The 57,671-nt window shown below is 40.1% G+C and carries 52 protein-coding genes and 1 riboswitch (1 of these 53 running past the window's edge); of the genes, 32 read left to right on the top strand and 20 right to left on the bottom strand.

Annotated features, from left to right (window positions below; translation table 11 throughout):
- Window positions 1-207: 207 nt before the first annotated feature.
- The 4 genes from M8E35_RS12405 to M8E35_RS12420 form a co-directional block, all read right to left on the bottom strand.
- Window positions 208-1,119 (bottom strand): ribonuclease Z, encoded by a 912-nt coding sequence (locus M8E35_RS12405; protein WP_252469434.1) that lies wholly within the window; start codon window positions 1,117-1,119, stop codon window positions 208-210.
- Window positions 1,120-1,193: 74 nt separating this feature from the next.
- Window positions 1,194-2,318 (bottom strand): NAD(P)/FAD-dependent oxidoreductase, encoded by a 1,125-nt coding sequence (locus M8E35_RS12410; RefSeq protein WP_252469435.1) that lies wholly within the window; start codon window positions 2,316-2,318, stop codon window positions 1,194-1,196.
- Between the two features lie 237 nt (window positions 2,319-2,555).
- Complete coding sequence (locus M8E35_RS12415) at window positions 2,556-2,729, bottom strand: CDIF630_02480 family spore surface protein (RefSeq protein WP_229246789.1); 174 nt, start codon at window positions 2,727-2,729, stop codon at window positions 2,556-2,558.
- Window positions 2,730-3,075: 346 nt separating this feature from the next.
- Window positions 3,076-3,894, bottom strand: a complete 819-nt coding sequence (locus M8E35_RS12420; protein WP_252469436.1) for a ParA family protein — start codon at window positions 3,892-3,894, stop codon at window positions 3,076-3,078.
- Between the two features lie 657 nt (window positions 3,895-4,551).
- On the opposite strand from M8E35_RS12420, the gene M8E35_RS12425 reads away from it, so the two are divergent.
- Window positions 4,552-5,046 carry a rubrerythrin family protein gene (locus M8E35_RS12425; RefSeq protein WP_252469437.1) on the top strand — a complete coding sequence of 165 codons (495 nt, stop codon included), beginning with the start codon at window positions 4,552-4,554 and terminating at the stop codon, window positions 5,044-5,046.
- Window positions 5,047-5,374: 328 nt separating this feature from the next.
- On the opposite strand, the gene M8E35_RS12430 is transcribed toward M8E35_RS12425, so the two are convergent.
- Window positions 5,375-5,578 (bottom strand): small acid-soluble spore protein Tlp, encoded by a 204-nt coding sequence (locus M8E35_RS12430; RefSeq protein WP_252469438.1) that lies wholly within the window; start codon window positions 5,576-5,578, stop codon window positions 5,375-5,377.
- A gap of 88 nt (window positions 5,579-5,666) precedes the next feature.
- Complete coding sequence (gene yyaC, locus M8E35_RS12435; protein ID WP_252469439.1) at window positions 5,667-6,278, bottom strand: spore protease YyaC; 612 nt, start codon at window positions 6,276-6,278, stop codon at window positions 5,667-5,669.
- A 219-nt stretch (window positions 6,279-6,497) separates the two neighbouring features.
- On the opposite strand from yyaC, the gene spoVB reads away from it, so the two are divergent.
- From spoVB to M8E35_RS12490, 11 genes are all read left to right on the top strand, one after another.
- Window positions 6,498-8,081 carry a stage V sporulation protein B gene (spoVB, locus tag M8E35_RS12440; protein ID WP_252469441.1) on the top strand — a complete coding sequence of 528 codons (1,584 nt, stop codon included), beginning with the start codon at window positions 6,498-6,500 and terminating at the stop codon, window positions 8,079-8,081.
- 136 nt (window positions 8,082-8,217) lie between these two features.
- The gene (locus M8E35_RS12445; RefSeq protein ID WP_252469442.1) at window positions 8,218-8,865 is read left to right on the top strand and encodes an HD domain-containing protein; all 648 of its coding nucleotides are present in this window, start codon (window positions 8,218-8,220) and stop codon (window positions 8,863-8,865) included.
- A gap of 79 nt (window positions 8,866-8,944) precedes the next feature.
- A complete protein-coding gene (locus M8E35_RS12450) occupies window positions 8,945-9,265 on the top strand; it encodes a DnaJ family domain-containing protein (protein ID WP_252469443.1) in 321 nt (106 codons plus the stop codon).
- A gap of 509 nt (window positions 9,266-9,774) precedes the next feature.
- A complete protein-coding gene (locus tag M8E35_RS12455) occupies window positions 9,775-9,981 on the top strand; it encodes a hypothetical protein (protein ID WP_252469444.1) in 207 nt (68 codons plus the stop codon).
- Window positions 9,982-10,117: 136 nt separating this feature from the next.
- Window positions 10,118-12,430 (top strand): acetate--CoA ligase, encoded by a 2,313-nt coding sequence (acs, locus tag M8E35_RS12460; protein WP_252469445.1) that lies wholly within the window; start codon window positions 10,118-10,120, stop codon window positions 12,428-12,430.
- A 191-nt stretch (window positions 12,431-12,621) separates the two neighbouring features.
- A complete protein-coding gene (locus tag M8E35_RS12465; RefSeq protein ID WP_252469446.1) occupies window positions 12,622-13,287 on the top strand; it encodes a hypothetical protein in 666 nt (221 codons plus the stop codon).
- A gap of 65 nt (window positions 13,288-13,352) precedes the next feature.
- Window positions 13,353-14,090 carry a tRNA pseudouridine(38-40) synthase TruA gene (gene truA / locus M8E35_RS12470; RefSeq protein WP_252469447.1) on the top strand — a complete coding sequence of 246 codons (738 nt, stop codon included), beginning with the start codon at window positions 13,353-13,355 and terminating at the stop codon, window positions 14,088-14,090.
- A gap of 137 nt (window positions 14,091-14,227) precedes the next feature.
- The gene (locus M8E35_RS12475) at window positions 14,228-14,860 is read left to right on the top strand and encodes a fumarylacetoacetate hydrolase family protein (RefSeq protein WP_252469448.1); all 633 of its coding nucleotides are present in this window, start codon (window positions 14,228-14,230) and stop codon (window positions 14,858-14,860) included.
- A gap of 167 nt (window positions 14,861-15,027) precedes the next feature.
- Window positions 15,028-15,465, top strand: a complete 438-nt coding sequence (locus M8E35_RS12480) for a cupin domain-containing protein (protein WP_252469449.1) — start codon at window positions 15,028-15,030, stop codon at window positions 15,463-15,465.
- Window positions 15,466-15,795: 330 nt separating this feature from the next.
- Complete coding sequence (locus M8E35_RS12485) at window positions 15,796-15,981, top strand: 4Fe-4S binding protein (RefSeq protein ID WP_252469450.1); 186 nt, start codon at window positions 15,796-15,798, stop codon at window positions 15,979-15,981.
- A gap of 521 nt (window positions 15,982-16,502) precedes the next feature.
- Window positions 16,503-17,561, top strand: coding sequence for an HD-GYP domain-containing protein (locus tag M8E35_RS12490; RefSeq protein ID WP_252469451.1), 1,059 nt, complete (start codon window positions 16,503-16,505; stop codon window positions 17,559-17,561).
- Between the two features lie 144 nt (window positions 17,562-17,705).
- Here M8E35_RS12490 and M8E35_RS12495 read toward each other — a convergent pair whose 3' ends face one another.
- A complete protein-coding gene (locus M8E35_RS12495; protein ID WP_252469453.1) occupies window positions 17,706-20,192 on the bottom strand; it encodes an HD domain-containing phosphohydrolase in 2,487 nt (828 codons plus the stop codon).
- A 200-nt stretch (window positions 20,193-20,392) separates the two neighbouring features.
- On the bottom strand, window positions 20,393-20,578 hold the full coding sequence (locus tag M8E35_RS12500) for a ferredoxin (RefSeq protein WP_252469586.1): 186 nt from the start codon (window positions 20,576-20,578) through the stop codon (window positions 20,393-20,395).
- Between the two features lie 550 nt (window positions 20,579-21,128).
- Here M8E35_RS12500 and M8E35_RS12505 point away from each other — a divergent pair.
- Window positions 21,129-22,391 (top strand): DUF438 domain-containing protein, encoded by a 1,263-nt coding sequence (locus M8E35_RS12505; RefSeq protein WP_252469454.1) that lies wholly within the window; start codon window positions 21,129-21,131, stop codon window positions 22,389-22,391.
- A gap of 64 nt (window positions 22,392-22,455) precedes the next feature.
- Here the strand turns inward: M8E35_RS12505 and M8E35_RS12510 are convergent, their stop codons facing one another.
- The 6 genes from M8E35_RS12510 to M8E35_RS12530 form a co-directional block, all read right to left on the bottom strand.
- On the bottom strand, window positions 22,456-24,024 hold the full coding sequence (locus tag M8E35_RS12510; protein WP_252469455.1) for a sodium:solute symporter family protein: 1,569 nt from the start codon (window positions 24,022-24,024) through the stop codon (window positions 22,456-22,458).
- Between the two features lie 30 nt (window positions 24,025-24,054).
- The gene (locus M8E35_RS26955; protein WP_366946805.1) at window positions 24,055-24,159 is read right to left on the bottom strand and encodes a symporter small accessory protein; all 105 of its coding nucleotides are present in this window, start codon (window positions 24,157-24,159) and stop codon (window positions 24,055-24,057) included.
- A gap of 503 nt (window positions 24,160-24,662) precedes the next feature.
- Entirely contained in the window at window positions 24,663-26,315 is a 1,653-nt protein-coding gene (gene aspD / locus M8E35_RS12515; RefSeq protein ID WP_252469456.1) for an aspartate 4-decarboxylase, read from the bottom strand.
- A 293-nt stretch (window positions 26,316-26,608) separates the two neighbouring features.
- Window positions 26,609-27,418 carry a GDSL-type esterase/lipase family protein gene (locus M8E35_RS12520; RefSeq protein WP_252469457.1) on the bottom strand — a complete coding sequence of 270 codons (810 nt, stop codon included), beginning with the start codon at window positions 27,416-27,418 and terminating at the stop codon, window positions 26,609-26,611.
- Between the two features lie 12 nt (window positions 27,419-27,430).
- Window positions 27,431-28,444 (bottom strand): ABC transporter permease, encoded by a 1,014-nt coding sequence (locus M8E35_RS12525; RefSeq protein WP_252469458.1) that lies wholly within the window; start codon window positions 28,442-28,444, stop codon window positions 27,431-27,433.
- A complete protein-coding gene (locus M8E35_RS12530) occupies window positions 28,428-29,348 on the bottom strand; it encodes an ABC transporter ATP-binding protein (RefSeq protein WP_252469459.1) in 921 nt (306 codons plus the stop codon). The genes M8E35_RS12525 and M8E35_RS12530 overlap by 17 nt, the downstream gene beginning before the upstream one ends.
- Window positions 29,349-29,635: 287 nt before the next feature.
- Here M8E35_RS12530 and M8E35_RS12535 point away from each other — a divergent pair, with 287 nt between their 5' ends.
- From M8E35_RS12535 to M8E35_RS12545, 3 genes are all read left to right on the top strand, one after another.
- On the top strand, window positions 29,636-29,962 hold the full coding sequence (locus M8E35_RS12535; RefSeq protein ID WP_252469460.1) for a YnfA family protein: 327 nt from the start codon (window positions 29,636-29,638) through the stop codon (window positions 29,960-29,962).
- Window positions 29,963-29,998: 36 nt separating this feature from the next.
- Complete coding sequence (locus tag M8E35_RS12540; RefSeq protein ID WP_252469461.1) at window positions 29,999-30,946, top strand: ketopantoate reductase family protein; 948 nt, start codon at window positions 29,999-30,001, stop codon at window positions 30,944-30,946.
- Between the two features lie 233 nt (window positions 30,947-31,179).
- Window positions 31,180-31,365 (top strand): hypothetical protein, encoded by a 186-nt coding sequence (locus tag M8E35_RS12545; RefSeq protein WP_252469462.1) that lies wholly within the window; start codon window positions 31,180-31,182, stop codon window positions 31,363-31,365.
- A gap of 125 nt (window positions 31,366-31,490) precedes the next feature.
- Here the strand turns inward: M8E35_RS12545 and M8E35_RS12550 are convergent, their stop codons facing one another.
- Window positions 31,491-32,297, bottom strand: coding sequence for an XdhC family protein (locus M8E35_RS12550; protein WP_252469464.1), 807 nt, complete (start codon window positions 32,295-32,297; stop codon window positions 31,491-31,493).
- Window positions 32,298-32,842: 545 nt separating this feature from the next.
- Here M8E35_RS12550 and M8E35_RS12555 point away from each other — a divergent pair.
- Window positions 32,843-33,862 (top strand): potassium channel family protein, encoded by a 1,020-nt coding sequence (locus tag M8E35_RS12555; protein WP_252469466.1) that lies wholly within the window; start codon window positions 32,843-32,845, stop codon window positions 33,860-33,862.
- A gap of 112 nt (window positions 33,863-33,974) precedes the next feature.
- Here M8E35_RS12555 and M8E35_RS12560 read toward each other — a convergent pair whose 3' ends face one another.
- Both M8E35_RS12560 and M8E35_RS12565 read right to left on the bottom strand, forming a co-directional pair.
- Window positions 33,975-34,502: a gamma carbonic anhydrase family protein gene (locus M8E35_RS12560; protein WP_252469468.1), complete on the bottom strand. Its 528-nt coding sequence runs from the start codon at window positions 34,500-34,502 to the stop codon at window positions 33,975-33,977.
- 472 nt (window positions 34,503-34,974) lie between these two features.
- Window positions 34,975-35,301: a DUF1904 domain-containing protein gene (locus tag M8E35_RS12565; RefSeq protein WP_252469470.1), complete on the bottom strand. Its 327-nt coding sequence runs from the start codon at window positions 35,299-35,301 to the stop codon at window positions 34,975-34,977.
- Between the two features lie 242 nt (window positions 35,302-35,543).
- On the opposite strand from M8E35_RS12565, the gene M8E35_RS12570 reads away from it, so the two are divergent.
- The 8 genes from M8E35_RS12570 (at window position 35,544) to M8E35_RS12605 (ending at window position 41,691) form a co-directional block, all read left to right on the top strand.
- A complete protein-coding gene (locus M8E35_RS12570) occupies window positions 35,544-35,951 on the top strand; it encodes a DUF2089 domain-containing protein (protein WP_252469472.1) in 408 nt (135 codons plus the stop codon).
- Between the two features lie 56 nt (window positions 35,952-36,007).
- On the top strand, window positions 36,008-36,457 hold the full coding sequence (locus tag M8E35_RS12575) for an SHOCT-like domain-containing protein (protein WP_252469473.1): 450 nt from the start codon (window positions 36,008-36,010) through the stop codon (window positions 36,455-36,457).
- A complete protein-coding gene (locus tag M8E35_RS12580) occupies window positions 36,447-36,773 on the top strand; it encodes a hypothetical protein (RefSeq protein ID WP_252469475.1) in 327 nt (108 codons plus the stop codon). Before M8E35_RS12575 ends, M8E35_RS12580 begins: the two co-directional genes overlap by 11 nt.
- A 14-nt stretch (window positions 36,774-36,787) precedes the next feature.
- A complete protein-coding gene (locus M8E35_RS12585; protein WP_252469476.1) occupies window positions 36,788-37,123 on the top strand; it encodes a phage holin family protein in 336 nt (111 codons plus the stop codon).
- Between the two features lie 207 nt (window positions 37,124-37,330).
- Window positions 37,331-38,641 (top strand): ABC1 kinase family protein, encoded by a 1,311-nt coding sequence (locus tag M8E35_RS12590; protein ID WP_252469477.1) that lies wholly within the window; start codon window positions 37,331-37,333, stop codon window positions 38,639-38,641.
- A gap of 238 nt (window positions 38,642-38,879) precedes the next feature.
- Window positions 38,880-39,890, top strand: coding sequence for a class I SAM-dependent methyltransferase (locus M8E35_RS12595; RefSeq protein WP_252469478.1), 1,011 nt, complete (start codon window positions 38,880-38,882; stop codon window positions 39,888-39,890).
- 67 nt (window positions 39,891-39,957) lie between these two features.
- Entirely contained in the window at window positions 39,958-40,833 is an 876-nt protein-coding gene (locus M8E35_RS12600; RefSeq protein ID WP_252469479.1) for an ABC transporter ATP-binding protein, read from the top strand.
- A gap of 51 nt (window positions 40,834-40,884) precedes the next feature.
- Window positions 40,885-41,691: an ABC transporter permease subunit gene (locus M8E35_RS12605; protein ID WP_252469480.1), complete on the top strand. Its 807-nt coding sequence runs from the start codon at window positions 40,885-40,887 to the stop codon at window positions 41,689-41,691.
- A gap of 95 nt (window positions 41,692-41,786) precedes the next feature.
- Here M8E35_RS12605 and M8E35_RS12610 read toward each other — a convergent pair whose 3' ends face one another.
- Entirely contained in the window at window positions 41,787-42,968 is a 1,182-nt protein-coding gene (locus tag M8E35_RS12610) for an MFS transporter (RefSeq protein WP_252469481.1), read from the bottom strand.
- A 559-nt stretch (window positions 42,969-43,527) separates the two neighbouring features.
- Between M8E35_RS12610 and M8E35_RS12615 the strand changes: the two genes are divergently transcribed.
- From M8E35_RS12615 to ilvN, 4 genes are all read left to right on the top strand, one after another.
- Entirely contained in the window at window positions 43,528-43,911 is a 384-nt protein-coding gene (locus tag M8E35_RS12615) for a (deoxy)nucleoside triphosphate pyrophosphohydrolase (protein ID WP_252469482.1), read from the top strand.
- A gap of 29 nt (window positions 43,912-43,940) precedes the next feature.
- Window positions 43,941-45,104: a benzoate/H(+) symporter BenE family transporter gene (locus M8E35_RS12620; protein ID WP_252469483.1), complete on the top strand. Its 1,164-nt coding sequence runs from the start codon at window positions 43,941-43,943 to the stop codon at window positions 45,102-45,104.
- A gap of 578 nt (window positions 45,105-45,682) precedes the next feature.
- Window positions 45,683-47,383 carry a biosynthetic-type acetolactate synthase large subunit gene (ilvB, locus tag M8E35_RS12625; protein ID WP_252469484.1) on the top strand — a complete coding sequence of 567 codons (1,701 nt, stop codon included), beginning with the start codon at window positions 45,683-45,685 and terminating at the stop codon, window positions 47,381-47,383.
- Window positions 47,380-47,877 carry an acetolactate synthase small subunit gene (ilvN, locus tag M8E35_RS12630; RefSeq protein WP_073030902.1) on the top strand — a complete coding sequence of 166 codons (498 nt, stop codon included), beginning with the start codon at window positions 47,380-47,382 and terminating at the stop codon, window positions 47,875-47,877. Before ilvB ends, ilvN begins: the two co-directional genes overlap by 4 nt.
- A 225-nt stretch (window positions 47,878-48,102) precedes the next feature.
- On the opposite strand, the gene M8E35_RS12635 is transcribed toward ilvN, so the two are convergent.
- The gene (locus M8E35_RS12635) at window positions 48,103-50,358 is read right to left on the bottom strand and encodes a cell wall-binding repeat-containing protein (protein ID WP_289710820.1); all 2,256 of its coding nucleotides are present in this window, start codon (window positions 50,356-50,358) and stop codon (window positions 48,103-48,105) included.
- A gap of 246 nt (window positions 50,359-50,604) precedes the next feature.
- The gene (locus tag M8E35_RS12640) at window positions 50,605-52,419 is read right to left on the bottom strand and encodes an MASE3 domain-containing protein (protein WP_309446468.1); all 1,815 of its coding nucleotides are present in this window, start codon (window positions 52,417-52,419) and stop codon (window positions 50,605-50,607) included.
- A 237-nt stretch (window positions 52,420-52,656) separates the two neighbouring features.
- Window positions 52,657-52,833, top strand: a riboswitch (cobalamin riboswitch).
- Between the two features lie 466 nt (window positions 52,834-53,299).
- Here M8E35_RS12640 and M8E35_RS12645 point away from each other — a divergent pair.
- From M8E35_RS12645 to M8E35_RS12655, 3 genes are all read left to right on the top strand, one after another.
- Complete coding sequence (locus M8E35_RS12645) at window positions 53,300-54,673, top strand: UbiD family decarboxylase (protein WP_252469486.1); 1,374 nt, start codon at window positions 53,300-53,302, stop codon at window positions 54,671-54,673.
- A 141-nt stretch (window positions 54,674-54,814) separates the two neighbouring features.
- Window positions 54,815-56,917 carry a hydantoinase/oxoprolinase family protein gene (locus M8E35_RS12650; protein WP_252469487.1) on the top strand — a complete coding sequence of 701 codons (2,103 nt, stop codon included), beginning with the start codon at window positions 54,815-54,817 and terminating at the stop codon, window positions 56,915-56,917.
- 2 nt (window positions 56,918-56,919) lie between these two features.
- Window positions 56,920-57,671: the start of a hydantoinase B/oxoprolinase family protein gene (locus M8E35_RS12655; protein WP_252469488.1), read on the top strand. It continues 991 nt past the right edge of the window; only the first 752 of its 1,743 coding nucleotides appear in the window; it begins with the start codon at window positions 56,920-56,922; its stop codon lies beyond the right edge, outside the window.

The raw sequence follows: 57,671 nt of genomic DNA on the forward strand, positions 1-57,671 counted from the left end.
CCCTGTAAAACAGAGTCAGTTAAATTTTGGCTATAGAGCCTCTTTTTCTAACTGTCTATTTTACAGGGTCCATTTTACTAAACAGCTCCCTCTTTTTTATTTACCATTAAATTTGGGCCATAATTACATACAGTTGGATAGCAGAACGTACTCTCTCTGGCTAGGGAAGGAAGACAGTGAACTCGTCGCAATGAAAGGATTTACTTATTAATCCGTATACTTTATAGACTTAATAAGTAAATCACTTCCTGCAATTGTATTTTTAAAGATTGTTCTCACAGGCTCAATGTATTCCTCTGGCTTTGTCAGAGACGGACTATAATGAGTTAGCCAGAGTTCTTTTACGCTTCCTTGTTTTGCGAGTAATCCGGCTTCAGAAAACATCATATGTTTTTTTTGCTCTGCTTTGCATAAGTCGTCTTCATTGCCGTACATTCCTTCACAAATAAAGAGGTCTGAGTCTTTAATAAACTCTATTAAACCTTCTGTCGGCCTTGTATCAGTACAATAGGAAACCTTTATCCCTTTTCTCGTTTCACCAATAACCATTTGAGGACTTACAATTTTTCCTTCAAAGGTAATATTCATACCTTTCTGAAGACTGTTCCAATAGCTTACCGGAATGCTTAGTTCCTTAGCACGTTCAACATCAAATTCACCTTGTCTTTTAAGTTCAATAGAATATGATAAGCAAGGTAGAGTATGATCAACGGGGATACTCTTAATTTCAATATTGCTTAGGAGTGTTTTGGTACTTTCAAGGTCGGATAGCTCAATTAATGTCAACTCATAAGGTAATTCGGGTGAAATGACAGTTAAACCTTCAACTGCCTTTTTTATGCCAGGAGGCCCCATTAAAGTTAACGGTTCTTTCCTTCCTGCATTGCCTATAGTAAGAAGCAGTCCGGGTAATCCTGCTATATGATCTGCATGATAATGGGTAAATAGAATGGCATCAATAGATTTGAAACCCCATTTAACCATCTTCAACGGGATTTGAGTTCCTTCACCACAATCTATTAGAAGCATTCTTCCGTTATACTTTATCAGAAGGGATGTCAGCCATCTGTTTGGCAGCGGCATCATACCTCCTGTTCCCAATAGACAAACATTAAGCATAAAAACTCCTCAACCAAGATTTAATAGTTCCATTAGCTAATTTGTTTTACCCTCAGTCCGTGTAGAGAGGGTAATTAATGTATGAGGTCTTTAACCATCTCTGCTAAAGTTAATGACGAGGTTAAGCCAGGAGATTCGATGCCAATCAGATTAATTAATCCCTCAAATCCGCGTTCAACTTCGTGACAGACAATAAAATCACGAATGGGATCACCTGGGGCCTGGATTTTGGGTCTTATACCTGCCATATCCGGATGGAAATCTGCAGATTTTAAAAATGGCATGTAGGTATTAACCGCGTTATAAAACTCTTGGGCATGATCTTCATTTACATCGTAATCCAACGTTTCTGTATAGATTGCATTTGGACCAAACCTCAACCGGCCATCCAATGCTTTGGTAGCATGAATGCCTAAGCCCTTCAGATCCTTTAATGGAGGTGGATAGATAAGCCGTGACACTAAAGCTGACTTGGTATTTGAAACGGAAAAATATTCTCCCTTACAAGGGTAGATGCGGTAACCAATGTCATCTATGTTAATTCCCAAGAATGAAAAGATTTGATCGCTGGTTAATCCTGCGCAATTGATTAACCAGCGACAATGAATCGATTCAAGTTGGCCTGCGGGATTATGGTAAGTCACATGATATCCATCGCCTTTTGGATTAATTCCAATTACTTTGTGATTGTAGGCAACGATAGCACCTTGTGCTAAAGCTAGCCATTCAAGTCTTAACATTAACTTGTGTGAATCAATAATCCCGGTTGAGGGAGACAATAGTCCGGCAGCGGCTCTAATATTTGGTTCTAATTTTGCAATTTGATCTTTATCCAATAGTTCTAGATCATTAACCCCGTTCTTGCGACCCTGAGTCAAAATTGATTCTAATGCTGGGATTTCTTCCTCATTGCGAGCAATAATTAATTTTCCGATACGTTTATGTGGTATTTCCCATTCCTGACAAAACTGATATAGTTTTTGGTTACCCTCAACACACAATTTTGCCTTTAGGCTTCCTGTTGGATAATAAATACCGGCGTGGATTACTTCGCTGTTGCGGCTGGAGGTTTCTTGTCCAAATTTACTATGCCGTTCCAGCAAAACTACTGAACCATCATCAAATTGTTTAGATAGTTCTGCGGCAATTGCTAAGCCGACAACTCCGGCTCCTATAATAAGTATTTCAACCTTTTCCACAGTTATCGTACCCTTCATTCTTAATTAATACTAGAATATCAAAACATGTTAAGTATTATAGTATTATAAGGTGTATGTCAAGATATTTGTCGAAAATCTAAAAAATATACCATACCACCTAGGAAAACTTAAGCATTTCAAACTCAAATAATTATTAGCTTATGCCAAACATCCTAAATGAAATGACTCCCGTACAACTACAGTTCGGGAGTCATTTCATTTAGGATACGTTATTTGTTATGACAAGGAATTTGTATCGACCCATTCCTTGGCATTATGCACGGATTCTTCGCTGGGGATAGGTACATTCGATTGGGGTTTAACACTTTCGATATGCCCCCGCCAAGCGGCCGTGTCATGCTTTTCGATTGGGTTTGCTAAGAACTTTTCTTTTGACTTATTTTCAGCCATCACAATACCTCCTTTAAGATTCATTCTTATTATTCCCAATTCTTTGTTCTATATTTTAGAGAGGTCTTTCATTTACACGAATTATTGGCATTGCTCCACGCAACGACAGAGTACATCGAACCCACGGGGTCTAGAGCCCAAATTGTTAAGTGTTAAATTTGAAGATTGCCCTCTCTCTGCTAGAATTACGACAAACAGACCATGTCAAAATAGCAGCGTGAGATTGGAGAACTTGTTGTAAACTTTAAAGTTTGATGTGTTTTTAGATAAAATTCGATGTAAAAAAATCCGGTAAAGGCTTTAATGCCTTTACCGGATTTTGAATCATAAGGATGCTCTGTTTTTCTCATGCGATGGCAAGTACTTCCTTTACAAAAGAAAGGTACTCGGGGGCTTTTTTAATGTCCGGTTCACCGTGGGTCTGGGCTAGTCCATGCCGTATGGCTCGTTTGATTACTGTATCAAAAACCTTTATGTCTGGGGTCTCTGCAAAACGTTTCCGGAGATCTTGAAGCATGACATGATGAAGGTTAGTATGGTCTTGGACCATCGTAGGCAATATCCCTAAAACATTGACCTTTGCACCTTGTTCCTGGATATTCTTGATTAATATTAGTGTGTCGAAGATCCCATCAATGGACAGTCCTTCCGGAAGGACCGGAATGATAATGTCTGTAGACGCTAACAGGGAATTCATTGTGGGTATGTCATTGCTCGGAGAGGTATCAATGAGAATGTAATCGTACCGGGTTCTTATCTGACCTATCGCATTTCTCAAAAGGTATTTAGGAGTAGGGAATTGCTTGGAGTTAAGCTGAGCCATTACTTTCGGACTGAGATCGGAAAGAGAATTGTTTGATAAGTATAGATCCACCCCAAATGCAGTTTGCTTTATGTCTCTCATTTTTACTTCACCAATTAAAACATCATAAATCGTTTTCTTTAAGTTGCTTTTTTCGATCCCGAACGAAAGTGCGATATGACCTTGAGCATCCATGTCGATGACAGCTGTCTTATATCCAAGACTAACTAGCCCTACAGCCATGTTTGTGACAGTTGCAGTCTTGCCAACCCCGCCTTTTTGTGAGGCAACAGAAATTATCCGTGCAGTTTTAACATTATTTGCGATATTAGCATTATTAGCAACTTTAGAATGTTTAGCCATATAACAACAACCCCTTTCTCAAATATGTATTGGTTAATTTTACCATATTATTCCAAAGCGGTAAATACTTAACTTTTATAATATGCTTAGTTTTCTGTATTAATGATAGAGACAGAGAAAGTTATCGAAAAAAACCTGTGATCTGAAGGAAAGATCACAGGGTCCATTTTAGTTTTTAAGACTCATATCTTTGAATCCTATTAATAGGATCTAGATTACCATCGCACTCTCCAAGCAATCATTCATATATAAAAGAAGTCTGTCATCCTGAATTATTGACTTATTAGCTTTAATTTTTTTGATGCCATTGTTTTAAATGTAAAAATTTATTGAGTTCGAGATTTCGTGGGAGCTAAAGTATCCTGATTCATGATGGTTAGTCGTCCTTATAAAATTGACTGCCTATTATACTGATCTGAGAAAATCAATCTTTCCTTCTCTTTTAGATTGAAAGATTAATGCTCATCTTAAATCGATGTTTCAGAAATAAAGGGGCTCGCAGTAATTAGTCTATAAAGTTCCTTTGTGGTATATTATATTTATCAATTGTAGTTTAATTATTATGCAGTATTGAAATATCGTTTCTATTATTAGGCAAGAAATGATGACAGATCCTGCATAATGATTAGATTGAGAAACTATATGGGAGGGAACATTATGAATAACAAAAAAACATTAGAGAACTTAATGGAAGCATTCGCTGGGGAATCACAGGCTAATCGTAAATATATCGCTTACTCAAAAAAAGCTGAGGCGGAAGGCAAAAAAAATGCTGCAAAACTTTTTAAGGCAGCTTCAGATGCCGAAACCATTCATGCCCAAAAGCATTTCGAGGTTGCGGGTAAGATCATGTCAACTGTGGAAAACTTAAACGATGCCGTAAATGGAGAGAATCATGAATATCAAAGCATGTACCCTGAATTTCTAAAAGTTGCTCAAGAAGAAGGAAATCAAGCTGCAGTAAGAACTTTTACATATGCTCTAAAGGCAGAAGAGGTTCATGCAAGACTATATAAAGAAGCACTGGATAACCTGGAACAAGAGGAAGAAGTATTTTATTATCTTTGTCCTATTTGCGGAAACCTTGAGAAGGTTGTTCCTGAAAAATGTTTTATCTGCGGTACTTCGGGAACGAAATTCATAAAGTATTAAAAATTAACTTCTATGTTTAGACCCATCATTTCATTTAGTATCTAAGCTGTTGCAATTAATCCTCAACTATTATATTAGGTGGGGATTAATTAATTTTTATACTAAGATCTATTGATGAAGCTTCTTTATGATGTCAGCAAAGGATATGTGGAGAATAGGACCAAGTAGTGGCAGTATAAGCAAACAGGCGGATTAAAGACAATTGATGTAGAATAATGTGAGTTAACCAGGTATATTTATAATCGACTTATAGTTAAAGCAGCCTCTTCCAAAATCGGAAGAGGCTGCTTGTTCTTAGTAGAAGTTAGATTATTCGTTGTCAACCGGCTTAGCTATTCTTTCCTGCTATGAAACCTTCGATACTTTCTTTGCGTCGATCATTTTTAGCTTCAATAACATGCTTTTTACCTGCCGTAATCTCACCTTTATGCTCATTCAAGTAATCCTCTGCTTCATTAAGATTAGATGCAGTGTGGTCGATATGTTCTTGCAAGTGAGCCTCATAGTCCACCCGATTATCTGTTTTGGACAATTTAATCACTCCTATTCGATTATAACATCTTTTTAGGCTGACCAAACTCGAAATGTTATGCGGCGCTGAGAGTAGCGGCAATCTATTCTTAGGAGCATTGACTCTGTTTGTTAAGGAGTTGAGTTTCCTTCCGAGAGGCAGGTACTGCCTGCCAAATTAGATGTGTAATATCTGAAGCAAGCTTCATCACTGTATGGAGACGGGTGCACTGGAGAACCTGAAGCTCAAGAAAGCCTCCCATATTAACGATTCCCATGATCGAGATATCTCCCACAGCGGGCAACTCCTTGTTTAAGGCTGCTCCTGGTGTTAAAGGAGAGTTAGACAAGGTAATCTTACCGACTTCATCCAATTTTCCCAGGCAGGCATCAATCGCAACAACTATATCAGGATTATGTATGGTCGAAACCCTTTTAAGTTCTTGAATCAGGTTTTGTGCGTGCAGAGGTTCATCCAGTGTCCCCAATACGGAATACCCCAGACGCTTTAAATTGGTACCGACTAGTGGTCCCAGACAGTCACCTGTTGCTCGATCCGTGCCGATACAGGTAAAGAGGACCTTTTTCATGTAAGTAAGTTCTTTCAATGCGGCGACGAAGGAGAGTTTATCCCAGTAATTATTGTTACACGAATTAACAGAGGCTAAGATGCGCCTTGAATTAGTTATAATAATTTCACCCCCATGAATCAGTCCAGTCAATTCCTGCCAAGCGTTGCAACTGCATCTGTGCTTACTTGAGATTCTATCTTATCAGAGAGGAATCCCAGAGCTGGCTGGCGATAGTGCTTTATAGCATTGTATAAATTAAAATGGAATATATTCCAAGTTTCAATAAGTTCTTAAAATGGAGATGAGGTTTTGAAATCCTCTGAGCTGACATAGACATAGATCAAACATTGTTTAAGAAAGGTTAGCCGCATGAAGAAACAAAGTTTGGTCAAAGGAGCCTTTGTTCTAACGTTAGCCGCTTTTATAACAAAGGTATTGGTCTTCAGTAATTCTATTGTTCTATCCAGAGTTTTAGGTCCCGAGGGAATTGGATTAAAAAAGATGGTCATGCCCTTTATGGGCTTGATGATGACCTTAACGACCATCGGGTTGCCAGTAGCTATTTCGCGCTTAGTGGCGGAAGCAGATGCTCAAGGAAATAGGGGAAAGGTAAAGAAGATACTCGTTATATCCTTGGTCATAACGGGGAGTTTAAGTATCTTCGTAGTATCTCTTTCGATTTTTAGTGGGAAGTATTTATCTAGCTTCTTTTTGACCGACCCGCGGTCTTATAACTCGTTCATGGCTATGATTCCGATTATTCCAATTGGGGCGGTATCAGGAGTCCTCAAGGGTTACTTCCGGGGAAGGCAAACTATGAATCCGATCGCCTTTGCGCAGGTATTTGAGCAAATTGTGCGGGTTTGTTTAACCTATATTTTGGTACAGCGGTTGGTTCCGTTGGGTATTGAATATGCCGCTGCGGGAGCGGTGCTTTGCAGTGTGTTGGGGGAAGCCTGTTCCTTGATTTTCTTTATCGTTATGTTCAAAATCTCACATCATAGAAAAATGAAGATTTCACGTCCTAGTTGGAGTCAAGCTTTTCGAGGGAAAAATGTACTGATTGAACTTCTACAGACAGGATTGCCTACAACAGGCAATGGTTTCGTTATTTCAATTACGCGGGCTGTACAACCAATTGTGATAACTAAAAGTCTGGCCCTGGCAGGCGTTAGCTCCGCCCTGATTACTAAACAATATGGGATGTTGACCGGTTTCGTTATGCCCCTTCTGTTTCTCCCTGGTTTTATTAACCAGTCGCTGGGGGCTACTTTAGTTCCGGCTATTAGTGAGGCAAATGCTCAAAACAATCTCCGATTAATCAAACGCAGGTTAAATCAAGCAATTAGGGTTGCCCTAATCGTTGGCGTACCCAGCACTTTATTGCTATATCTGTATGCCCATGAATTAATGACGGCAGTATACCACGCGCCGACTGCGGCCCCATTACTAAAATTGATTGCTCCGTTTTTTTTATTGAATTATCTTCAATCTCCACTTCAGTCTGTTTTGGTCGGAATGGGGCAAGCTAAGACCGCGATGTTTAACAATATCCTAGCAAGATGTACTAATGTTGCTCTAATTTACCCCTTGGCCTCTAATCCGTTACTGGGAATCAATGGCGTAATCTTAGCCATTAGCGTTGGCGTCATTTTAGAAACGATTTTACATTACTCTTCCGTCGTAAAATCAATTGGGTACGCGCTGGATATCCCCAATATAATCAAAATTTTAGTAGCAGGAATAGCGATGGGATACATCGGAAGGGCGCTTTTTATAAATCTCAATAATTTGACATCCCAAGGTGGAGCAACATTGATCCTGTTGACAGGAATAGTATTTTCTATATTTATCTATATGTTGCTATTGTTTTTTTTAAAGGTGATTAACGGGAGTGATATTGTAAGAATCCCTTTCGTAGGCAAGATGTTAGGCAAGATTTTTCCAAAGTGATGATATAATCAATAAGCAAATTGAACTGTTGACATGTTTGTGATGAAAGTGCGGTGATGGGCTAAGCTGAGTGCATTAAATTAAGGAAGTTTGGGAAAGCATAGATATAAAATATATTTTAATTGGAGCAAGTTATATGCAAACATATATTGAAATTGATGAACATTTAATGAATGATAGAAAACCTTCCAGCTATATTATTGAATTAAGTAAGACCGGATTATTCGAAGTAGAATATCCTTACACGTTACTAGGAGACTTAATGAAAGTACCTCAATCTCCCAAACATCACCCTGAAGGCAGTGTTTGGAATCACACTTTGTTAGTGCTGGATAATGCTGGGGAAAGGAAACATCTTAGCCAAAATCCTAAGGTGCTCATGTGGTCTGCGTTGCTTCATGATCTGGGTAAAGCACCTGCAACAAAGATTATGAAGGGAAGAATAACTTCTTATGACCATGATAAATTGGGAGAGAGGCTTTCGGTTAAATTTCTCAAGGAGCTTACGGATGATCAAAAATTCATTAATGAAGTTTCCAAAATGGTAAGGTGGCATATGCAAATACTCTTTGTTACAAAAGGATTACCCTTTGCGGATATTCGAAGAATGGCTTCCGAGGTTTCAATTGACGAGGTGGCACTTCTTGGCTTATGCGACAGGTTAGGAAGAGGAGATATGACCATTGATAAAAAGTTGATTGAGGAAAAAAGCATAATAACTTTCTTGGAAAAATGTCAAAAGTATCTAAATATCAGAAAGAGTCCACTTGAATCAATTAGGTGAACAAAGAGACCTGAAACACTTGCTGTTCTTCGTCATATAATACAAAAACAACTATTTTGTAATGTGAGGAGAGAGCAATATGAAGGATACCTTTAGTATTCTTACTGAGCGGAGAATTCAGGAGGCTATAATCAGGGGTGATTTTAAAAACCTTCCTGGGGCAGGGAAACCATTAAAGATTGAGGGTCTTTACTTTTTACCTCGAAAGCTTAGATCAGCATATATTGTCCTGAAAAGCTCAGGCTATCTGGATCAAACCAACAAAGGGCAGAATGATTTTAAACCTTCTACATTAGCTGATTCAAACTTATCCGATGGGGACTTAGCTATTTCGCGACAAGAACTTTCTGAAAAGGTCTTTAATCATAATGTCATGATGGATTGCAGACGGAGAAGATAAAAGTACATAATTAATTTAGAGTTTCGAGAATCTAGGAATCGGTAAATGCAAAAAAAATGAGTAAAATTCACAGGCAGAGACAGAGGCAAAGGGGCCTGTCTTCACTTTTAAGGTATTGTTAGAAAATAAAAAAATTGTTGATAGATAGAATAGAATGTGGTAGTATGTCTATAATAAATTTCTTTAAAACAAAGTTTTATAATGTGAAACAAAACTTCTGGGTTTTATGAAGTTTATTATCTAATACCCTTTAAGGAGGTGTTTAACACGGCTGTAGGTAATGTTGAAAAGCAAAGAGAGCAGGTTTTTGCAGGACCGAATCGTCCATCGCCAACCTCAGCGGGGTTGTTAAATGAGGAGCGAGGAAGTGCGATTTAAGGCAGATCACGCAAAGCTTCAAGCGAGTGTTAAGAAAGCTATTGAAGCAATTAATCTATGCCATGATTGTGAAACCGGGTTTCACTATATAGAACAATGATATTTTTTAATACTTAAAAGGGGTGACTGATATGAATTGTGGTTCTGGTGTAAATAAAAAGGAGCAGGTTAGACCTGACCATATATCAACAACTGCAGAAGAGCTCTCAAATGAGGGGCGCGGAAATGCGGTCAACGCAAATTACACCAATGATTTCAAAGCCAAGGTTAAAAAGGAGATCGAAGCAAATAATTTGCGTTACAACTGTGAAACTGGATTTCATTATATGGAACAATAACTGGCCCTTTTAGATTATTTGAATAATATTGTACCAAAAGCCTAATTAAACTTAAATAACTCTGTCTGTCAGGGTGATCTTGGTTGTAGAGAATAACATTAAAGTTACTACAATTAGCAAATAGGGGGATTGTTATATGGAAGAGAAACACCGTGAGGGATTAATGGAGGAAAAAAGGCTGTTTTTCCCTCCTGCAGGGTTTAGTTCAAATGCTGTTATTCAAAACCCTGAAATCTACGAACTTGGGCAGGACCGGACAAAGTTTTGGGGTGAACAGGGAAAACGGTTGGACTGGTTTAAACCGTGGGACAAAGTGCTGGAATGGGACCGTCCTTTTGCAAAATGGTATGCTGGCGGAAAAATTAATGCAGCGTATAATTGCTTAGATCGGCATTTAAATGGAGCACGCCGCAATAAAGCAGCCCTTATATTTGAAGGAGAGCTGGGAGACCGAAGAGTCTTAACCTATCAGGATCTTCATCGTGAGGTATCTCAGTTTGCGAATGTACTTAAATCTTATGGTGTAGAAAAAGGGGATCGGGTGACAATTTATATGCCCATGATCCCCGAGACTGTGATTGCAATGCTCGCTTGTGCCAGGATTGGCGCCCCACACATTGTTGTATTTGGCGGATTCAGTTATGAAGCTTTGAGAGATAGAGTTTTAGATGCTCAGGCAAAGGTTATAGTTACATCAGATGGGAGTTATCGTCGCGGAAATATTATCCCTTTGAAAGAAAATGTGGATCAAGCTCTGCGCACTGTAACTTGTGTTGAAAAAGTAATCGTTGTTCAACGGACAGGTCAGCCTGTGGAAATGCAAGAAGAACGGGATGTTTGGTATCACGAGGTTATCAAGAATGTCTCATTAGTCAGCCCAGCCGAACATATGGACGCAGATGATATGCTTTTCATTCTTTACACGAGTGGAACAACCGGTAAGCCTAAAGGTATTGTTCATACTGTTGGAGGTTACATGGTTGGGGTGTCAACAACGCACGAATGGGTTTTTGACCTTAAAGATGAAGATGTTTATTGGTGTACTGCGGATGTTGGCTGGATAACAGGACATAGTTACTTGGTATACGGGCCATTATCTAATGGTGCAACAATTTTAATGTATGAAGGAGCACCGGATTATCCTGAAAAGGATCGGTATTGGGAGATTGTCGAGAAATATAAGGTGACAATTTTATATACTGCGCCCACCGCAATTCGCACGTTTATGAAATGGGGCGAAAGCTATCCGCTGGGTAGGGATCTTTCAAGTTTACGGCTTCTAGGTTCGGTCGGAGAACCAATTAATCCAGATGCGTGGATGTGGTACCACAAACATATTGGGGAAGAACGTTGCCCTATAGTAGATACCTGGTGGCAAACGGAGACAGGTATGATAATGATGACACCAGTACCGGGGATTACTCCTCTCAAGGCAGGATCATGCACGATTCCATTCCCCGGTGTCCATATAGATATAGTCTCACCTTTAGGTAACGCGGTACCTAAAGGTGAGAGCGGTTATTTAGTAGTTCGTGGCCCCTGGCCAGCGATGCTAAAAACAATCTATGGCGATGACAAACGCTATGAGGACACATATTGGAGGCAGTTTGAGGGTGTGTATTTTACAGGGGACGAAGCGAAATGGGATGATGATGGTTATTTTTGGGTGATTGGTCGAGTCGATGATGTTATAAATGTTTCAGGGCATCGGATTGGGACGGCAGAAGTAGAAAGTGCCTTGGTTGATCATCCCTTGGTGGCTGAAGCAGCCTGCGTGGGTAGAACTCACGAAGTAAAAGGGCAAGCGGTTTTTGCCTTTGTCAGTTTAAAAGAAGGAATATTAATCCATGATGAGTTAATTGCAGAACTTAAAGCGCATGTTGTACTGAAAATTGGAGCCCTTGCAAGACCTGATGATATTTTTCTAACAGACGAATTACCTAAGACCCGCAGTGGGAAAATTATGAGACGTCTTCTGAAGGATATAGCTGAGGGTCGGGCCATGGGGGATACCAGCACTCTGGCAGATGCTGCGGTCATTGATTTCTTGAAAAAGAATATTAATATTGAGAAAGCCTCAGCAACGCAGAATGTTGCGATACCAATAGGGAGAAATAAGATCTCAATTCCTGACACTGCTACGTTTAATCGCTGTAAGGATGAGTCCTATGAAGGGTATAGTTATACAGTTTGGTACGCTACACCCGCTAAAGATGGATCACGTCATCCAGTTACCCATTTTTACTGCTTTCAGTGGATAGAAAGATTGAACTCCATCTCCGAAGTTGTCACGGCCATCACAAATATTATGCTAAACATTAAGGATGCTTTTGAGACAATATTCGCAGACGGGACACCAGATTTTAGCCATGCTGTAATTAATGAAGGAAATATTACGGATGACTTAGCAGAGGAAGGTCAAATCTGCTTTTGTGGTTCAGAGGGCTAAGGAGAACAACTATTGTTCTGATGGATTGTACACCCTTGGGAATTATTTATTCTCGGGGGTTTTTTGTTTAGTTAATTATCTCGTCTTATTCTTCAAAAAACACACATCATAGAAAAAGGGATTTGTCCATGCTTCATTGAATATTAAATAATAAATAATAATGATATTAATTTAATTGTATGGAGAGATTTATGAAAAAAAAGTTTTTGATATTTACCGGTGTTATGCTTTTATTTATTGCCTTAATATGTTTTTGGGGATACAACAAATATTTCAAACCGAACCCGCAAATCCAACAACAACTTAATAGTCAATTTGGAGCGGAATTTTTTACTTCGTTTAATGATGCTAATGTTGCCAAAACTTTAGAGGACGCTGATACAGTGGAGGGTGCTAATTCCTTGGGAACATCCAATAATTTACAATTGAATAACGAACCAAAATCAGTGGAGTATGAAGAAAGCGAAGTATTGAACAATTCAACTTCTGCGAATGAAAATATCGAGAAAAGAATCACGGAAAACCAAATTAGTGCTAAGTATAAGCCTCAGTTTAATAACCTTCAGAATATAGCCTTGAGCCGTTTGGATACTTTGTATTCGGCAGCAATTCAGGAGTATAGCCAACGCAGTAAAGCTGGCACATTAAATCGATCAGAGCTAATTCAAAAATATATGCAAGCTGCAACCATGCTTGAGGCTAACGTCGACAGCCAATTTTACAGTACATTAAGCGGAATGCAGGGAGAGTTGATTGCTAATCATCTTTCGGTCGATATTATTGATATGACTAAGAGTCAATATGAAAAGGCTAAGTCCGATAAGCGATCACAGCTGTTGTCCAAAGTCGGTAAATGAGCAATACTGTATAACCAAAAAGTAAATGGGAAATTGATAAAGAAAATAAATTAAAGGCGGAACTTATGAGAAATTTAAAAATGAAGATTAGCTATGATGGTTTTAAATACAAAGGGTGGCAAAAACAAAAGGATACTGATCTTACGATACAAGGTAAAATAGAAGCTGTATTATCTAAGATGACAGAGGAAGCTGTTCAATTAGTAGGGTGTGGAAGAACAGATTCAGGGGTCCATGCTGAAAATTATATCGCAAATTTTCATACGAAATGTGCTTTGAGTACAGACACTATGTTGGATTATTTATATGAATATTTACCTGAAGATATAGGGATCAAATCTATCGAAGATGTAGCCGAGCGATTTCATGCAAGATATAATGTAAAATCAAAAACATATGTTTATAGAATAAACAACAATAAGTTTAGAGATGTTTTTAACAGGAAGTATACATATCATCTTGCCGATAAACTAAATTTGATGAAGATGAAATATGCTTCTCAGGTCTTAATTGGCACTCATGACTTTCAGAGCTTTACTAACTTAAGAAATAGTGATAAATCGACAATTAGAACGATCAATTATATCAACATTGATGAAAAGGATGGTCTTTTAGTGATTGAAGTTAATGGCAATGGATTCTTGTGGAATATGGTAAGAATTATTGTCGGAACTCTTATTGAAGCAGGTAAGGGTAATCTAAAACCAACCGATGTTGAAAAGATATTGAATGAAAAGAAGCGATGGGAAGCGGGACCCTTAGCCCAAGCTAAAGGCTTATTCTTAAGAGATGTCGAATATTAAGGCGAATAGCGGCTAAAACATAAAAATTCTTTATTATATTGTTTTAAGTTTTGTTCGCGAGAAGGGCGTATGTTATATTTCATAGGACTTAGGAGTCGAGAGAAGATTGACTCCAAAAATCGTTTAGGAGGCAACTCATGCTAGAATCTATTAAAAACATAATTTGCGTTGGTCGAAATTATGTACAACACGCTCATGAACTTAACAATGCCGTGCCACAAGTCCCGTTATTGTTTACTAAGCCAACCCATTCTTTAGCTGAGGCTAATGGAAGTGAGATAATTTTTCCGGGAGATCGGGGCCAAATTCATTATGAAGCGGAGCTGGTATTTCATATTAACAGACGATATGAGCCGGGAATTAAGGTGGATGACCTTATAGACCAAATGGCTATAGGTATCGACTTTACATTACGTGATGTGCAGACAGAGCTAAAAGGGAAGGGCTATCCTTGGGTACTTGCCAAAGGGTTTATGAACTCGGCTGTAATCACCTCTTGGCAACCTTTTGTTGGTCTTAAGGCATTGATGGAACTTGACTTTTCTTTGGAGAAAAATGGACAAGAGGTCCAACGTGGCAATATGAAGAACGTTATATTTGACTTGCCGACAATTGTTGATTATACGGCTAGACACCTGGGGCTAGATCGAGGGGATATCATTTTCACAGGTACTCCGGCGGGAGTAGGGCCGGTTCTTGACGGAGATCATTTTGTATGTAAATTAGCAGATAAAGAGTTAGGGAACTGTATTATAAAGATTTCGAAATGAAAAGACCTTTAGCCAATTACAACCCCATTGCCATCGGCACATTTTTGGGCGGTGGGGATACGAGGCATTGGTTACACATTTCTTCGTTTTCGGATTGACCACTCTTATTTTATAGTCGCTAGCGGGGTATCTTATCTGTTGCAATGAGCGGATGATCATGTCTGATCATGAAGACGCTCCACTCGAAGGCTGTTTACAGCAGGGCGGAGTCTAGCCAGGTTGGGGGCTATCGTCTTGGTGAATCAGGAATTTTAGCGAAAGGACTGAATTATATGAAACAACAATTGACTGGTAAGGCATCAAAAGACGGCTACGTAAATGCAATTGAGGGTATTAAGCGAAAAACTCTCGTTTATGGGAATAACACTTTAATGACGGAATTCAAGCTGGAAAAAGGAAGAAGTCTACCCATGCATAAACATCCGCAGGAACAAACGGGTTATCTAATTTCGGGTCATATAATTCTTCATATTAACGAGCAAAAATTCGAAATGTTTACCGGAGATAGCTGGTGTATTCCAGGAGATGCTGAGCATGGTGCTGATGTAATGGAGGATTCCATTGCCATCGAGGTATTCTGCCCTATAAGAGTAGATTATTTATAGCAATTTTTAAAGTCAAATATTTTATAAATGAAATTCGGCATAAGGTCTTATTTAATATTTCTGTAATGCAGTTAGTATGTCTTGATGTGATTTTGTTTACACGCCTATTTTATGAAACTCTGCTTAAATCCAAGTTGATATTCTTTAGATTGATTAAAAAAACTGTACATTTTTGTGCGGTTTTTCTTATTCTGAATTGCAATTGCTCTTAGAGATTTTAATGCTGTTAGAAATCCCTGGGGTGCTATTGACAATTTAGGCCTCAAACTTTATACTTTTAATATACCCCATGGGGGTATGGTCGGAAATAATATAGAAGAAGGTGTATTTATGAATATCACAGTTAGCAAAAATAGATGTCCTCAAAACCATCCTTGTCCTTCGTTACGAGTTTGTCCGGCAGGTGCGATGAGTCAAAACGGATTTGAAGCCCCAACTATCGACCAGGAAAAATGCATTAGCTGCAAGAAATGTGTGAAATATTGTCCGATGGGAGCTATTCAAGCCACTGAATAAAGTATTTCTATTTCACATCTGACAACGCTCGGCAGAGATGTTCAGTTATTACTAATGGGATTTATCGTTCGTGAACATCTCCGTCACTAATTTAGAAATTAGACCGTTTTGAGAGAAGGATTTCATCCCAAGAAGGTAGAAAATATATTACACCTATAGTTTTCTTTACAAAGATTTACCTAAACGGAGGGCTTATGTGGGGGAGATTGCTTACCAAAGACAGTTATCATCTCATTGTCTCCCCAGGATATGGAACTTGGGGCCCGCCGTTAAGAATGGCACTAACCCCGAAATGGTAGACTTACACTCAAGTTCCAAAAAGCACGTTAGAATTACTATGCAATTACCAAACCGCAGTATTGCGGTTTTTTTGTTAAGCGATAAAGAAGAAATTAATTCCAAGTAGGTATAATTGTATTCAAGGTTAAAGGATATGACGGATTTATGTCGAAATATTAAAGGAATTAACATAACGTGTCGAATCAGTAGATAAACTATAATCGAAGAAGAGAGGCAACAAAGTGCGGGAAGTAAGTGTTCAGCGCCTTAAAGACGGGGATGTTCTAGCAAAAGAGATTTATTCCTCAAATGGTAAGATATTACTCGGTAAAGGCGTGGTACTCAAATCTCAGTTTATTAATCGACTGCGGCAATTGGATATGCATGGTATTTATATCGAGGATGATTTGACTAGTGACATTATCATTGAAGATGTTATTTCAGATCAGCACCGATTTAATGCTATGTCAGCTATAGAAAAATCATGCAAAACTATTCAAACCGGAAAGAATAAAGAAATTAACATAAAAGAAGCAGTAAGTAATATCGTACAAGATATTCTCTTTCAAAAGGAAATAATGATTAGCCTTATGGATATGCGTAACATTGATAATCGAGTATACGCTCATTCCGTTAATGTCTGCGTATTATCTTGCGTTTTAGGCAAAGGACTGGGCTTGCCGGTAGACAAGCTTAATGATCTTGCTCAAGGTGCGTTGCTCCATGATGTGGGAATTGTCAATTTGCCTTCCGAGATTCTTAATAAAAGAGGTCCCCTAACGAATGACGAGAAAGAGGTTTATCAAAATCATACCACGGAGGGCTATGATATTGTCCGCAAAAAAGCACAAACTAGTATTATCATTGCGCATATGGCTTATCAACATCATGAATGGACAAATGGCAATGGCTATCCGCGAAAACTAAAGGGCCCTTCTATTCACCCTCTGGCAGAAATTGTTGCCGTAGCCGACTTCTACGATTGTCTTATCCATGGTTCACCCGGTATTCCTCGGGTTTTACCCCATGTAGCTTGTGAAATACTAATGGCTAATGCTGGGGTGCGTTTCCGCCATGAGTTGATTCACATCTTTTTACAACATATTGCTGCTTACCCTACAGGGTATACTGTTAAGCTTAATAATGGAGAAACCGGAGTTATTGTCGGTCAAAATAAAGGATTGCCTACTCGTCCAATCGTACGAGTTTTTGACGGGAAGGTAAATCTTAGTCAAGTAAAGGTTGCCGAGTACAATCTTGTGCAGGAGCGAACTCTTTTTATTGATTATATTATTGAATAGGATTTTCAAACTGTTGGTTTTGTTCTTAACTCTGAATACATGAAAAAAACGCCTAAAAGCTAACTCGAAGGAGTTAGCTTTTAGGCGTTTTTATATTATTTGTATTTAGGATCAACTTTTAACATTCCGGCCTTGGTAAGGAATTCAAAGGTTCTTATCAATAGATGAATCCTCACTTAATATGGCCAAGAACTGTTCTACCATGTCAGGATCGAACTGTTTTCCAGAGCAGCTTTTGATTTCTAGTACAGCACTTTCAATGGTTATTGCCTCTTTGTAGTGTCTGGCGTGAGTCATAACATCAAAGGAATCTACAATTGCCAGAAGTCGTGATAATTTTGGGATTTCTTTGCCTTTCAGGCCTTGAGGATAACCGGTGCCATCATATCTTTCATGATGGGACAGAATTTCATTGGCTACGTGTGCCAAATCAGGTGTCGATACTGCGATGCGGTATCCTATTTCGGAATGAGTTCTCATTACTTCCCATTCATCTGTGGTTAGTTTATCCGGTTTAAGCAAGATGGCTTCGGGTATTCCTATTTTGCCGATATCATGAAGAAGGCTTAGAAGAGCTACTTCATCAAGTTCTTCTTGGGATAGGCCCATTCTTTTACCTATCAGGCTGCACATTTGTTCGATTCTCCTAGTGTGTTCTTCAGTTTCGATGTGTTTTTCATGGAGGGATTGCTCAAGCGAACTTAATATTGAACTTTTCGCACTTCTGCTTTCCAGAAGTTTATTCCGGTACATCCGTTCTTCCGCCAGCTTTATAACTGCATTCATATCAGTGTGCAGACGATCTTTGTAAGCTCGTCCCCAGGAAAGACTGATTGGGGCTTGATAAGCTTTCAGATTTTCACACTCTTTTTTTATTTTCTCAATTAAAATATCAACATAGTCAGAATGGTTGTCTTTAATAAAAATAATAAATTCGTCCCCGCTCCACCTTGCAGGAATATCACCCGTGGAACAGCAATTCTTGAGAATCTCTCCGATGCAGCGCAAAAGGCGATCCCCTTCTTGGTGCCCAAACGTATCATTAATAAGTCTTAGCCCATTAATATCACCCATTATGATCCAACTGTTACATGAAGTGCATTTATCAGCTTTTTCTAATAATACTTCTACAAAGGTTCTGTTTTTTAGAGTTGTCACCATATCCGTTTGGCTAAGGTAAAGGTTTTCTGCCTCATAGTTTTTGCGTTGGGTAATATCCGAGATGGTACCGATTAAGCGCTTTGGATTTTTGAAATCATCATATCGGACAATTTTCCCTCGACATTGAAGCCATAACCATTCTCCGGAACTCTTTCTCACTCTGCATTCTACCATTAGTTTTTCATCGTTACCTTTGAAGCAATCACTCAAAGCAGCTCTAAAAAGAGTTTTGTCCTCCGGATGTATTATATTTATTACTTGATCATAATCCAGATAACCTTTATGGTTCATGTATCCTAGATATTTAAGCAAGTCAGGACTGATATTAAATTTATTCATTAATAGATCAGTATCAAAATAGCCATCATTAGTTGCTTCCATGATTAATTTGAACCGTTCTTCATTGATTCTAATTTCTTTATAATGGCTATCAAGCTCTTGCAACATTTCATTGGCACTCGAAGCGAGATTGGAGATTTCATCATTCCCTGGTAAAGAGATCGTTTTGGACATCTGTTTTTTGTTTCTTATACAATTCATAAAACGGTCCAGCTTTTCAATGCGTCTAAAGACAGAGAACTCCAAAATCCTTAAACATATACTGGAAATAATTAAGAATGTCGCAATAAATGCAAAACTGGAGTAATTGATAATCTTCAATCCATCGCGATACATAAATCGATCAGTATCAAGTTTCAAAAAAATTTCAGTAGTATTTTCCATATTATTTATTAGTGCATAACTTGTTATAGAATCTGTGGTCTTCTTAATGTACAGGATAGTGTGATCAGAGGACAGCATAACAGTGTCCTGTTCCAAAGTTTCCAGTATTTCGGGATCTTGCGATGTATGAAAATTTATACCTACTTTTAAGACATCTTTAAGATAGTCAAGAAATTTTTGATCAATCAACTTGCAAAAGACGATTACCCCATTATTCGAGGCTTCTCGGTTAGACGATGTAACAGGTGATATAGAAATCAGTAAGGGTTGTCCAGAAACTATTAATAGTCCGGTTATAGGAGCAGGGCTAAAGACTAAATTTCTATAATAATCAACATTTTTAAAACTCTTATGTAATTCTTCGTTAAATGCACTCTCTACCGCTGCATCAATTCCATATGCCTTAGCAAAGACTGTATCCCCTGAAAGATTATAAAAACCCATATAGTTTATATTCAAGGAAGTCAAAGTATTATCCTGTAGGTTAACATCAACATATTCGCTATAGGTGCCGTTAAGATAGGTGTAAGTATCATCCCAATAGGCCCAGTCCATCACTGTACTTTCTAGGGAAGATTCTTCTCTTTGAATAACCGACATTGCTCGGTTGAAATTTTGGCTTACTATTGAGTTTTCGATTTTATCTGCATAATTCATAAATAATAACCTAAGCAGAATGCCGGAACATAGAACTACAAGGAATAGGCCTGAAATTGCAACCAGAGAAATTTTATGTCGTATCTTCAAATTGATCACCTCAAAACGCTTCTTATTTTTGCGATATTTGTCGAATAAATGATTTTTACGTAATAATGTTATGAATTATGTATATTATTTCTACATCTTGTTTTGAAAAACCTCTTTTTCGAATACTCCATATTACTGAAATTCAATCAAAAGAAAAAAACCCTGGATGAACTCAGGGTGAAGAGGTGGAGAGTCATAGATTATTCTAAAATTATGGCTGCTGTTGGGCAACTTTTCAAGGCTGCTTTAGTCGATACTTCAGCATCGTGAGGAACAGGATTTGTATAGGCTTCGGCAATCTCGTAGCTATTCATTCTAAATACTTGAGGACAAACTGATACACAGGCACCGCAGCCAATACAATCTGAATTTACGGAAGCAAACATTGATTTTAAACTCCTTTCCAGTACAGTTATCGCTAATAAGGCTAGGATAACGTGCAACGGGCTCGTCGTCAATCTGAATTTATCCAACGTTAAGACTCCCACTTCTTGTAAGTGGGAGTGGTGCCCCCGTACTTTTGCTTCGGTGGCGATACTCTCCAGTGGAGAGTATCGCCGAGCCGCCTTCCCAATAGAAATACTTGGCGGCGAAGGAGGTAGAGTCCATCCTACGGCGCGAATGTATTCGTCTGTGGATATGCCCCTTCGGCATAAGTCTATCCTCAGCGCAATTGTATTCGTTACGGGCCGTGCGCTTTCGGCGATAATCTCCACCGGAGACTATCGTACTGGAGACTTACGTCACGGAAGTCCCGATATTCAACTTTAGTTGAACAGTTCACTAGAACCCGAAAGCTGGCTCTTATGTTTCCCAATGCAGGAGAATTAAAGTAGCACAGAGGAAGAATAAGCTAGAAATATGTATGATAAATTGCCTATTGTACATCCTTTAATGATAAAGGAAACTTTATTATTTTATTGAAGGAGATCTGTTATGAGCGAACTGATCGATAATCGAAGACAACGCAGAGAGACTCTTAAACAAATTATCCGCGACATTCACCAAAATGTTAATCCCCATGAGCTTAAGGAGCGATTCCGAGAGCTTTTATCTGATGTCGGAGCTACCGAAATTGCAGCCCTTGAACAAGAGTTAATTCAAGAAGGATTACCGGAAACAGAAATCAAGAGTCTGTGTGATGTCCATGTTTCAGTGTTTAAAGAAAGTTTGGATAACCAACCTAAGTCTCAAGAACAAGGGGGACACCCGATCCACACGTTCCGCAAAGAAAATAAAGCCATCGAGCGTGTAGTCCAAGCAATTCGCCCTCTTCTGGAACAAATCCAAATTGTGAACCCAGATGCAAACTTTGAGGACGGGCTCAAGGAATGGCAATCTCTGCATCAACAGTTGTTGGAAATAGAGAAGCACTACAGTCGTAAGGAAAACATCCTCTTTCCATATTTAGAAAAGCATGGCGTAAGCGGTCCTCCAAAGGTTATGTGGGCTATTCAAGATGAGATACGGGCTCAACTTAAGCAAGTCTCTCAGGCGCTCTCGCTCCCACAAGTTAAACTATTAGATCTGACCGAACTCATTCAAAAAACTGCGCTCCCTGTTCTTCAGGCAATCGAAGATCTTATCTACAAAGAAGAAAACATTATGTTTCCTATGAGCATGGAGACCTTGACTGAGGGGGAATGGGCTGCGGTTGCAGAGCAGAGCGGAGAAATTGGCTTTGCCTTAATTCAACCCGACTTCGGCTGGATTCCTTCCGTACCACCCGAACCTCCTGTCGATCCTAAAGCATTTCCTGCAAATTATGGACAAAGAAATGACGGTCCCCAAAGTCTCCTTCCATTTCCAACCGGTGCTTTGACACTTGAGCAGATTAGCCTAATTTTCAACCATCTCCCGATTGATATTACATTTGTAGATAAGAAAGATAACGTGCGTTATTTTTCTTACGGCAAAGAACGTATTTTCCAACGAAGCAAGGCTATCATCGGGCGAAAAGTCAGTGATTGTCACCCTCCGGACAGTGTTCACATTGTCAATAAAATCGTGGGTGATTTTAAAAGCGGTAAACGGGATTCCGCTGAATTCTGGATACACATGGACGGTAAGTTCGTCTTAATTCAATACTTTGCTCTCCATGATCCTGACGGAACTTATCGCGGAACAATTGAAGTGACTCAGGATATCCAAAAAATGCAAAACCTTAAAGGGGATAAACGTATTTATTCGGAGGAATAGACTTAAAACAGCCACTTTGCTTTATATGGCAAAGTGGCTGTTTATCGATTTAGGAATTGGCTTACTAAGTGGCACTTGTTAATGGTTTGGAAAATAACGATACTATAATAAAGACGATAATGCTGGCCGGAAGAGCAACTATCAAGGGATCGACATAGCTTAAGGGTCCTGTTCCAGCGATTGAATTTTTGCCAAAAACAGCATTTGCTAAGCCAAAGATAGCTGATTCCTTAGCATAAACAAAAAGGCACATAAAGCTGTAAATGAAAGTTCCGACCAGCATACTCCAAGTTGCACCGGTTTTGCTCGCGCGAGGCCACCAAAGGGCACCTGCATATATCGGCAGAAAGGCTGCAGCACAAAGACCGAAAAAAATGGATGTGGCCACAGCGATTATGTTCCCCGGTAAAACGTTAGCTACAACGACAGTTGCAAGAAACCCTACTATTAAACCTGCACGGGCTAATAAGAGTGTCTTAGATGAGTCATCTTTACTTGTTTTGCCTAAAAGATCATAACTAATGGAGGTTGAGATAATATGAAGCTGACCGCTCAAGGTAGACATCGCTGCTGCCAATAGGCCAAGTAAGAAAAAGTAAACGAGCCAAGCAGGAAACGCTTGAGACAGAAACATTGGTATTACTTTATCCGTGTTAGGACCAGTTCCACCAATGGCGGATGCTGTCATAGCAATAGTATTGCTCGTTTCGTGAAAGTAGACATTGGAAAGTGCTCCGACCGTAAAGGCTACACCGGTCATGAAGAGAATGAAAACTCCGCCAAAAACTAAGGCTCGGTTTAACTCTTTGCCGGATTTAACCGTCATATAACGAACTATCAGCTGTGGCTGAGCTAACACACCGATACCTACTCCCAGTACTAAGGTGGAAATGACGAACCACCAATTTTGACTTAAGAAGGTCGGCATTGATGCAAAGCCGGTCATTCCTTGCTTAGCAAGCGCGGCAGGAACAAGACTATTCATGGCATTTAGTTTAGCATGTGCCACTGAGATTCCGCCAAGCTTCATATAAGTAAAACATATTAGAAGAAAGGTCATAACAAACATCAAGGTGCCTTGAAAGGCATCAGTATAAACAACTCCTCTTAGGCCCCCGAAGAAGACGTAGGCTAAAACAATGAGAGAGAGAACCCAGAGTGCTGTATTATAATTCATCTGTAAGGTTTGCTCTAAAAATCTAGCTCCGCCAATCATAACAGCGGCAGCGTAAAGTGGTAAGACAATGCTCATAAGAGCTGCGGACCATTTGCGAATGAAAGTTGACTGGTAATGTGCTCCCAAGAGGTGGGGGAAGGTGTAGGCTCGAAGTTTCTGTCCTAAGGAGCGTGTTTTTTTACCAAAGACAACAAAGGCAAGAAAAATCCCGACAAAAATGTTGGCAAAAGTCAGCCATAGCATACTAAGACCGTAAAAACCGGCTGCACCACCAAACCCAACAATAGCAGAAGTTGAAATAAAGGTTGCTCCGTAAGCCATGCCCATAACATAAGGATGAATATCTCCACCTGCCACCATATAATCCTTCGAAGATTTAGTATGTTTATAACCGAGATAACCTAGAAACGCTGTAATTAATATATAAATTGCCAGAACAACAATAAAGATACTCACTTCTGCTCCACCCTTCAACTATGAATTATTTTAGTCATTATTCCAATTGATTAAACCATAAACAACACATAAAAGGGTACTGCCGATGGACAAGAGAAATGCTGCAATGACTCCCGGATCAGTTAGCCCTAACATATAGCCACCCCGTTTCAATTTGATAGAATAAATCCAGAGACTATTAACAATTCTTTAGGAATTATGTGCGTGATAATTTACCTGCCATACTTCCACACTTAGTTTCTTTTAACGTTGGTTATGAATACCGTACTGCCATCCTTTCTCCTTTTTTGAATTTAAGCGAAAGTAACTTATATGTTCAAGGGCTGAGGACTACTTGCACTTAAAGGAACATGCTGAAATTAAATTATAACAGGTGTGTTTGGGACAGACAATACTTTTTTACACTGTATTAAAACACATTGACGGCTAAAGACTAATTAATCACAGAGCAGCGACTGCGTGGAAAGCTCAATCACATTACATCGAGGTAATGAAGGCTAGATGCGAAATGATCAATCTAGCCTTTGTCATGTAATAAATGTTGGAATTAGGATTCTCGTTTGTGAAATATGTTTAAAAAAGGTTTTAAACTTTTTCTGAGCAACGATGTTGAAAGCAATTGTGCTTCAGACCTAAGTTTATTTCTTCTTTGAGTCCTTGGAAGCTCTCCAAGAGGTTGCATAGTCTTCAAACGTTTTTTGGACAGTTTCACCAATTATTCTATAAGCCTCGTCATTCAAATTGGCAAGAGATGTACGAATGGACCACTTTGGACCGCCAAACCCGATGCCGTTAAGCAACACAATTGAAGATTCCTTAGCTAAACGGAAAAGGAAGTCAGTGGGCTCATAGTTTTCTTCTAAAAAGTCACAGAATTCCTTACCGTACTTAATTTTAGCCCACACCAATAAATCAATTTGACTGTAATAGGCAGCGTTGAATCTATCAGTGCTCAATTCAAGTCCAAAGCCCTTGTATAATAATTTTTGTCGATGGCGACAAATTTCCTGGGTCAACTCTTTGTAACGATTTTCATGGTCAAGCAACGCAAAAAGAGCAAATAGTCCCATTTGCACTTGCTGTGGCGTGGATAAACCTGCTGTATGGTTTAGGGCGACTTGGCGACTGTCCGCAACCATACGATCAATAAAACGTAGTTTTTCAGGATATAGCGTGATTGTTCCATAACGCTCCGCCAACGCGTCTGTTTTGTTTTGCGGAAGATCCTTTATCAATTGATCAAAGATATTGTCTTTATGAATAGCGATGACTCCAAGACGCCAACCTGTAGCCCCAAAATACTTTGAGAACGAGTAAACCCCAAGGGTATTAAACGGTAATTCTGCCATCAGTGAACGGAAATTATCGACAAATGTTCCGTAAACATCATCTGTGATAATCATTAAATTTGGATTATAGTTTTTAACCATCTCTATGATATGTTTTTTTGACTCGTTTCTGATGGCCACTGAGGGTGGGTTGCTTGGGTTAACAACATATAAGGCTTTTATACTTGGATTAGCAAGTTTATCGAGCTCTGATTTTGTATATTGCCAAGTGTGAATCCCTCTCTCATCCATTTCCAGGGCATTAATTCGAATAATTTCAAAATTGTAGCGTGCTAAATGTGGAATCTCTAGATATGGGGTAAAGGTAGGTACCATGAGTGCAATCTTATCCCCAGTTGACAGTAACTTATTCGATATCAGAGAGTCAAAGATATAACACATGGCAGCGGTTCCGCCTTCAACCGCGAAGAGGTCGTATTTTCCAGGTGGGAATTCGTTATTACACATTTCCTGAATGAGATAAGCGTGAATAATTTGTTCAAGGTGTGCCAGCATACGATCTGGAACCGGATAGTTATCGCCGATGATCCCATCCACTAGTTCATGAACCCAGGCATCAGGGTCAAATCCCAGCTTTATTGTTCCATAATCAATGCTTTTCTTGAGCAAATCGACTCCGGGAGCGTGGTGATGGTTTTCCAGGTAGGCCTTAAGACGTGTTGCAATTCCTTTGGTATTAGGCATGCCAGCCAGGTCGATATCTTTCCAGACGTTGCGGGTTTCCACCATAGCAAATTGACCCAGTGTAAAGAACGCTTCTCGCGGGGTTGCTGCAATCCAGTTTGGGTTGCCTCTCCCTGCATTTAACATTGACCAGATGCTTGTATCTCCGTGTTTATTGGCAAGGTTAATTAATTTGTCTTTGAGTTCAAAAGGACTTAGTTGCTTGTAAGTGTGTTCCATCTCCCAAGTGGGGGCAATATCTTTCTGAATGGCTATCATTCCTTCCGGATCTTTGTTTCAACAAGCAAGGTTGTTTGCGCATAAATATTCGCTTTATGCTACTCTGTACTGTACTCAAAGGATTTATACACAAAAAATCCTATCCCGGATTCATGGGTATGTGAAATAACCGAAAATACAAAGAGTCGTTCTAGAAGAGGGTGGAGGCGGTCAAGGAGGTGTGAATATTTTCCCTCATATTGTGTGTGAAACAGACTTCAGCTGATGGTGACCATAAGTCAGGGAGGTGACGAACTTGTTTTCTAAGTCTGTCACCTCCCTTTGGTTTGAAACTATAATCCGGTGAGTATCGTTTCTACCGATTTACTAATTCTATTGGAGAGCGCTTGATATCCTGCGGAATTTGGATGAAGGCCATCCTGGGCGATATATTTCCCCACATTAAATTTCAGCAAGTCATGGGTTGGAATGAAGATTGCTTTTCCATCTTCTTCAACGAGTTGTTGGGTATTATAGTTCCAGGTAGTCAAAAGTCTGGCATCTTCAAGACTGGTTGCTTTTTCATAAGGATTGTAAAGACCAAGAAAAATTATAATGGAATTTGGGTTAGTGTTTCTTAGTTCTTTGAACGTTAACTTTAAGCTGCTCTGGTAGTTGTCTAGTCTCACTTTGAATTCATCTTCTTTAGCAAGAGTGTTCAGGGATAGGATGCTTCGGATATCATTTCCACCGATGGAGACTAAGATAATATCCGAATCTGCGATCAGTTTATCAAGCCGCTGGCTTTGGAGTTGCTCAAGAAGACCTATGCTTTCTAGTCCGTCAATTCCTGCGTTATCCACGATGATTTCTTTAGAGGTGTTGTTTTTGAAATACTCCGGCAGATAACCAGAAAACCCTTTACTATTTTCATCTCCCGTCCCTTTAGCAACAGAGTCTCCCAGGATGAGCAATTGAACGGAGTTGGGATTCTTAGACGAGAGTGTTGAATCCTCTGTTGTTTGAGTCATTGGGGCTTCCGAAGATGGCTGAGGGCTGAGCATAGTTGTGACGATGATTGCCTGATAGAAACCGCTGGCTAAAACGATGAAGCCTGCGCAGGCGATCGCAAGAACAGAGTACCACATGCTTTTTTTTAACACCTTAATTTCTCCTTAGACCAGAATATCTTGTTTAATAAAGTAGACAAAGCTGACGAGGATCGAAGCGACAGCCCATCCCAGCAGGACAGTGATTGAGAAAAGCATCGTCATCCCTTCGATGGGCTGGAACGATCCCGATAAATAATCCGTAAGCCGTAAATTGACCATGAACATGTAGCGTGTAATCTTCCAATCTGAGAGAAAGTAGCTGATGAAATTACCCGCTACGACGGTTGACATAATAATGCCAATCGAGGCTGCCGTACTTTTAACTAAGATAGAGATCATAAATGAGATACTGCCTACCACCACAGCTACAAAATAAGCTAAGGAATAAACCATAAGAGTATATCTCCACTGTGGGACATTAAGGACAGCGGAGGTATCTAATTTTCCTGCTACAAGTTTAAAACCTGTGGCCACCGGGGCTAGCCAGCCTCCGAGACCAAAGAAGAGGCCCGAAATAATCACGGATAATACAAAAGCAAAAAATAGAACTACAATCTCCAAGATCATCAAGGTTAAATATTTGCTGAGCAGAATCTTCCACCTGGGAACGTTCCTGACGAGGAGCAGTTTGATCGTTCCGCTGGAGGATTCCCCGGACACCATATCTGCTGCCAACATAATAATCAAAAGAGGTAAGAACAAGAAAATCGATTGTTCCATGAATTTGGTAGTAAATTTTGCAGCAGACTGCTCCAAGGGGTTAATGTTGTTGTCAAGGTTATACTGCAATTGTTCAATTCTTACTCGGAGTGAGGATTTATCTTTCTCATCCCTGTAAGGGCTGTCAAGCCTGTTCTTCATATCAATTAACTGCTGGTCAGCCAGTTTGCGCCAGTCAGCTGTTGCGCTAATTCCCATCCGTTGAGCGAGTTGGGCCTTTGTTCTTTCGGCAGTATGGTTTTGCCCATAGGCAAATACCGAGATCAGGACGACAAGAATTGCCAAGACAAACATGAGTCGTTTCTTAGAAATCATCTTGAGGACTTCATTTTCAATTAGATTAAACAATTTGATCACCTTCCGTAAGGCCCAAAAATAGATCTTCAAGGGTATTTTGTTTTGCTGTGCAATAGGTGAGTCCCAGACCTTCCCTAATGAAAAATTCATTAAGTTTATCAAGGGGATGCTGACCAATTTCAGCGCTGATGGTATTCATTTTTAACTGAGTCGCTTCGATCTGCCAATGGTCCCTAAGAAGCGCGATTGCTTTCTCAGGATCATTTATCTGCCATTCGATCTTATCGTCATGTTGAATGATTTCCTGAACGGTGGCTGTTTTGATGACACTTCCTTGCTTAATAATAGAGACGATATCACACATTTGTTGGATTTCTAACAGTAAATGACTTGATACAAAGACTGTCATACCTTCCTCATAGGCCAGTTTTCGGATCAAATTTCTAAACTCAGTGATTCCTGCGGGGTCGAGTCCATTAGTAGGTTCATCGAGAATCAGAAGCTTAGGCTTGGCTATGATGGCCTGGGCGATCCCTAGACGTTGTCGCATACCCAAGGAATAGGTACTTACTTTATCATTGACCCGATGCTGGAGGCCTACCATTTCGACGACATCTTTAATCCGTTGTTGACTAATCGTTTTATTCATGGCCGCAAATTGCAGCAAGTTTTCCATGCCAGTTAAGTATTTGTACATATCAGGGCTCTCGATGATGCATCCGACATTCGACAGGGCTTTCACAAAATCATGGGCTACGGAATAGCCGCAGATTCTTACTGATCCTTCCGTCGGTTTTATCAATCCAACAATCATGCGAATCGTTGTCGTTTTTCCCGCACCATTAGGACCTAGGAAACCATAAATTTGAGAGGGATAAAGAGTCAGGTTTACCCCTTTTACAATTTCCTTTCCTTTAATTTTTTTTCTTAAGTTAGTAAGTTCCAATACTGCAGTTTGCGGCATAAATTCTCCTTTTTGATTCTTCTATTATTTGAAAGAACTATTAGGTATGAACTATTTCCTTTTTATTATAAATAAAATCTTCTTAAATAGGAAGTTGAGGACTCTTATTCAAAAAATTAATTAAAGCTTTACACTGTACCGAATGTACATGAGTGAATAGTGGCTGTTGATTTCTAATAAATAAAGCTATAATAATAAGAAACATGTTTCGAAAGTTTAGAAGCAGTCATTATAGCAAAAAACTTTAGTTTATATACGTTTCTGTGCAAAAGGGGGGATATTTGATTATGCTTCAGGCTATTTTCTTATTTATTCTAGCTGGTGTAGCCGAAATCGGAGGAGGCTATCTAGTATGGCTTTGGCTGAGAGAAGCTCGGCCCATTTGGTATGGAATAGTGGGGGGACTCATCCTCGTTCTTTACGGTATCATACCCACTTTACAAAAGTTCCCGAGCTTTGGGAGAGTTTATGCAGCCTATGGAGGGGTATTTATTATTTTAGCCGTTTTATGGGGATGGGGCGTTGATAAAAAAATTCCCGACATCTATGATTGGTTAGGTGCCGTCATATGTATAGCAGGAGTCTCTGTCATGTTATGGGCTCCGCGACATTAATTATCCTGTTAAACAATGTAAGATTGGAGAAAAGAAATGAAAGTTTTAGTTATCGGTTTAGGGGCCTTGGGAACTGTGTATTCTTGCCTTTTGAGTTTAGCAGGCCACAAGGTGACGGGGCTAAGCAGACCAGCAAGTATTGAAAAGATCAAGGCAGATGGAGTGAAAGTTTCTGGAATCTGGGGAGAGCACAAGGCGAAGCTCTTTAACGCAGTATCTAAAGTATCGGAACTTAAGCACCAGAAGTTTGATATTATAATTGTCACCGTAAAATCATTTGTTACAGAAGAGATTGCTCAAGAAATTGTTCCGCTAGTAGGAGATAACACCTACGTATTTCTCTTCCAGAATGGATATGGAAATTTTGAGACAGCCGCTAAATCTATTGCGGAGGACAAGCTTGTTTTAGGCCGAGTTATTTTTGGGGCAGAGACCTTAGCACTTGGAGAGTCTAAGGTGACTGTTATTGCCGATGATGTGATGATTGGTTCTCCCAAAAATCTCATTAACCCTGTGTTGCTAGAGGAGTTCGCCGAAATTTTTTGCAAAGCACTCATTCCTACAAAAGCATCTTTAGAAATCATGAACTATATTTGGGGAAAGATCATCTATAATTCTGCACTAAATTCCTTAGGAGCAATTTTTGAGGTGAGTTATGGAGAGTTGGCCGAAGAACCTGTTACTCAAGAACTCATGAATAAGATCGTTAAAGAGATTTTTGATTTGCTTCAAGCAAGAAAGATTGCAATGTTTTGGCCTGATGCTCAAAATTATTTAACAAATTTTTATGACAACTTAATACCTCCAACCTATGCTCACCATTCCTCGATGCTTCAAGATATTCAGAGCGGTCGCCGAACTGAAATTGAGGCCCTGAATGGCGCAGTCGTAAAACTTGCTCATGAAGCAGGGGTCGAGGTTCCTGTAAACGAAGTCATAGTGGCTATGGTGAAAGCGAAAGAGTGCTTTAGTCTGCATTCTTGAGCTATACTTGCATCAAAACATTTTTATCCGTCCGTTCGAGGGAAAAAAACAATATCCCAGGCTTATCTAGATTTGAGCAATTGTAAGAAAAATTAAGTATAACCTAAAATGTTAAGGTAAATAGTTTTCAGACTAATTGTAAAAGCATCAATCGTATGGTATTACTAATGTAGTAACAAACAAGAGATAATAAGCCTCTGACTCGTTAGAGAACTGAAGAAAGAGGGATTAAAATGACTTTTGTTTTAGTAGTACATGATGAAATTGCCAAAGATCACATTGGAGAATATGAATTTGAGACCTTGAAAGAAGCTAAAGAATTCGCAATTGATCTAATTAAAATTGATGAGAGAAATAAAAAAAATTATAGCTATTCCATATTGGATATGGAAAATAATAATTACGAGATACGAGAATAGTTGGATGGCTTTCTAAGTCCGGGCACAATGGGCTAATAATTGAGTAACAGTGTAAAACACCTTTTATCCGTCTGTTCAGACGGATAAAAGGTGTTTTTTTCTTGCATCCCAGATTATTGTTTTGGTTAAGTACGCAGGAAATCTGCGTTACGAGCATATTTTACAGCCTGGATCTCAGCTAAGATAGCAAGGGCAATTTCTTCAGGCGTTTCTCCTCCAAGATTAAGCCCTATAGGGGTATGAATCTTGCTCAAGGCTTCGAGCGTCACTCCTTGAGCTTCAAGATGTTGGAAACAGAGGGCAACCTTTTTGCGGCTGCCGACCATTCCAAGATAACGGCTTGGTTTAGAGATGGTCGCAGCCAGCGCTGCTTCGTCTAACGTATGTTTATAGGTACAAATCACCATTGAAGTTTGTTCATTTGTTGAGTAGCGCTTGAGCTCAGTGACTATATCTCCAGATATTAACTCATCGGCATCTGGAAACCGTTCTCTAGTAAGCAGCTCGGGTCTGTCGTCTATGATCGTAATAAAATATCCTAAAACCTTAGCCAGTTGATAAAGTGCGCGAGCAATATGGCCAGCCCCAGCAATCAGCAAGTGGTTGGCTTGTTTAAAAACTCGAATGAATACTTCAATTTCACCGCCGCAAACCATTGCTAGCTGCTGGGGGTCACTGGAATTAATCTTAAGCTCATAACGGATTGTTTTTGAGACTCCTTGTTGAAGGCACTTGGCAGCTTCAATTGCCGCCTTGGATTCTGATACTCCGCCACCGATTGTGCCTCCGAGTAAGTGTCCATCACCATCGACCAGCATCATACTGCCAACTCCCCGTGGGCAAGAACCTTTTGTTTTAGTAATCATAACGAGAGCGACATCCTCACGCTGTTCAAGGGCCTGTGATAATCTTTGGATTACAAGGTTATTCAAATTCTACACCTCTCGAAAATTGATAGATGATTATTACTATTGATTCCCTATAATTTAAAAGTTGAGGCTTTGTTGGTTAAAATTGTATTATTATAAACGTTCTACTGTATAACCTTATGATGTATATATAGAAAGCTTCGTTAGGAGGTTTAGTTCTGAGTGAAATTATCGACTGTTATAACTATTATATAGACATTTCAGAGAAACTATCAAGCATAACATGCCAGACCAGCCCCAAAGTGTTAATAATAGGTGGTATTTTAAAACATCACACCGATCCCCTCTTTTCTGTACCTGTTTTAGTAAATGGGTGGTTATTATATTAAAACACTGGCAGTTAGCGCTGAATTAAAGGAGAAATAATAACTTGTGTAGAAGTTATAGTCCTAGTTTTTTGGGTTGGGAAATATCCACAGTACAAAGAGATGCAGATTTAATAAGATTGAGGCTTATCAATCTTTCGGTCTTTCTTAGATTGTAATAAAAAATAAGAAATTTTACCAACAGAATTGCAATCACAATTTATTTGAAAGGAGGAAAGCTCTTTGCACTTCGTTTTACTTCGCTTATCAATGAAATTATTAAAAATGAAGAATACAGCACTTGCGTTTGGATTTCTTGCTTTTGTACTGACGGTATCAACATTTGCTTATTTAATTGAGCCTGAGACATTTGAGACTTGGTTTAATTCTCTGTATTTTGTTTTAACAACGATGTCGACTGTTGGTTACGGTGATTATTCTCCAAGTACATTTCCAGGAAAAGTGCTTACTATCTTCATTTATGTATTCGGCATTGGTTTGTTAAGTTTAGTAATTGGTAAGATTATTGATGCTGTTGCAGATTTTCATAGGAGAAGGGAGGCAGGCCAATTGAAGTTTCAAGGTAAAAACCACATTATCGTAATTAATTGGAGTAAAAAGGCACAATATGCGATAGAAGAAATTTTATCCACAGACTCGAATATTGAGGTTGTAATTATTGATGAGATTAACAAACATCCTTATGATAAACCCAAAGTCTATTTTATTAGCGGTGACCCAAGTTCCCTCGATATACTTGAACAAGCAGACATTAAGAATGCTCGTTCAGCAATCATTTTTGCCGATGCAAGAATTGATGAGCCTTCTCTTGTTGATGGAAAATCGTTACTTTTAGCTTCAACTATCGAGAGTTTAGCTCCGAATGTTCATACAACTGTTGAAATTATGATGGAAAAACATATTCAAAACTTCAAACATGTTAAGGTTAATGATTTCGTTCTCTCCCACGATGCTGTATCAAGATTGGCTGTAAGGTCAGCACTTAATGAAGGAAGCTTGGATATTTTTACGCAATTATTAAGTCGCCAAAGAGGTGCCGACGTATATCAAACAACTGTAAGACCCGAGTGGAAAACATATGAGGATGCTTTTTTAGCACTTATTAAGCAAGGGGCCACCTTAATATCAAACAAGGGTGATATGACAATAAACACTAAGCTAAATGAACCCATTCCAACAGATGCGAAATTATTTGTGATATGTGACGATGAAGTATCCCAAAAGATTAACAACATGTTATGAAATTTTTCCAAGCATAAAATTGCGTCCGGAAGATATTGGTCGAAATTACTACAAGCCTTGCTATCAGGGCGAGTGGTAATTTTGCCCGTTACATCAGAGCCCTCAGAGCCAACTAATCCGGTATTCTTTGCATTCCAATTTTTAAGTATTTTGCAGCTAGATCGACATAAACCTGTTTTCCCCATGTCCACATTTTTATGTCTTTATCTTCTAGTTCTCTAACCACTTTAGCCGGATTACCGGCAACAACGACGTTTTCAGGGATAACCTGATTCTGTTTTACGACTGAACCCTCTGCTACAATAGATTTTGCACCAACTTTCGCTCCAAGACTGACAATTGCCCCCATTCCTATCACGGCCCAATCAGCTATGTTGTCAGAATGAATGATCGCTCCATGGCCAAACGTAACTCTGTTTCCGATTTTGCTTAACCCTTCGGGCCGAATGTGTATTATGACACCTTCTTCGACAGCAGTCTCTGAGCCAATTTCAATCCTACCATAATCCCCGCGCAGAATTGCACCATGCCCAATATAACAGTTCTCTCCGATTTTGACATTTCCGATCACTATTGCAGTTTCGCTTACATATGTTCCCGTCCCTATTTCGGGAGTATGACCATCAAAAGCATAAATCAATTAATCCGCTCCTTTCAACGCGGCCTGCAATTTTTTGCGAGGCCGCCTCTTTTTATACTAGACCTTCATGCCGCTAACGGCATCTTACCTCATCTTTGCCACTACAAGGGTTCCCAGTCTGCCTGACGCCAAGCATTAGAAGTAATCATTTTGAATGGGCCAAATTTTAGGAATAATCTGACACAATAATATTTTATCAAACTACTCTTATTTTTTATGTCGTTTTATGGTGAAGCTGTTGCAGAGGTTTGCGTTACGAAAATATTGTGAGGACTGGAAAGAGAAGAAGAATTTTGCCGAAATTAGATACGTGTTATAATAATAGATGGTATTCTAAATGAAGTTATACATTTGCGATGTGCTGGTAATACGCGTTTCTGGATTTGTTATTAAAAAGAGTGAGATTTGCCTTATTGATATATACTTCCTTTGGCTTTGGGGATATATTATTTATAAGTTATAACCTTAAAGATCAGTAATGCTCTCCATTTTCATAGTAGCGGGGTTTCTCCAAGATCGTGAACATAATATCGACGCTGGGGCAACCAGCTTCATTGATTAATTTGCTGATGGTTTGAGCCACTTGATCTTGAATCTCTTGCCCTCGGTCAAACCAAGCGATCTCGACAAAAGGATAACTCGTTGCAACTTCCCCATCTAAGACAAAGGTTGAGTGAATCATTTCAAGGGTAAAGTCGTTCTTTGGAGATTGTGTCACTATTGTCAGTTCATCGATTAGCCGGGTGCTTAGTTTCCGTATCATGTCTATCTCGATTCCACGGATCTTAATTTGCGGCATCATAATCCCTCCATAATATTTGATGATTCATCATAATGCAGCTAGTCTCTCCGGAGGCCAGCTGCATTATGATTACTCGAACGATATGGTTAATTATACTGCATAGAGGACAAATCCTCCATATGTTAATAATATTAATTAATGTATTAAATATATTAAATAAATAATTGACATAATTAATAAATTGATTTATTATTTAATTGCAGAGAAGTGCAATAATACATGACGCAGAGGTGATATCTTTGTCTTATCAGATGCCCCATCAGTGTCCAGTGTGCAATCATGAAATGAAGATTAGTAAGCTTACTTGTACATACTGTCCTACTAAAATCGAAGGGGAGTTCAGTTCGTGTAAGTTTTGTCGGTTGCCTGCAGAACAGTTAATTTTCATGGAGGCATTTATTAAGTGCCGAGGGAATATCAAAGAGGTGGAAAAAGAGTTGGGTATTTCTTATCCGACGGTACGCAGTCGCTTGGACAGTGTTATTGAGGCGCTTGGATACGGAGTGGATAAGGAAAAAGACACTGAGAATGGAAAAGGGAACTCCCCTGAGGAAAGTTTGCGCCGACAGGAGATACTAGAAGCTCTTGAGCGGGGAGAAATATCGGCCCAAGAAGCTACACGACAGATGAGGGAAAGTAATAAGTAACACTTGAGTTATAGTTAGTTTTTGAAAGTCCAATTGCGTTGAAAGGAGAGTTGTAAATGAGTAGTGAAAAGATGAAAATTCTCGAGATGATTCAAGAAGGGAAGCTGACAGCCGCAGAAGGTATGGATTTACTTAAGGCGATTGAGGAGGGAAATTCCCATAAGGAGGCCTCGCAGATATCTGAGAATATGTTTATTAAAAAAGACATATTGTCGGGAGGAGAACGCTTCTTTCGTGTTCGAGTAGTTGGTGAGAAAACGTTGAAGGTGAATGTGAATGTCCCTTTAAGTCTGATACATTCTGCTTCCAAACTTGTGGTTTATGCAATGAGTTTTATTCCAGCAGACAAGCGCGCGGAGTTGGAGATGAAGGGCCTTGATTTACATGACATAGATGTGGAGGGACTTGCACGTATAATTGAAGAAAGCCTAGATGGTAAAATCGTAGACGTGGAAGTTGCTGATCCAGTAGAGGGAAGAATCAAGGTGGAAGTGTATGTGGACTAAAACAGCCATGCTGTTAATAGTCCAAGTTAAAACTCAAAAGCATAGGGGATTAACATTGCCTATACCTGTCTGGGTTGTTGATGAATTCTTCATGGCTCTTACCGACTTAGCTTGGGTTGGGGAAATAGCCTTAAAACATATTCCACTTCCTCGAGATGAGAAGGATCGAAAACATTTGAATTGGGTTAAAACATTTTCTCCGAGTGGAATTATCTCTGTGGCGCATGCCGTCAGCAAAGATTTACGGAAATATAAAGGGCTGGATGTCGTAGATGTGAAGTCAGGAGATATTCAGGTTAAAATTAGCTTAAGGTGAACGGAGGGAAGAGATTGAAACTACAAATCTATCGTCTTCTGGTCAATGCACTTGTGTTTTTTGTTGCAGCCCGGTTTATGCCTATAGAAGCCGCAACCCTGCTCCATTTTATCGGAGCGGGAATGGTCCTGGGTCTTGTCAATTTAATCATTCGTCCATTGCTGATTATATTGACTATTCCGCTGAATCTATTAACCCTAGGAGTTTTCACACTTGTGATTAATACTTGGATGATCATGCTTACCAGTGCGCTATTCCCAGGATTTGCAGTGCATGGGTTTGGAGTCGCCTTTCTTGTGTCAATTATGGTATCCTTAGCTAACTGGGGTTTTACAAAGATAACTCGTTAAAAATCCCAATAGTCTCTCAAGAATTTAGAAGCAATTACAAAACATAATTAAGAGCTGGAGAATAAATTGATAACAACAATTTGTTCTCCAGTTTTTCATTTAGACTATTAAAGTTGAGTTAAAGGCTCCATGGAGCGTAATCGTTGTCACGTTATGCTAATAGTTCCATTACTATATAAGTAGCCTAAAGAAACGGGGAGTTTCAGTATGTTTGGAATACCGGAGAGACATTTTGCACGTTACTTCGAGATCCTTTCCATACTCGTCAGACATGGATTCGGCTATTTGCTTATCCCAGGAAATTTAAACACAATGCAGGAGAAAAACTTAGGAATTGTTGGAGTTCATCTGAGAAAGGCCTTCGAGGAATTGGGCGCGGCTTTTATTAAAATTGGACAAATAGCAAGTACTCGGTCGGATTTACTTCCGCAACCTATAATTCACGAATTAGAGAAACTCCAAGACCGTGTTCCTCCGCTTTCCTTTGGGATAGTATGCAGAGTAGTCGAGGATTCTTTAGAGTCCAGTATGGAGTCAGTCTTTAAAGAATTTGATCCTATTCCGCTTGCAGCGGCGTCGATTGGTCAAGTACATCGGGCAGTATTGCATAATGGGGAAAGGGTGGCAGTAAAAGTTCAGCGCCCATTTCTTCGCGAGACTGTTAAAATAGATTTGGAAATTTTCCAAGTCATTATCAGCCGAATTGAACAAAGAACGCAGTGGGGAAAACGCTATCCTATTCGCTTGATATTTGAGGAGTTTTCAGAGACGATCAAAGGGGAATTGGATTTTATTAATGAAGGGAAAAATGCCGAAAAAGTTTCAAAATCTTGTAAGAGAAAATGCGATTTAGTAATTCCAAAGATTTATTGGGAATTGACTTATCCTGCAGTTTTAACAATGGAGTATATTTCAGGGATTCCCTTGCTAAAAGTTACACGGGAAACCACTCATAATACTCATCGAATCGCCGATCGATTAAGTAAAGCGCTTCTCCATCAAATTTTTCTGGATGGGAGTTACCATGGTGATCCTCATCCTGGTAATATTCTTATTTTGCCCGACGATAAAATTGCCTTGATCGATTTCGGGATTTCTGGACATCTATCCCGTTCTATGAGAAATGAAATATTGTCATTAGTTTCTGGACTCGTTCGAGGAAATGATGCATTCGTTTTAAAGACTCTCTCGCAAATGGGGATAGTTGCTGATACAGTGGACCGAAAAACATTCCAAGCAGATATTGTTGCTTTACGTCATAAACATATGGACGTTACCCATAAGAGATTTGAAATGGGGGAATCAATTCAGGACTTTTTTGATATTATTTTTCGGCATGGAATTCACATTCCTTCTGAATTTGTTCTCTTAGGTAAAACCTTGCTGACTCTGGAGAAAACTTTAAAAGATTTAGACCCTGCTATAAGCTTGCTCGAACAAGTTAAACCGATTAGTCAAAAATATATTTGGAAGAAGCTGTTGCTTGGAAATATATGGATGTTTTTTCGGAGGGGCTAGAGAGACAGACACTACTGTTTAGCAATAAACATAAAGTGAAGTATAGATAGGTTGCAAAACAGGCAACTTAAGCCCACCACTGATCAAACAAGAATAAGCTTTAAGGAATAAAGTATAAAAGTGACTTTGCCAGTCAGAATACGATTTTTAGAAGTATATTAGAACTTTACTAGCGCTGGCGCCTGAAGGACTGGCGCTAGCCGAATTTTCTAGCGAATATTTTAGGTGAGGTGGACCCATGCAAATAGGAATGTTGGCGCTTCTCGGAAAAACAGTTTCGCTCATGGAGAATTTAGGCTTTTTATGGCTTGTTCATACTGGGTATGAACTTAATCTTTGGGAACGCCTTCTGAAAGAAGAGACTAAAGAGAATATACTGGCAGAAAACCCAAATTGGGACGCTCTTTTACTGGATCATTGGCTGGAACAGGCCAAGAGTCAAGAACTCATAGTTTTCACTAATGGAAGATATCAGCTGAGTAAAACAGGCAGAGCCATTCATGATTACCGTGACTATGGCTTAGAAGCGATGTACAAAGAGTTTGCCCTTCATTGGGGGCCTTGTTTTGCGCAATTGCCTGATTTAATTAAGAGCAAAATTCCTCGGGGACAGATGGATAGTGAAATGGAAAATGAGCTCATCTCCAGAGCCTCTAAATCTTCAGAACTATTTGTCTGGCCGGTGCTTAAGGGGAAATGTGAAAAGGATCGTTGGCATAACGTTTTAGATGCAGGCTGCGGGGAAGCAGTGTTGCTACAAAGATTGGCCGATGAATTTCCGAGATTAAGAGGAGTGGGTCTTGAGATTAATCCCTCCGTAGCTAATCGGGCTGGAGTTGCAACGGAATCTTATCAAGGGCGAATTCGAATCGAGTCGATGGATGTTTTTGAGTTCAAAGATACTCCGGGAACGTATGATTGTTGTCTGCTTAATAACAATATCTACTATTTCAACGGTGAAAAACGCAGGGAACTTTTAAATTCGCTTATGCAACTATTAAGACCAGGCGGACAAATCGGGATTTTGACAGCTCTTCGCGGAGGAGCTCCTGCTTTTCAAATATTCAAGACCCATATTCCGCAAAATTTAATGAGCTTTTTTCTGGCCTGTCATGAGGGTTTTGAGGGATTACCTTTAGAAGAAGAGATGTTAGATCTCTTAGAACGAACTGGTTTTAGTCAGATTGAAGTGATTCCGTTACCTTTTAAAGTCTCTCATTATTTCTTTGCCAGAAAGCCGTTTGAGTGAAAAATAAACTCAGTATCTTGAAATTGAAGTTCTTAAAGAAGAGGTTTTACTAAGGAAGAGTGAAGAAATGATTGAGGTTAAAGAACTGAACAAATTGTATTCTGAAGGACGAGGAGTAAGGAATCTTAATTTTCAAGTCGATGCTGGAAAAGCGTTTGGGTTTCTTGGACCGAATGGGGCAGGGAAGACAACGACCATTCGTCTTCTAATGGGATTTTTAAAGCCGGATTCAGGACGAGTAACCATAAATGAAATTGATTGCTGGAAAGAAAAAGCAGAAGTTAAGAAGATCGTCAGCTACCTGCCGGGCGAACTTCATTTTATGGAGAGCTTAACAGCCCTTGACTTTTTAGATCTGATTGCCAGAATGCATGGCAATAAACGGCAAATAAAGAGGAATCGAGATTATTTAGCAAGTGCCCTGGAATTGGATCTAAAAATTCTCATTCGGAAGATGTCTAAGGGGATGAAGCAGAAGTTAGGGATAATTGCGGCCTTAATGTTGGATAAGAAAGTTCTTATTTTTGACGAACCGACTTCTGGATTAGACCCTTTAATGCAAAAAGTATTTATTGATTTAATCCTGGGGGAAAAGAAAAGAGGAAAGACTTTGTTTATGTCTTCCCACCAATTTGTGGAGATTGATCGCACATGTGAACACGTTGGAATAATTCGTGAGGGAGAACTTTTAACCATTCAGAGTATCTCTCAGCTTAGAGATGCGGAGCATCAAACGTTTGAAATTGAAGTCGAGAATGAAGAAGAATTAGAGTTTCTTAAACAAAGGCAACTAAATCTAGTCAATATTCAGGAGAAATCCTGTATGATCCGTATTACGGGTGAAATGGATAAACTATGGCTGGCTCTGACTCAGGTTCATGTAATAAGCTTTAGGCAACGTTCTTTGGAGTTAGAAGAGGCCTTTATGGATTTTTATCGGTAGTTCTCGCGGTTTTAACGAGAGACTAAAGTTACAACTTAAGGTGGGGTGACTATGAATAGAGCATTGTTTCGGGCAATGTTTAAGCAACACCGCAAGAAAATAGCCGCGATTTCCACAGGAATCTTTCTCTACGAGGGACTTCTGACATGGGTTTACCCAGTAGTTGCTAAGAATCCGGCGGTAGCGCAGGTGGCAGAGTCTATTCCATCCGCTGTAAAGACGGTGTTCGGAGTTCCTGAAAACGCACGCACAGATACATTTGAAGCCTTTATCTCAGGCCAGTTTTTTTCAAGGATCTGGGTTATGCTCATGGCCTTTCATGGAATTCAAACTGCAAATGCCCTGTTAGCCAAAATGATCGATGATTGCTCTTTGGCACTTCTTCTATCTACACCAGTATCACGAGGCGAGATTTTATCAACTCAGGCTGGAGTGTTGGTTAGCTCAGGCGCTGTTTTAGTTGCTGTCACAATCGGGGGACTCTTTTTCGGCACCTCTCGTTTTGGAATACCAATCAACCATGGAAATTATATTCTATTAGGAATCTTAGGGCTTGCTTTGTTCACGCTGATTGAACTCTATAGTCTATTCTTCTCAGCATGGCTAATTGAAGAAGAACGTGCTGTAACTTATGCAGCGGGTTTAACCCTGTTATTTTACAGTCTGGATATCGCAGGCGGACTCAGTGATAAATACTCTTGGCTAAGAAACCTCTCTCTTTTCCGGTGGTTTCAGCCCCAATCTATATTAGAAGGAACTACAAACCCAATAGGGTCGATTATAGGGCTTAATGCCTGTTCAGCAGTCCTTTGGTATTACGCAAAAAAAGTGTTTGAGAGACAGGATCTTACAATTTAGTTTATCCTAGTGAAAATACTCCCCTTGAGAAGATAGTTTTTATAATCTGGCTTCCTTAAGGGGATTATAGATAAGGTCAGGTTCTTATTTCTTGGTTATAGGGGCAATTTTTTGCGAAGTAAGGCATAGTACATAACTAGTGCAAACAGTGCAAAAATCGTAGAGCTGCCGTACATGTATACGTAGCTCGTTTTTTGTGCTAAGAAGCCGAGAGCGACAGCACCTAACCCAATACCCAAGTCCATTGCTACAGCAAATGTTGCATTCGCGGCGCCTCTGCGTTCGGGTGGGGATAAGGATATAACCAAGGCGTTTAAAATTGGCTGTACGGTTCCAAAGCCAAGGCCGTAAACAACAGCTACCAGTAGAAACATTGGCAAGGAAGATGCCTTAACTAACAAAAGCAAAGCGATACCTATCAATAATATTCCGGGAACCAGAAATTTACGAACACCATACCGGTCTGCCAGTTTTCCGATGAGTGGGCGGCTAAATAATAAGACCAAGGCATAGACAGTAAAGAAGATGCCGATGTTCTTTACTCCGCAGGAGTCTGCGTATAAAGGCAAAAAGGTTATTATTCCACCGTAGGTAAGGGTGATAAAGAACAAAACCAAGGCTGGAGGCAAGGCGGTTTTCTCTAAGATTACACCTTTTGCAACGGGTGATTTATTTTCTGACTGAGTTTTTATTCGTGGTATTTCATAATTAATAAAAAAGGAACCTACTAATCCGAGGCCGGCCAAAATCGCTGAGCTTGTGAACAAAACAGAGTAATTGCTGTACTTGATTAAGTATAGTCCTAAAGCCGGCCCGAGAGACATCGCGATTGTGGCAGCAATTCCGTAATAACCCATTCCTTCAGCTCGCCTGGAAGCCGGTATTACATCTGATGCCATTGTTCCAGTGGCGGTAGTGGATGCACCCCATCCAATGCCGTGAACTACTCTTAGAGCAAGTAAACTAATAATAGTAAAGGCAAGGTTGTAGGCAAGTACTGAAATCAGGAAAATACTAACCCCAATGATAAGAATTATTCTTCTACCCTTCCGGTCAAGCAAATTTCCAAACCATGGGCGTACTAAGACTGCAGAAAGCGTAAAGATTCCAACGATTGTTCCTGCTATTGTTTCGTTACCCCCAAGGGTTTGAGCATATAAAGGGAGCGTCGGTAACAGCATATACATCGATAGAAACATCAGAAATGAAACAGATAGAATTAGAAAGAAAGTTTTATTCCATATACGATCATTTGCCAGGGAATTAGCTCTAGGCATCAGGACCCCTCCTCGTGGTTATTTATTCCAGAAATAACTTAACAATTAGCAGCAATTTTAAATGGTTTCACTGACAAAATAAATATACTATTAAAAAGTTGCTATGACAACTATTTATTTACTTGAATAAGTTTTACTCGATGGGAGAATTATCCGATCCTAAGACTCCCTCTTATTCAAGTGGGAGTGGGTCCTCGTGCTCTGCTTCGGAGGGGGTAGAGTCCGCCACCGAAGACTCGATGTTCAGCCCTAGCCGGACGAGTTCACTTAGGAAAACAATAATACATGCAATAAATGTAAAGATTAGTGCTATTGATGCAGGATTTTTGTATTTCATGATGAAAATACAAATGGAGGTCTTTGACTTTCGCTAAGTTATTAAGTTGTTTCGAAATTAACACTGAAATTCCTTAAGAAAGCAGGATCGTGGCTGTATTGGATGCAGATGGTTATTTCGCTTTTTGATACTGGTCAGATAGTATAATTGATCTGTTACTAGTCAAGTTTCTTGAGGATTAGATGACAATCGTCAGACATTAGAAAGGTTGAGACAACTATCATGAGAGAAGTAACAGCAGCAATTATCGTGGAGAACGATCAGGTCCTGATTGCTCAACGGGCAGATAATGATAAATTAGCAGGCAAATGGGAGTTCCCGGGTGGTAAGATTGAACCTGGTGAGAGTCTGCAAGAATGCTTGAAACGTGAGATTAACGAAGAATTAGACGTTGAGATAGACGTTTTGGATTTCTTTGGTGAGAGTATTTATACATATCAAACTGGAAGCATCAAACTAATGGCTTTTTGGTGTAAGTGGATTTCTGGAAACTTCACGCTAAAAGTGCACAGCCAAATCGCTTGGGCTCATTCGTATGAATTAGACTTATATGAGTTTGCTCCTGCGGATATTCCCCTAGTGGAGAAATTAAAACAATCCTTATGATTGTCGGAAATACAATAGGAGATTAATACATGAGAACTTTAGGAGATTTGAATTATAAAAATTTTGTTGCAGGAATTGCGTCTGGTCTCTTAGCCATAACTGGTCCACCAGTCATTATTTTAGAAGCCGCATCTAAGGGTAACTTTACAATGAACCAGACTATTCTTTGGATGTTCTCTGTCTATGTCTTCGGTGGGCTTTATAGTATTCTGATCCCCCTGTATTATCGTATGCCGATTGTTGGTGCCCACTCTATTACTGGGGTTGCCTTTCTAGCAACCGTAACAACCCAATTTACATATCATCAGCTTATCGGGTCCTATATTTTTGCAGGGCTGGTGATGCTAATGATTGGCTGTCTGGGTGTTTTTTCGAAACTGCTCGAATATGTCCCCAAACAAATCATTTCTGTGATGCTAGCGGGAATGATTACAAAGTACATGGTGACTTTCGCAACTTCTATCCACCAACTCCCACTGGTTGGCGGAGTATCTCTTGTCGCATTCCTTATCTTTAGCAAATGGAATAAGCGGATTCCGCCAATGGTTGCGGCTATTTTGACGGGATTTACATTGTTACTTATAACACAGCCGTTAAATAGTGGTGCATTGGTATCATCATTTATCTTCCCCACGCCTCAATATCCGGTGTTTACCCCACTAAGCTTCCTTTCCGTTTCGATCCCCCTTGCTCTGCTTATTTTGAGTAATGATGCAGCGGTTGGGATTGGGGCCTTAGAACAAAATGATTATCGCCCTCCCGTAAATCGGATTATAGCTTTAAGTGGTATTTTTTCGATTATTACCAGTTTCTTTGGAGGACAATCGGCTAATGTAGCCGGAATGATGACAGCGATTTGTTCGGATGAAGAGGCAGGTCCGCAGAAGAAACGTTATATGGGAGCGGTCGTCTCAGGGACTATCATCCTTTTGTTCGGACTGTTTGCCTGGAAGCTGGTCCCTTGGATTCAGGCCTTGCCTTCAGCGTTTGTTTCTATACTTGTGGGTTTCGCCCTAATTGGCGTGTTTGGAAACAGCTTATCCGTAGGTTTTTCCAAACCAACGATGAAATTGAGTGCTGCATTTACCTTTGTCATTGCCGTATCTAATATTACGATCTTTAATATTAGTGCCCCGGTATGGGCGTTGGTTATGGGCACCTTCATCGCACGCTATGTTGAAACAGATCTATGAATGGATAAATAATTCAAAGGTTGTATAAACACTTATCGTACCTCAGATATTTAAATCAAAAAATATGAATATCATAACAATGGTCGTCTAGCAGTCCTCTCTATAGTGCGATTTTTATGCTATAATTGGAAATAGGTGCAGTTGTGAAGCAACATTCTAAGGTGTTTTGTTCCTCTTGAAATGGAAGCGACTGGTGTTTCGATTAGTAGGTTATTAACATATAGCACTGAAAAATCCTATCAGGTAATACTTAACTATTAGCCTGTACATAGTCCTTGAAGACGAGATTGTAACATTAGCTTAAAACGTAGAAATTTCATCTGAACGAAGAGGTTGATACTATGTTCCTTTATGAGAATGGGAAACGTAAAATGGAATGTAGTCTTGTGTTTAAATTCAAATGATGTTAAGTAAACTCGTTTAACTAAAGTTGAACATCGAGACTTCGGTGGGGGACCACTCCCACTTGTAGAATTGGGGGTCTCACGATTGGATGAATGGATAGTTTGGTCAAACCGTTCAAAAGTAACGATTATTTGATAGATTTGTTATGGGAAAAGAAAGTGAGGGTTACTGATTTGATAATGACAGGAGCAGAGGCAATTATAGAATCCCTAAAAAATGAAAACGTTGATGTGGTGTTCGGCTATCCCGGAGGGGCAGTGCTGACGCTTTATGATGCTTTGTACCAAGCCGACTTTAGGCATATACTCACTAAACATGAGCAAGGATCGGTCCATGCGGCTGACGGTTATGCAAGGGCTACTGGTAAAGTCGGAGTTGTTATCGCAACCTCCGGACCGGGGGCAACAAATCTCATAACAGGAATTGCCACAGCCTACATGGATTCTATTCCTTTAGTGGCTATTACGGGTCAAGTTTCAGTTCCTCTGATTGGTAGAGATTCCTTTCAAGAAGCAGATATTCGGGGCATCACAACCCCTATTACTAAACACAATTATTTGGTAAAGAAGGTTGAGGATTTACCAGGGGCACTTAAAGAAGCCTTTCATATTGCACGAACAGGAAGACCGGGCCCCGTGGTTGTTGATATTGCTAAAGATGTCTTTGCAGCTTCTTTTGATTACCAATATCCCAATGTGGTTAAGTTGCGTGGCTATCGCCCTGTGTGTGAAGGCGATTCTGAAATGATCGATAAGGTCTTTGCTGAAATGAAGTTAGCACGGAAGCCTCTAATTTTTGTTGGAGGCGGGGTCAATCTATCTGATTCATCTGAGGAGTTAAAAGCTTTAATCGAACAGAGCGGGTTTCCGGTTATTTCAACATTGATGGGCTTAGGATGTGTACCCAATGAACACCCTCAATTCTTAGGCATGGTTGGAATGCATGGAACTTATGCAGCGAATATGGCTACAACGGAATGTGATTTGCTTATTGGAATTGGGGTTCGTTTTGATGACAGAGTGACTGGGCTTCTGAGTGAGTTTGCTGCGAAAGCCAAAATTGTCCATTTTGACATCGATCCAGCCGAAATCAATAAAAACGTTTTAGCACACTTGCGCGTAGTCGGGGATATGAGATGGTCAATTCCAGCCCTGTCTCAACGAGTTAAGAATGTCTCTGCCGAGCTAACAGAGCAAGCTCGACCTTGGCTGGAGAAAGTGCGTAACTGGCATCAAGAAAAGCCTTTGACCTATGAACAAGGCCCAGATGTTGTTATGCCGCAAGCAGTTGTCGAAAAGGTTAGTCAGTTGACTCAAGGTGATGCTGTAATTGTTACTGACGTAGGCCAACACCAGATGTGGGTTGCACAATTCTACGGCTTTAAAAATCCCCGCTCATTGCTCACGTCAGGCGGGCTTGGGACAATGGGCTATGGTCTGCCGGCTGCTTTAGGTGCACAATGTGGTTTGCCGGATAGACCAGTTATCCTCTTCGTCGGTGATGGCGGAATCATGATGAATTGTCAGGAGTTAGCAGCTGTTGCAGAGTATAATTTCCCGGTTAAAGTCCTTATCTTTAATAATCAGTGTTTAGGAATGGTTGCTCAATGGCAGAGAATGTTTTACGGTGGACGCTATTCTCATACGAGTTTAAAAGGGTCAACGACTGATTTTGTTAAATTGGCTGAAGCGATGGGTGTAGCTGGTCTGAGAGTGACTAAGCCTGAGGAGCTGGAAAAAGTTCTGGAACAAGCGTTGGCGATTCCTGGTCCGGTGGTCGTGGACATTCGGATCCCGGAAGTGTTAGATGTATTGCCTATGGTTCCGGCAGGTGCATGTCTAGATCAGATGATGATGGGAGGAGTAGAGGAATGAAGCATACACTTGCTGTATTAGTAGAAAATAAACCGGGAGTTTTAACCCATATTTCCGGACTTATTAGCCGAAGAGCTTTTAATATTGAAAGTATCGCGGCTGGTTACACTGAAGAACCCGATACCACCAGGATTACGATTGTGGTTGAGGGGAATGAAATCGAACAGGAACAAGTTGTTAATCAGTTGTCAAAATTAATAGATGTTATAAAAATCAGTGATCTTACTGCAGTAGAGTCAATTCAACGAGAATTAGCCTTGATTAAGGTCAAGGCAAGTGCTGCTACACGTTCAGATATCATTAATATAGTGGAGATTTTTCGAGCAAGTATTGTCGATGTTAACAGGGAAACAATGGTTATCGAACTTTCAGGGGATGAAACAAAGATTGATGCCCTCTGCCAAGTATTAGAGGATGATCATGGCATAATTGAAATAGTCCGCACTGGTAAAATTGCCCTTTCACGAGGGCCTGTCCCGGCAAAAGATCAGTAAGAAATGCGGTGCATTGAAGCAGAAGATCTATGGAGTAAACCCAACCTGATAGTCATAAAATAAGCGCTTACTCATGAAGAATAAAAAGAACGTGGTGTTACGCAGGTTAATGCGAGACACCACGTTCTTTTTATAAGGACATATACGAAATTGGGAAGCTTTCGTCACCGAAGCCTCGATGCGGAAAATTTGGTTGAACGAGTTAAACGACAAAATGTTAACGGCTTAAGCTTCAGGCAGGGGGTTTTTATAATAGTTATAGATACCAATAAAGATGGCGCCGGCAACATTCTTTTGGAAGGTCGGATTTTGTAACCTTGCCTCTTCATAAGGATTGGATATGAAGGCTGTTTCAAGCAAGATTGAAGGTATAGTTGTATTGCGTAGAACATAAAAACCTGATTGTTTCGGTCCGCGGTTGTTTGTTTTGATAGTGTCGATGACAGCAGATTGAATGCTAACTGCAAGATGTTGACTCTCATATTGCTTTGGATTATCTTCAGAATAATAGGTTGAAGTCCCTTGAACATTCGTGTTAAGACTCGCATCATTATGAATGCTTATAAATAAGTCTGCTTTCGATTTATTGGCCAAATCTACTCGACCTTGGAGGTCCTCGACTTCTGAGTAGGTTGTGTTTGTACAGAGGGAGACATCCTTATCTCGAGTAAATATAACGGTTGCACCAGCCTGTTTTAATGTATCGTTTAAGGCCAGGGCTATAGCTAAGGTGTTGTTTTTTTCGTAAGTTGGTGTTGGGCCGCTTGCTCCCTTATCCGGTCCGCCGTGTCCAGGGTCAATCATAATAGTTTTACCCGACAATGCGTTAGCGGGGATTCCCTCAAAAGGATTGATGAGAACTTCCTTTGAAGGATCATAGGTTGTGACAGGGGGAGGATTTTCAATGGGATTATCGGCAGGAGGTGTGATGTCATCATCCCCTCTTGAGGGATCAGTTGGTTGTTTGATTTCTGAGGGGAGAGAAGGGAAGGTTTTAAGATTGTCCGTATATTTCGATGAAACTTTTCCTTCAATAATAGTTTGAGCGTAGGAGCTAATAATACCGGTTCCACCTAAAATGTAAACTTGGCCATTGACACTTAAATTTATGGGTGCAGAAGGTGTAGCAGGTGTAGTAGGTTTTTCAGCGTTTGTCGTTGAAAGTGTTACATAATCAGCAGAAATCCATCCTGTTTTAGATTGATAGGTTGTCTTGTACCATTGACCTTGTTGATCAATAAGCTCAACGGATGTATCTTTCGGTATGGTGACAAGCATGCTTCCGCTGGAAGAGGGCGTGTCTCTAAGGTTTAAGCCACCTGAGGCGCTGATGACTCCCATTTTCGATGTTACGGTTAGATAATCAGCAGAAACCCAACCCGTTTTCGATTGATAAGTTGTTTTATACCATTGGTCCTGCTTTTCGATCAAGTCGATGGTCGCCTCTGCTGGAATGGTGATAAGCACGTTCCCAGTGGAGGAGGGAGTCTCTCTAAGGTTTAAGCCCCCAGAAGCAGTGACTTTTCCTTGATTTAGAGAACTATTAGTACCGTTGCTTGAGTTTGAGTCCTGGGTTGGGGGTTCAACTTTCATATGTTCGCGCATGATGCTATAAACCGCGGGTGGAATATCGTCTTTTTCTGTAAGTAAAAGGGGTGCATTAGACTTTGAAGCAAGAACGGTTCCGGCCACAGCGTCTGGAAATGTGATGCCAGATGCTAAGAAAAGGTCATTGGACTGATAGGTATCTTTCATAAACGAAACGACTTTGGCGTTTGTCTCGTAACGATCGTAGCCACCTAAACGGGTTTCAATAGTGAAGTTATTCTTGGTTAATTCTTTAGTAGGAACAACGACTTCGCCTCCAATAACAAACAAGTGCTTAGGTGCAGTTTCTTGATAGTATTGAATGACAGAAGCAGGAAGAGTGGTTGATGTAAGGATGATAGGGATCTGCTTTATACCAGCAAAAGTTGCAGCTGATAAAGCATCAGGGAAATTATCACCATTGGCAAGAATCATAGAATCACTAAATAATTCTTTGGCAAGAAGAACCGACGTTTCATAACGATCTATTCCCCCAATTCGATCCCATTGCAGTGACAGACCTTCAAGTTCCTTTTCAATTGCAGGCTGTAAACAAGCAGTACCTCCCAGAAGAATGACTTTATCCGGCGATAATCGTTGCAGTTCTTTGACAACGCGTGGGTCAATCGAGTCTCCTTTAGTAAGTAAGATGGGTGCATTTAAGTTTACGGCAAAAGGGGTTGCTGCGATAGAATCTGGATAGTCGTTGTATTCACATAAAATAACCGTTAGAGCTGAGTCCCATCCTTTTTGAGATATTTTAAGAGCAGTTTCAACTCTGTCTTGTCCGGCAATACGTTCAGTTGAGAAAGCCAAGGGGCTTGCTTGGGTTATAAAAGGCGTGCATAAGGCAAATGCAAGCGAAGTTATGACAGATAAAATGAGCTTTTTCAGAAGGTCCACCCTTTCTTTTATGAAGTTATGTAGATTATACCATAAAAACCAACAGCATTTGCTGAATTTAGCTCTAGTTCATCATAAATAGGACTAAAGACCTTGAAAATTTTAAAGGACAGTACAAGCGGGTTTCAACCCCCTTTTCTACTGTCCCTTAAAAAAAGCCATAAGTTTTTGGCAAAAATCATTAAATTAATATGATAGCGGTCAATCTATCTGGAAAATAATGTACCTATTATCGCCTTACAGTACTGTTTTAAATCGGACAAAAAATGTTGTTCCAGCAGAGCTACTATTGACATCTATGCTTGCGTTATTTCTTTCTGCAATGCTATAACATGTTGCTAACCCTAATCCTGTCCCTTGTTCCTTTGTGGTAAAGAAAGGAGTCCCGATTTTATCGAGAATTTCTGGTTCTATTCCTGGACCTTCATCTTTAATAGCCAGGACGGTTTCATCACCATCTGTAAAAGTTCGGATTGTAACTTGTCCCCCATTTTGCATGGCTTCAATTCCGTTTCTTACTAAGTTAATAATCACTTGATGAATTTCGTTTCTGTCAATTTCTAGATCAGTGACAGGCAGCTTCTCCCAAAGAATACTATGATCGGCATTTAAGGCATCTGCTTGAAGTAACGGAAAAAGGTCATCAATAATCTTATTTAAGTTATAAGCTTGGACATTGGATGGCTTATTACTAGACAAGGAAAGAAAGTCTGTGATAATTGAATTAGCACGATCTAGTTCTTCGATCATCATAGAAAAATAGTCCTGATACTTAATACACTCTTTTTTTTCACTTAGTATTTGAAGGAAACCCCTAACTGTGGTCATAGGGTTTCGTACCTCATGTCCTATACCTGCCGCCATTTGACCAATAAGATTCAGTCTGTCGAGTCGGAGCAGTTCGTTTTCATTGCGTACTTGATCCGTTATGTCGATCATAACAATCAGTAAACAGGGTTCTTCTTGGAGCATGATTTTTTGTGTAGAGAACAATCCTTCTCGTAATACTCCGTTCTTGGTTTGAAACAGATATTTATGATTTGTGAGCACTCCATTTTCTGATATCAGTTCAATTCTGCTTTTATTCATAACATTGATGGGAAATAAGTTAAAATCCTTAGCGTTTTTACCAATTATATCCTCCCTGGCATAGCCTGTTGTTTGAAGCCACATATCATTGACATCAATGAACTGACCCTCCTCGATCGTTAGAATAGACTTTGAGACTGGGCTATACCTAAAAACTTTATGGAATCGTTCACCAGAAAGCTGAAGCTCCTTGTAAGGGAATACAATATAACCGACGAAGACTGCTTGTAGAAAAAAGTAGTAATAAACTATTTTTAAAACATGGCCAAGTACATTATAGAAATTTGTAATGTTTGTAAAGACGGTGAAACATAATTCAGCAGGAACAGCTACAAGAATTGCAAGCAGCAAATATTTTTTTGTTACCATATCCTCTTGAAGGTAACCCTTTGATAACCTGTAAAGAAACCAAATAAACATAGATATTATAATATATTCAATTGCGATCTTTAAGGGCGTTACGCCTTCGGGTGTAAGTAATGTTGGAAATGTATCAGGGGTATATAAAAACACGAACCCTATGAAAAAAGAGAGAAAAAGTGTGAAAGCGAGTCCTTTATATCGGCTTATTGATCTACCAATTGAAGTTGTACTTAAAATTAAAAAGAGTGCTTCAAAAAATCTACCTGCTAGCCAATACTTAGCAGATAGATCGTAATAACCAAGAGGATAGAATCCAAGACCTTGCCAGTAAAAGGTATGCAAGACATCGAGAATTGCAACCCCTAAAAAACCAAATCCTAGTATTAAATTTATTTTTTGAATTTTACTGATAAACCAAATTGCAAGAAAAGAAGAAAATGCGATTAAAATACAGAAAATCTCCAAAACCGTGTGAATTACAGCAAAGGATGATGCCCATGCTGGTGTAATGATAAATGAAATGAATAAAGAGAAAACGAGTATAGATATAAGTCTTTGCAAAGTAGTTTGATCTATAAACTTCGAGACGATGGTTGGCAATATTCTTCATCCTTTCAGGTAAAAAAGTTAAAATACTTGTACATAATTCTGCCTTTTGTGAAATTTTCCTCTATTCTTATATGTATACTATTCGATTACTTTACAACAGTTATTACATCTATAAACAAGCATCGACATTAATATATTAATTTAACAAAAAATTTTGTTGATTAGCAGGAAATAAAGATCAGACGTCGAAACATTTAAATGCTAGCCACCCGAAGGATTGCCTCGGGTTGGTCAATAACTATTACAGGTGCCCCTATGGGGAGAATAGGGAATCAGGGATTAATCCTGAGCGGACCCACCACTGTGAAAAGGGAGTCCCGTACACTGGCCACTGGCTTCGGCTGGGAAGGCGTACGGTGATGATGAGCTTTGAGCCAGAAGACCTGCCTGTAATATGAGATAAGCCTGTTTTGACAGGCTTTGGTGGACGATGGTAAAGCCCCCAGTCTAAGTGACTGTGGGCTTTTTCTATTGTCTTTCTTATTTATTGAGCTTTCTTTTTTTATAAGCACTGCAAAGATTAGAACTAGTTTTTCAAGTTAAGTATCGGAGGTGTTATCGATTCAGACCACAGATCATCAGATGTCCGGTAAGCTTGCATTATTTACTGAAGTGCAGAGTCTTAAATTTTTGGAGACGTCAGAACCGACTCTTCAAGGGATTAATTTGCGAGTTGAACAAGGGGAATTCATTTTAATAATCGGGCATTACGGCAGGGGTTAGTATTATAGGTGGAACGATCATGACTAAATTAATTGTTGATGGATTGCGTAAAAGTGGGGTCTTGTGAAAGTAAGGGGACATTTTGGAAGTTAGGACAGTATTTGACTTGCGCATAGTTATCATGACTTATTTTAGGGAGGCGTAAATATTGGAGCAGGATTTGAGGTCGTTTATTGAACGAGTTAAGCAGCAAAATCCCTTGGAGGTTGTTCATGTCAAAGAAGAGATTGACCCGATGTATGAAATTAGTACCTTGATTATGGAATTAGAGAAGGCCCGACGTTATCCGTTAACAATTTTTGAGAATGTTAAAGGGCATGATATTTCGGTTGTGACAAATGTTTTAGCTCCTCGCGAGCGTTTGGCTTTAGCGATGGATGTTCATCCTAACGATCTGGCTGCTGAATTTTCTAAGCGAATTAATCAGCGGATTGAACCAGTGGAGGTGGATGAAGCTCCGTTTCGAGAGAATGCTTTTGTAGGCGCAGAGGTTGATTTGTATAAACTGCCTATCTTGACGCACTTTCCTATTGATGCTGGACCCTACATTACTGCGGGATTGGTCATTGCCAAAGATCCCTTGACGGGTGCAGATACGGCAGGTTATCACCGGATGCAGCTTAAAGGGAAGGATAAATTGGGGATTAGTCTCCACTCTCGCCAACGCTTATGGGAGTATTTTCGCCGCTCAGAAGAACTGGGAAAATCGCTGGAAGCGACTATTGTCCTGGGTATTCATCCGAATATTTCTATGGGGTCGATGGCCTTAATTCCCTACGATCTTGGTAAATTCGCAGCCATGGGGGGGTTATTCGGGGCTCCTCTGGAGGTTGCTCGCTGTAAGACCGTAGATCTGATGGTTCCGGCCTATGCTGAGGTGGTCATTGAAGGGGAAATTGTAGCAGGAGAACGAGAATCCGAAGGTCCCTTTGCAGAGTTCACTAATTATGCGTGTTATCGCAGTACAGAAAACGTGTTTAAAGTTAAGGGGATTCAATACCGTACAAAACCCCTGTTTCAGGACATTACACCCGGTATGAGTTCGGAACATATTACGATTGTGGGAGTGCAACGTGAGGGGGATGTACTAAATGCCTTGAATAGAACCCTTCCAAATGTTAAGGGTGTTCATGCGCCAATCTCTGCTTGTGGATTATTTCACTGTTATATTTCTATGAAGAAGATTGCAGAGGGGCAGGCTCAGCAAGCTATCTTTACTGCTTTTTCAGTGGACCATAATCTTAAAATGGTGGTCGTGGTGGATGAAGACGTAGATGTCTTCGATGAACGACAGGTTCTATGGGCCATGGCAACCCGACTTCAAGCTGACAGGGGTGTGACTATCATACCTCAGCATATGGGTATGGGTTGTACTCTTGATCCCTCAAGTGATAACTTAAGTCGCACTGCTAAGATGGGGATTGATGCAACTAAGCCTCTTGAAGGGTTTGCCCCTACAGTAGAAATGTCGGCTGAGGTGCAACAGAAGATTCGGCGTTTCATGGGGAATTTCGGATTATAAAAAGAAAGTATAAATTTGGGTGTTGCATTAATATGGTACAGCGCATTGTTAATAAGGATTTATTCAATCATTTATGAGAGAGGGATATTGACAGTTTCACCCTAATAATAAGCTTTAAGTTATTGAAAGAAGAGGGATACCATGTTCGAAATTGCAGTTGACGTAGGCGGAACTTTTGCCGATTTTATTGTTCGAGATCGACAGGGAGGTGTCTTTACTGTAAAGGTCCCTTCTAGTCATGAAAATCCGATGGAACCAATTGTTCGGGGTTTGACTGAGTTGGCGCAGCGGTTTGACTTATCTATAGAAGAATTTCTTGGGCTAACGGATAAATTCATTCATGGAACCACGGTTGGGATTAACGCCTTGCTTCAGGGGCAGGGAGCAAAAACTGCTCTAATAACGACGGAGGGGTTTCGAGATGCTTTAGAATTGCGGCGTTCTCGTTTGGCAGAGCAATGGGATTTTCGCGTTGCTCTGCCTCCAGTTTTAGTTCCCCGTCATCTGCGTATTGGCTTGCGGGAACGAATGGATTACCAGGGAGTATCGATCAAGACAGCAGATAGAGCACAAATAAAGGAAATTGCCGAGTTTTTGCGTCAAGAAGGAGTAGAATCTGTGGCAGTTTGTTTGCTCTTTGCTTGTCGTAATCCAGAGCATGAATTAGTTTTTAAAGAGCATTTGCAAGCGTTTTTACCTGAAGTTTTCGTTACACTTTCATCCGAACTCTCTTCACAACTGGGAGAATACGAACGGACCACGACGACGGTGTTAAATGCACGTTTAAGCCCTGTCTTGAGTACCTATTTACAAGATCTAAGGTCTTATTTGCGTGATAAGGGTCTTCAAGTACCCATTTTAATTGCCCAAAATAATGGTGGTCTAACTGATCTGATACAAGCTAGTAAGCGAGCCGTGCACACTCTTTTTTCCGGTCCGGCTGGAGGAGTAAAGGGAGGGTGGGCTCTGGCCCGTGAACAGGAATTTTCTGAATTAGTGGTGGGAGATATGGGAGGGACCAGCTTTGATGTTTCCTTAATCAGGCAAGGTAAAATGGAGGTGACTCCTCAGGCGGAGATCGCTGGATACCCTGTCCAACTTCCGATGTTAGATATCCATACTGTTGGGGCAGGCGGGGGAAGTATTGCTTGGTTGGACAAGGGCGGAATGCTTCGGGTTGGTCCTCATTCAGCAGGTGCTAATCCGGGGCCGGCTTGTTACGGACTAGGAGGTCAAGAGCCAACGATTACGGATGCAGCTTTAATCATGGGGTTACTGGATGGTTCGAATTTTTTAGGCGGACGCATGCCATTGGACATAGAATTAGCCTGTGAGGCTGTTGAAAAGAAGGTTGCTCACCCATTAGGTTTATCTGTTCCAGAAGCAGCCTATGCTATTTATCAAGTCGCACTTTCATTAATGGCAGATGCGGTGTATTTAATGACTGTTAAAAAGGGGTATGATCCTCGTTCCTTTGTTTTAGCGGCTGTTGGTGGAGCGTTGCCTCTGTTTGCGACTGCCTTAGCTGAGAGAGTTGGGATACAACAAGTTGTGGTTCCGGAACTGGCGCCTGTTTTTTGTGCTCAAGGATTGCATCACGCTCGTTTTCAGCTTGAAGTCTTGCGCAGCCTTTATGAAGTGTTAGGCGAAGTGCCTAGCCCAAGTTGGAACCAAGTCATACTAGAGTTGCAATCTCAGGCGAATCAAGAGTTGTCTCGGTTAGGGGTGTGTGCAGATCAACGCGAATATGTTTGGTCGGCTGATTTAAAGTACCCGGACCAACATCATGAAATAAACGTTGACATCCAAGGGGATGTAACAGGCCAAGAGGTTTGGCTACAGTTAGATACGGGGTTTCATGAAGCTCACCAGAGACTATATGGTTATAGTCAGCCAGAGAAGTCTCTGATACTGGTTAATCTTCGGTTGCTGGCTCAGGAGAAGGAGAGATCACTTCAGAGCAGATTAGGTCTAAGAGCTGGTTGGGGCAACACTAAGGATATTCAAATATATGAAAAGAGTACAACCTTATCAAAAACAAATGAAGTACACTCAGTCTATTTGCAGGGAGCTTTTCAGGATGTTAAGATTTTCGGTTGGCAAGATTTAGAGATGGGAATGCATTTGCAGGGCCCCGCTTTAATAATAAAAGAGTTTACAACGATTTTAATAGAACAAAATTGGCAGGCTGAACTTGATCAGGTGAGAAATTTAATTATTAAGATAGGAAAGGATGGACGTTAACTATGAATGCCAAGTTGGATGAAGTTATTGAACGGGCAGTGATTGCTAACCGTTTGGATACGATTACTAAAGAAATGGGCTATGCCTTAGAGCGGTCGTCTCGTTCACCTATCTTTGCGGAGGCCTGTGATTTTGCCTGTGGCATATGTAACGGGGATGGAGATTTGGTATCTCAGATTAATGGCATACCGATTTTAGCTGCCGCTGGCACGTTTAGCATTAAAGAAGTGATTCGTAAATACTCGGGGCAAGTTGAAGAGGGAGATGTCTTTATCATCAATGATCCTTATCAAGGAGGAAACCATCTCCCGGATATTGGTATTATCACCCCGTTAGTTGTGGAGGGAGAGGTCCTTTTCTACTGTGTCAGCAGGGCCCATCACGGAGATATCGGAGGATCTGTTGCTGGTAGTTATAACGCCAAAGCAACTGAGATTTTTCAGGAGGGACTGCGCATTCCGCCGATTAAACTTGTAAGCAAAGGGCAGGTCTTTAATGAGGTTATGGATCTGATCACTCAAAATGTCAGAAATCCGCACATGCTTCAAAATGATTTATGGGCCCAAATAGGTGCTAACAAGATTGGAGTTGTTCGTTTAAAAGAGTTGCTCTATAACTACTCTCCGCCTAGGATAAAAGGGGCAGTGGGATATCTTCTGGATCATGCCGAAAGACTCACGCGTCAAGCAATAAAGGATATGCCAGATGGGGATTACATGGGTGAAGAGTGGGTGGATGATGATGGCTTTCAAAC

The sequence above is a fragment of the Desulfosporosinus nitroreducens genome (assembly GCF_023897015.1).
GTDB classification, from domain to species: Bacteria; Bacillota; Desulfitobacteriia; order Desulfitobacteriales; family Desulfitobacteriaceae; genus Desulfosporosinus; species Desulfosporosinus nitroreducens.

Coding starts and splice junctions, on each gene's coding strand:
- M8E35_RS12405 (WP_252469434.1), bottom strand. CDS start 1,119: ATGCTTAATGTTTGTCTATTGGGAACAGGAGGTATGATGCCGCTGCCA.
- M8E35_RS12415 (WP_229246789.1), bottom strand. CDS start 2,729: ATGGCTGAAAATAAGTCAAAAGAAAAGTTCTTAGCAAACCCAATCGAA.
- M8E35_RS12420 (WP_252469436.1), bottom strand. CDS start 3,894: ATGGCTAAACATTCTAAAGTTGCTAATAATGCTAATATCGCAAATAAT.
- M8E35_RS12425 (WP_252469437.1), top strand. CDS start 4,552: ATGAATAACAAAAAAACATTAGAGAACTTAATGGAAGCATTCGCTGGG.
- spoVB (WP_252469441.1), top strand. CDS start 6,498: ATGAAGAAACAAAGTTTGGTCAAAGGAGCCTTTGTTCTAACGTTAGCC.
- M8E35_RS12445 (WP_252469442.1), top strand. CDS start 8,218: ATGCAAACATATATTGAAATTGATGAACATTTAATGAATGATAGAAAA.
- M8E35_RS12450 (WP_252469443.1), top strand. CDS start 8,945: ATGAAGGATACCTTTAGTATTCTTACTGAGCGGAGAATTCAGGAGGCT.
- M8E35_RS12455 (WP_252469444.1), top strand. CDS start 9,775: ATGAATTGTGGTTCTGGTGTAAATAAAAAGGAGCAGGTTAGACCTGAC.
- acs (WP_252469445.1), top strand. CDS start 10,118: ATGGAAGAGAAACACCGTGAGGGATTAATGGAGGAAAAAAGGCTGTTT.
- M8E35_RS12465 (WP_252469446.1), top strand. CDS start 12,622: ATGAAAAAAAAGTTTTTGATATTTACCGGTGTTATGCTTTTATTTATT.
- truA (WP_252469447.1), top strand. CDS start 13,353: ATGAGAAATTTAAAAATGAAGATTAGCTATGATGGTTTTAAATACAAA.
- M8E35_RS12475 (WP_252469448.1), top strand. CDS start 14,228: ATGCTAGAATCTATTAAAAACATAATTTGCGTTGGTCGAAATTATGTA.
- M8E35_RS12480 (WP_252469449.1), top strand. CDS start 15,028: ATGAAGACGCTCCACTCGAAGGCTGTTTACAGCAGGGCGGAGTCTAGC.
- M8E35_RS12485 (WP_252469450.1), top strand. CDS start 15,796: ATGAATATCACAGTTAGCAAAAATAGATGTCCTCAAAACCATCCTTGT.
- M8E35_RS12500 (WP_252469586.1), bottom strand. CDS start 20,578: ATGTTTGCTTCCGTAAATTCAGATTGTATTGGCTGCGGTGCCTGTGTA.
- M8E35_RS12505 (WP_252469454.1), top strand. CDS start 21,129: ATGAGCGAACTGATCGATAATCGAAGACAACGCAGAGAGACTCTTAAA.
- M8E35_RS26955 (WP_366946805.1), bottom strand. CDS start 24,159: ATGTTAGGGCTAACTGATCCGGGAGTCATTGCAGCATTTCTCTTGTCC.
- aspD (WP_252469456.1), bottom strand. CDS start 26,315: ATGATAGCCATTCAGAAAGATATTGCCCCCACTTGGGAGATGGAACAC.
- M8E35_RS12530 (WP_252469459.1), bottom strand. CDS start 29,348: ATGCCGCAAACTGCAGTATTGGAACTTACTAACTTAAGAAAAAAAATT.
- M8E35_RS12535 (WP_252469460.1), top strand. CDS start 29,636: ATGCTTCAGGCTATTTTCTTATTTATTCTAGCTGGTGTAGCCGAAATC.
- M8E35_RS12540 (WP_252469461.1), top strand. CDS start 29,999: ATGAAAGTTTTAGTTATCGGTTTAGGGGCCTTGGGAACTGTGTATTCT.
- M8E35_RS12545 (WP_252469462.1), top strand. CDS start 31,180: ATGACTTTTGTTTTAGTAGTACATGATGAAATTGCCAAAGATCACATT.
- M8E35_RS12565 (WP_252469470.1), bottom strand. CDS start 35,301: ATGCCGCAAATTAAGATCCGTGGAATCGAGATAGACATGATACGGAAA.
- M8E35_RS12575 (WP_252469473.1), top strand. CDS start 36,008: ATGAGTAGTGAAAAGATGAAAATTCTCGAGATGATTCAAGAAGGGAAG.
- M8E35_RS12580 (WP_252469475.1), top strand. CDS start 36,447: ATGTGGACTAAAACAGCCATGCTGTTAATAGTCCAAGTTAAAACTCAA.
- M8E35_RS12590 (WP_252469477.1), top strand. CDS start 37,331: ATGTTTGGAATACCGGAGAGACATTTTGCACGTTACTTCGAGATCCTT.
- M8E35_RS12595 (WP_252469478.1), top strand. CDS start 38,880: ATGCAAATAGGAATGTTGGCGCTTCTCGGAAAAACAGTTTCGCTCATG.
- M8E35_RS12600 (WP_252469479.1), top strand. CDS start 39,958: ATGATTGAGGTTAAAGAACTGAACAAATTGTATTCTGAAGGACGAGGA.
- M8E35_RS12605 (WP_252469480.1), top strand. CDS start 40,885: ATGAATAGAGCATTGTTTCGGGCAATGTTTAAGCAACACCGCAAGAAA.
- M8E35_RS12610 (WP_252469481.1), bottom strand. CDS start 42,968: ATGCCTAGAGCTAATTCCCTGGCAAATGATCGTATATGGAATAAAACT.
- M8E35_RS12615 (WP_252469482.1), top strand. CDS start 43,528: ATGAGAGAAGTAACAGCAGCAATTATCGTGGAGAACGATCAGGTCCTG.
- M8E35_RS12620 (WP_252469483.1), top strand. CDS start 43,941: ATGAGAACTTTAGGAGATTTGAATTATAAAAATTTTGTTGCAGGAATT.
- ilvN (WP_073030902.1), top strand. CDS start 47,380: ATGAAGCATACACTTGCTGTATTAGTAGAAAATAAACCGGGAGTTTTA.
- M8E35_RS12650 (WP_252469487.1), top strand. CDS start 54,815: ATGTTCGAAATTGCAGTTGACGTAGGCGGAACTTTTGCCGATTTTATT.